The organism is Falsiroseomonas sp. HW251, assembly GCF_050563545.1.
In the GTDB taxonomy this organism is placed as follows: domain Bacteria; phylum Pseudomonadota; class Alphaproteobacteria; order Acetobacterales; family Acetobacteraceae; genus Falsiroseomonas.
This window is the reverse complement of sequence record NZ_JBNXUM010000006.1, coordinates 163,367-220,073: the sequence shown is the minus strand read 5'-3', so window position 1 is coordinate 220,073 and position 56,707 is coordinate 163,367. Positions and strand designations below refer to the sequence as shown.

Annotated in this window: 49 protein-coding genes and 1 riboswitch (2 of these 50 cut by a window edge); of the genes, 37 read left to right on the top strand and 12 right to left on the bottom strand. The window is 71.2% G+C overall.

The genetic code is table 11. From position 1 onward, the window contains the following. The 4 genes in view from ACLF3M_RS09545 to ACLF3M_RS09530 are tightly spaced (each overlapping or abutting the next) and all read right to left on the bottom strand, a layout consistent with a single transcriptional unit that may run on beyond the window. On the bottom strand, positions 1–816 hold the start of the coding sequence (locus tag ACLF3M_RS09545; RefSeq protein WP_430656676.1) for a dipeptide ABC transporter ATP-binding protein. It extends 825 nt beyond the left edge of the window; 816 of the gene's 1,641 nt are visible here — the first part of the coding sequence; its start codon is at positions 814–816; its stop codon lies beyond the left edge, outside the window. After that, positions 813–1,652 carry an ABC transporter permease gene (locus ACLF3M_RS09540; protein ID WP_430656675.1) on the bottom strand — a complete coding sequence of 280 codons (840 nt, stop codon included), beginning with the start codon at positions 1,650–1,652 and terminating at the stop codon, positions 813–815. The genes ACLF3M_RS09545 and ACLF3M_RS09540 overlap by 4 nt, the downstream gene beginning before the upstream one ends. Then, on the bottom strand, positions 1,649–2,593 hold the full coding sequence (locus ACLF3M_RS09535) for an ABC transporter permease (protein ID WP_430656674.1): 945 nt from the start codon (positions 2,591–2,593) through the stop codon (positions 1,649–1,651). The genes ACLF3M_RS09540 and ACLF3M_RS09535 overlap by 4 nt, the downstream gene beginning before the upstream one ends. Continuing rightward, the gene (locus ACLF3M_RS09530) at positions 2,590–4,221 is read right to left on the bottom strand and encodes a TIGR04028 family ABC transporter substrate-binding protein (RefSeq protein ID WP_430656673.1); all 1,632 of its coding nucleotides are present in this window, start codon (positions 4,219–4,221) and stop codon (positions 2,590–2,592) included. Before ACLF3M_RS09530 ends, ACLF3M_RS09535 begins: the two co-directional genes overlap by 4 nt. A 501-nt stretch (positions 4,222–4,722) precedes the next feature. Here ACLF3M_RS09530 and ACLF3M_RS09525 point away from each other — a divergent pair. The 4 genes from ACLF3M_RS09525 (at position 4,723) to ACLF3M_RS09510 (ending at position 7,319) form a co-directional block, all read left to right on the top strand. Next, on the top strand, positions 4,723–5,217 hold the full coding sequence (locus ACLF3M_RS09525) for a cupin domain-containing protein (protein WP_430656672.1): 495 nt from the start codon (positions 4,723–4,725) through the stop codon (positions 5,215–5,217). A 40-nt stretch (positions 5,218–5,257) separates the two neighbouring features. Further along, positions 5,258–5,680: a nuclear transport factor 2 family protein gene (locus ACLF3M_RS09520; RefSeq protein ID WP_430656671.1), complete on the top strand. Its 423-nt coding sequence runs from the start codon at positions 5,258–5,260 to the stop codon at positions 5,678–5,680. 193 nt (positions 5,681–5,873) lie between these two features. Beyond that, positions 5,874–6,488, top strand: coding sequence for a 2-hydroxychromene-2-carboxylate isomerase (locus ACLF3M_RS09515; protein WP_430656670.1), 615 nt, complete (start codon positions 5,874–5,876; stop codon positions 6,486–6,488). 186 nt (positions 6,489–6,674) lie between these two features. Next, complete coding sequence (locus tag ACLF3M_RS09510) at positions 6,675–7,319, top strand: glutathione S-transferase family protein (protein ID WP_430656669.1); 645 nt, start codon at positions 6,675–6,677, stop codon at positions 7,317–7,319. A 34-nt stretch (positions 7,320–7,353) separates the two neighbouring features. Here ACLF3M_RS09510 and ACLF3M_RS09505 read toward each other — a convergent pair whose 3' ends face one another. After that, positions 7,354–8,238 (bottom strand): LysR substrate-binding domain-containing protein, encoded by an 885-nt coding sequence (locus ACLF3M_RS09505; protein WP_430656668.1) that lies wholly within the window; start codon positions 8,236–8,238, stop codon positions 7,354–7,356. A 200-nt stretch (positions 8,239–8,438) separates the two neighbouring features. Here ACLF3M_RS09505 and ACLF3M_RS09500 point away from each other — a divergent pair, with 200 nt between their 5' ends. Genes ACLF3M_RS09500 through ACLF3M_RS09490 form a run of 3 tightly spaced genes read left to right on the top strand, consistent with a single transcriptional unit; the run spans position 8,439 to position 10,221 of the window. Next, positions 8,439–8,636 (top strand): DUF1127 domain-containing protein, encoded by a 198-nt coding sequence (locus ACLF3M_RS09500; RefSeq protein ID WP_430656667.1) that lies wholly within the window; start codon positions 8,439–8,441, stop codon positions 8,634–8,636. A 9-nt stretch (positions 8,637–8,645) separates the two neighbouring features. Beyond that, positions 8,646–8,954, top strand: coding sequence for a DUF1127 domain-containing protein (locus ACLF3M_RS09495; protein WP_430656666.1), 309 nt, complete (start codon positions 8,646–8,648; stop codon positions 8,952–8,954). Continuing rightward, positions 8,944–10,221 (top strand): MFS transporter, encoded by a 1,278-nt coding sequence (locus ACLF3M_RS09490; RefSeq protein WP_430656665.1) that lies wholly within the window; start codon positions 8,944–8,946, stop codon positions 10,219–10,221. The genes ACLF3M_RS09495 and ACLF3M_RS09490 overlap by 11 nt, the downstream gene beginning before the upstream one ends. An 89-nt stretch (positions 10,222–10,310) precedes the next feature. On the opposite strand, the gene ACLF3M_RS09485 is transcribed toward ACLF3M_RS09490, so the two are convergent. Continuing rightward, positions 10,311–11,120 carry an enoyl-CoA hydratase-related protein gene (locus ACLF3M_RS09485; protein WP_430656664.1) on the bottom strand — a complete coding sequence of 270 codons (810 nt, stop codon included), beginning with the start codon at positions 11,118–11,120 and terminating at the stop codon, positions 10,311–10,313. 251 nt (positions 11,121–11,371) lie between these two features. On the opposite strand from ACLF3M_RS09485, the gene ACLF3M_RS09480 reads away from it, so the two are divergent. The 7 genes from ACLF3M_RS09480 to metE all read left to right on the top strand — a co-directional run bounded on the left by ACLF3M_RS09480 (position 11,372) and on the right by metE (position 17,977). Beyond that, on the top strand, positions 11,372–11,692 hold the full coding sequence (locus ACLF3M_RS09480; protein WP_430656663.1) for a hypothetical protein: 321 nt from the start codon (positions 11,372–11,374) through the stop codon (positions 11,690–11,692). A gap of 109 nt (positions 11,693–11,801) precedes the next feature. Beyond that, a complete protein-coding gene (locus ACLF3M_RS09475; protein WP_430656662.1) occupies positions 11,802–11,960 on the top strand; it encodes a hypothetical protein in 159 nt (52 codons plus the stop codon). After that, positions 11,957–12,223 (top strand): hypothetical protein, encoded by a 267-nt coding sequence (locus tag ACLF3M_RS09470; RefSeq protein WP_430656661.1) that lies wholly within the window; start codon positions 11,957–11,959, stop codon positions 12,221–12,223. The genes ACLF3M_RS09475 and ACLF3M_RS09470 overlap by 4 nt, the downstream gene beginning before the upstream one ends. 88 nt (positions 12,224–12,311) lie before the next feature. Then, entirely contained in the window at positions 12,312–13,547 is a 1,236-nt protein-coding gene (locus ACLF3M_RS09465) for an MFS transporter (RefSeq protein ID WP_430656660.1), read from the top strand. Further along, positions 13,544–14,431 carry a PhzF family phenazine biosynthesis protein gene (locus ACLF3M_RS09460; RefSeq protein WP_430656658.1) on the top strand — a complete coding sequence of 296 codons (888 nt, stop codon included), beginning with the start codon at positions 13,544–13,546 and terminating at the stop codon, positions 14,429–14,431. Before ACLF3M_RS09465 ends, ACLF3M_RS09460 begins: the two co-directional genes overlap by 4 nt. After that, positions 14,428–14,976 (top strand): GNAT family N-acetyltransferase, encoded by a 549-nt coding sequence (locus ACLF3M_RS09455; RefSeq protein ID WP_430656657.1) that lies wholly within the window; start codon positions 14,428–14,430, stop codon positions 14,974–14,976. Before ACLF3M_RS09460 ends, ACLF3M_RS09455 begins: the two co-directional genes overlap by 4 nt. Positions 14,977–15,366: 390 nt before the next feature. After that, positions 15,367–15,598, top strand: a riboswitch (cobalamin riboswitch). Positions 15,599–15,661: 63 nt separating this feature from the next. Continuing rightward, positions 15,662–17,977, top strand: a complete 2,316-nt coding sequence (gene metE / locus ACLF3M_RS09450; RefSeq protein ID WP_430656656.1) for a 5-methyltetrahydropteroyltriglutamate--homocysteine S-methyltransferase — start codon at positions 15,662–15,664, stop codon at positions 17,975–17,977. Between the two features lie 332 nt (positions 17,978–18,309). Here the strand turns inward: metE and ACLF3M_RS09445 are convergent, their stop codons facing one another. Beyond that, on the bottom strand, positions 18,310–20,433 hold the full coding sequence (locus ACLF3M_RS09445) for a fasciclin domain-containing protein (protein WP_430656655.1): 2,124 nt from the start codon (positions 20,431–20,433) through the stop codon (positions 18,310–18,312). 216 nt (positions 20,434–20,649) lie between these two features. Here ACLF3M_RS09445 and ACLF3M_RS09440 point away from each other — a divergent pair, with 216 nt between their 5' ends. Together ACLF3M_RS09440 and ACLF3M_RS09435 are read left to right on the top strand one after the other, a co-directional pair. After that, positions 20,650–21,516, top strand: coding sequence for a DUF6502 family protein (locus ACLF3M_RS09440; protein WP_430656654.1), 867 nt, complete (start codon positions 20,650–20,652; stop codon positions 21,514–21,516). Next, positions 21,513–22,484 carry a DUF5666 domain-containing protein gene (locus ACLF3M_RS09435; protein ID WP_430656653.1) on the top strand — a complete coding sequence of 324 codons (972 nt, stop codon included), beginning with the start codon at positions 21,513–21,515 and terminating at the stop codon, positions 22,482–22,484. The genes ACLF3M_RS09440 and ACLF3M_RS09435 overlap by 4 nt, the downstream gene beginning before the upstream one ends. Before the next feature lie 119 nt (positions 22,485–22,603). On the opposite strand, the gene ACLF3M_RS09430 is transcribed toward ACLF3M_RS09435, so the two are convergent. Next, positions 22,604–25,606, bottom strand: coding sequence for a PAS domain-containing protein (locus ACLF3M_RS09430; protein WP_430656652.1), 3,003 nt, complete (start codon positions 25,604–25,606; stop codon positions 22,604–22,606). Between the two features lie 504 nt (positions 25,607–26,110). Here ACLF3M_RS09430 and ACLF3M_RS09425 point away from each other — a divergent pair. The 11 genes from ACLF3M_RS09425 to fdhF all read left to right on the top strand — a co-directional run bounded on the left by ACLF3M_RS09425 (position 26,111) and on the right by fdhF (position 44,071). After that, positions 26,111–32,407 (top strand): HAMP domain-containing protein, encoded by a 6,297-nt coding sequence (locus ACLF3M_RS09425; RefSeq protein WP_430656651.1) that lies wholly within the window; start codon positions 26,111–26,113, stop codon positions 32,405–32,407. A gap of 19 nt (positions 32,408–32,426) precedes the next feature. Further along, on the top strand, positions 32,427–34,913 hold the full coding sequence (locus ACLF3M_RS09420) for a PAS domain-containing protein (RefSeq protein ID WP_430656650.1): 2,487 nt from the start codon (positions 32,427–32,429) through the stop codon (positions 34,911–34,913). A gap of 356 nt (positions 34,914–35,269) precedes the next feature. Continuing rightward, positions 35,270–35,446 carry a hypothetical protein gene (locus tag ACLF3M_RS09415; RefSeq protein WP_430656649.1) on the top strand — a complete coding sequence of 59 codons (177 nt, stop codon included), beginning with the start codon at positions 35,270–35,272 and terminating at the stop codon, positions 35,444–35,446. Positions 35,447–35,487: 41 nt separating this feature from the next. Further along, a complete protein-coding gene (locus ACLF3M_RS09410) occupies positions 35,488–36,027 on the top strand; it encodes a hypothetical protein (RefSeq protein ID WP_430656648.1) in 540 nt (179 codons plus the stop codon). Between the two features lie 207 nt (positions 36,028–36,234). Beyond that, positions 36,235–36,426 carry a pyrroloquinoline quinone precursor peptide PqqA gene (gene pqqA, locus ACLF3M_RS09405; RefSeq protein WP_430656647.1) on the top strand — a complete coding sequence of 64 codons (192 nt, stop codon included), beginning with the start codon at positions 36,235–36,237 and terminating at the stop codon, positions 36,424–36,426. Positions 36,427–36,451: 25 nt separating this feature from the next. Beyond that, positions 36,452–37,354, top strand: a complete 903-nt coding sequence (gene pqqB, locus ACLF3M_RS09400) for a pyrroloquinoline quinone biosynthesis protein PqqB (RefSeq protein ID WP_430656646.1) — start codon at positions 36,452–36,454, stop codon at positions 37,352–37,354. Beyond that, positions 37,351–38,091 (top strand): pyrroloquinoline-quinone synthase PqqC, encoded by a 741-nt coding sequence (gene pqqC / locus ACLF3M_RS09395; protein ID WP_430656645.1) that lies wholly within the window; start codon positions 37,351–37,353, stop codon positions 38,089–38,091. Before pqqB ends, pqqC begins: the two co-directional genes overlap by 4 nt. A 163-nt stretch (positions 38,092–38,254) precedes the next feature. Beyond that, positions 38,255–38,512 (top strand): pyrroloquinoline quinone biosynthesis peptide chaperone PqqD, encoded by a 258-nt coding sequence (gene pqqD, locus ACLF3M_RS09390; protein ID WP_430656644.1) that lies wholly within the window; start codon positions 38,255–38,257, stop codon positions 38,510–38,512. Next, entirely contained in the window at positions 38,509–39,576 is a 1,068-nt protein-coding gene (gene pqqE, locus ACLF3M_RS09385) for a pyrroloquinoline quinone biosynthesis protein PqqE (RefSeq protein ID WP_430656643.1), read from the top strand. Before pqqD ends, pqqE begins: the two co-directional genes overlap by 4 nt. 131 nt (positions 39,577–39,707) lie before the next feature. After that, entirely contained in the window at positions 39,708–41,336 is a 1,629-nt protein-coding gene (locus tag ACLF3M_RS09380; protein WP_430656642.1) for an NADH-ubiquinone oxidoreductase-F iron-sulfur binding region domain-containing protein, read from the top strand. After that, entirely contained in the window at positions 41,333–44,071 is a 2,739-nt protein-coding gene (gene fdhF / locus ACLF3M_RS09375) for a formate dehydrogenase subunit alpha (protein ID WP_430656641.1), read from the top strand. Before ACLF3M_RS09380 ends, fdhF begins: the two co-directional genes overlap by 4 nt. Here the strand turns inward: fdhF and ACLF3M_RS09370 are convergent, their stop codons facing one another. Beyond that, the gene (locus ACLF3M_RS09370) at positions 44,072–44,821 is read right to left on the bottom strand and encodes a sulfite exporter TauE/SafE family protein (RefSeq protein WP_430656640.1); all 750 of its coding nucleotides are present in this window, start codon (positions 44,819–44,821) and stop codon (positions 44,072–44,074) included. Positions 44,822–44,830: 9 nt separating this feature from the next. Here ACLF3M_RS09370 and ACLF3M_RS09365 point away from each other — a divergent pair, with 9 nt between their 5' ends. Both ACLF3M_RS09365 and ACLF3M_RS09360 read left to right on the top strand, forming a co-directional pair. Next, entirely contained in the window at positions 44,831–45,025 is a 195-nt protein-coding gene (locus tag ACLF3M_RS09365; RefSeq protein WP_430656639.1) for a hypothetical protein, read from the top strand. A gap of 84 nt (positions 45,026–45,109) precedes the next feature. Next, on the top strand, positions 45,110–45,292 hold the full coding sequence (locus tag ACLF3M_RS09360; RefSeq protein WP_430656638.1) for a DUF3309 family protein: 183 nt from the start codon (positions 45,110–45,112) through the stop codon (positions 45,290–45,292). Between the two features lie 82 nt (positions 45,293–45,374). On the opposite strand, the gene ACLF3M_RS09355 is transcribed toward ACLF3M_RS09360, so the two are convergent. Together ACLF3M_RS09355 and yghU are read right to left on the bottom strand one after the other, a co-directional pair. Beyond that, positions 45,375–45,815, bottom strand: a complete 441-nt coding sequence (locus ACLF3M_RS09355; protein ID WP_430656637.1) for a GNAT family N-acetyltransferase — start codon at positions 45,813–45,815, stop codon at positions 45,375–45,377. A 5-nt stretch (positions 45,816–45,820) separates the two neighbouring features. After that, entirely contained in the window at positions 45,821–46,708 is an 888-nt protein-coding gene (gene yghU / locus ACLF3M_RS09350) for a glutathione-dependent disulfide-bond oxidoreductase (RefSeq protein WP_430656636.1), read from the bottom strand. Between the two features lie 141 nt (positions 46,709–46,849). Here yghU and ACLF3M_RS09345 point away from each other — a divergent pair, with 141 nt between their 5' ends. The 6 genes from ACLF3M_RS09345 to ACLF3M_RS09320 are packed head-to-tail and all read left to right on the top strand — an operon-like array spanning position 46,850 to position 52,795. Continuing rightward, positions 46,850–47,818, top strand: coding sequence for a Bug family tripartite tricarboxylate transporter substrate binding protein (locus ACLF3M_RS09345; protein ID WP_430656635.1), 969 nt, complete (start codon positions 46,850–46,852; stop codon positions 47,816–47,818). Between the two features lie 5 nt (positions 47,819–47,823). Beyond that, positions 47,824–48,780, top strand: a complete 957-nt coding sequence (locus ACLF3M_RS09340; RefSeq protein ID WP_430656634.1) for a Bug family tripartite tricarboxylate transporter substrate binding protein — start codon at positions 47,824–47,826, stop codon at positions 48,778–48,780. Positions 48,781–48,836: 56 nt separating this feature from the next. Beyond that, complete coding sequence (locus ACLF3M_RS09335; RefSeq protein ID WP_430656633.1) at positions 48,837–49,814, top strand: Bug family tripartite tricarboxylate transporter substrate binding protein; 978 nt, start codon at positions 48,837–48,839, stop codon at positions 49,812–49,814. Between the two features lie 11 nt (positions 49,815–49,825). Then, a complete protein-coding gene (locus ACLF3M_RS09330; protein ID WP_430656632.1) occupies positions 49,826–50,818 on the top strand; it encodes a polysaccharide deacetylase family protein in 993 nt (330 codons plus the stop codon). A 9-nt stretch (positions 50,819–50,827) separates the two neighbouring features. Next, on the top strand, positions 50,828–51,613 hold the full coding sequence (locus ACLF3M_RS09325; RefSeq protein WP_430656631.1) for a 2-keto-4-pentenoate hydratase: 786 nt from the start codon (positions 50,828–50,830) through the stop codon (positions 51,611–51,613). A gap of 51 nt (positions 51,614–51,664) precedes the next feature. Continuing rightward, complete coding sequence (locus ACLF3M_RS09320; protein ID WP_430656630.1) at positions 51,665–52,795, top strand: DUF2235 domain-containing protein; 1,131 nt, start codon at positions 51,665–51,667, stop codon at positions 52,793–52,795. A gap of 39 nt (positions 52,796–52,834) precedes the next feature. On the opposite strand, the gene ACLF3M_RS09315 is transcribed toward ACLF3M_RS09320, so the two are convergent. Further along, on the bottom strand, positions 52,835–54,184 hold the full coding sequence (locus ACLF3M_RS09315; protein WP_430656629.1) for an 8-oxoguanine deaminase: 1,350 nt from the start codon (positions 54,182–54,184) through the stop codon (positions 52,835–52,837). Positions 54,185–54,319: 135 nt separating this feature from the next. Between ACLF3M_RS09315 and ACLF3M_RS09310 the strand changes: the two genes are divergently transcribed. Beyond that, positions 54,320–54,883 (top strand): DUF4337 domain-containing protein, encoded by a 564-nt coding sequence (locus tag ACLF3M_RS09310; RefSeq protein ID WP_430656628.1) that lies wholly within the window; start codon positions 54,320–54,322, stop codon positions 54,881–54,883. Between the two features lie 146 nt (positions 54,884–55,029). Continuing rightward, positions 55,030–56,707, top strand: partial view of a solute carrier family 23 protein gene (locus ACLF3M_RS09305; RefSeq protein WP_430656627.1) — the 5' portion only. It continues 65 nt past the right edge of the window; 1,678 of the gene's 1,743 nt are visible here — the first part of the coding sequence; its start codon is at positions 55,030–55,032; its stop codon lies beyond the right edge, outside the window.

Genomic DNA, 56,707 nt, shown 5'->3' with positions numbered 1-56,707 from the left:
CCCCGGCGCGTCGCGCAGCAGCTGCGCGGCATAGGCGCTGCGCGGTGCGGCCAGCACCTGGCGCACCGGCCCTTCCTCCTGCACGCGGCCGTCGCGGAGCACCACCACGCGGTCGGCACGGTCGGCTGCGATACCGAGGTCGTGGGTGACGAGCAGCATCGCCGTCCCATCCTCCCGCCGCAGCTCGTCGAGCAGGTCCAGCACCTCGCGCTGCACCGTCACGTCGAGCGCGCTGGTCGGCTCGTCCGCGATGACCAGGCCGGGGCGCAGCGCCACCGCGATCGCGATCAGCACGCGCTGGCGCATCCCGCCGGAGAGCTCGTGCGGATACTGCCGTGCGCGCAGCGCCGCCGGCGCCAGGCCAACGCGCTCGAGCAGCGCGAGGGTGCGGGCGCGCAGCCTCTCGCGGTCGCGTTCGCCGTGCAGCTGGAGGATCTCGGCCACCTGCGCGCCGATTGTGCGGACCGGGTTGAGCGAGGTGGTCGGGTCCTGCGGCACCAGGCTCATCCGCGCGCCGCGCAGCGGCGCAAGACGGCGTTCGGGCCAGGCCGTGATGTCGGCGCCGTCGAAGTGGACCGTGCCGGACTCGATCGCGCCGCCAGGCGGTAGCAGGCCGATGACGGCCTGCGCAGTGGTGGTCTTGCCCGAGCCGGATTCGCCGACCAGGGCTACGACCTCGCCCGGTGCGATGCGCAGCGACAGGCCGTGCAGCACGCGCCGCGCGCCGTAGCGGATAACGAGGTCCTCCACCTCCAGAACCGGGACGCCGGTGCCGAGCGTGGCGGGCGCGGGCAGCGGGAAGCGTGCAAGGTTCATGACCGGGTCCCCCCGAGGCTGCGGCCGACGCGCTCGGTCGAGACGACGACGAGCAGGATGACGAGGCCGGGCGCCGCGGCGAGCCAGGGCGCGCGGCCGAGGAAGTCGCGCCCCTCGGCGACCAGCAGCCCCCATTCCGGCGTCGGCGGCGGCGCGCCGTAGCCGAGGAACCCGAGCGTCGAGAGCGCGAGGATCGCCGAGCCGAATTGCAGCGCCGCCAGGGCAAGGACGGAGGTCAGCGCGTTCGGCAGCACGTGGCGGACCAGCACCGCGCCGAAGCGACCGCCCGATCCGAAGGCGGCCTCCACGTAGTCGGCACGGCGCACGCGCAGCACCTCGGACCGAGCCAGGCGGGCGAAATGCGCGACCGAGACCAGGCCCACCGCGATCGCCGCATTCAGCGTGCCGAAGCCGAGCAGGATGATGACCGAGAGCGAGAGCAGCAGCCCGGGGATGGCGAGCGCGGTGTCCACCGCACGCATCAGCACGGCGTCCACCAAGCCGCCCGCCGCGCCCGCCAGCAGGCCGACGAGCGTGCCGAGCGCGAGGCCGACGCCGACGGCGAGCGCCGCGCCCAGCAACGATTCCCGCGCGCCGTAGACCACGCGGGCGAAGCCGTCGCGCCCCAGCCCGTCGGTGCCGAGCAGGTGGTCCGCGCCCGGCGGCAGCAGTTGCGCGCCGGGCGTGCCGACGACGGGGCTGTAGGCGGTGAAGAGGCCCGGCGCCACCGCCCAGGCGAGGACTGTCGCCAGCACCGCCCAGGCCAGCACAAGCCCGACCGGCACGCGCCGGCGCGGCAGGGCGGGCGCGGCCGCCAGCGTCGCGACGTCGCTCATGCCGCCTGCACTCCGCGTGCGCCGAGCCGTGGATCGAGCAGCGGATGCAGCAGGTCCACCAGCAGGGATACGAGCACGAAGCCCAGCGCCGAGATCACCACCACCGCCTGCAGCACCGCGACGTCCTGGTTCGCGACCGCCTGCTGCGTGAGCCCGCCGAGGCCGCCGAGGCCGAACACCGCCTCGGTGACCACGGCGCCGCCCAGCAGCTCGCCGAACAGCACGCCGCCCATGGTGGCGGCCGGCGGCAGCGCGACGCGCGCAGCGTGGCGGCGCAGCACCCAGCCCTGCCGCGCGCCCTTGGCGCGCGCGACCGCCACGAAGGGCTCGGCCATGGCAGCGTCGAGGTTGCGGATCAGCACGCCGGCGATCGGCGCCGAGATCGGGATGGACAGCGCCACCACCGGCAGCAGCAGCTCCTCCCACGGCTCCGGCGCGATGATCGAGACCCAGCCGAGCGTGAAGGAGAAGACCTGGATCAGCATGATGCCGAGCCAGAAGACAGGCACCGCGACGAAGACCGAGGGCGCGGAGCGCGCGGCGGCACGCACCCAGCCGAAGCCCTCGACCTGGCTGAGCGCGGCGAGGATCGCCGCCAGCACGCAGGCCAGCAGGAAGGCGAGGCCGGCGAGGAGGAGCGTGGAGGGCAGGTTCTCCGCGATCAGCCGCGCCACCGGCACGCCCGAGCGGATGGAGTACCCGAACTCGCCCGAGAGGAAGTTGCCGAGCGTGTGCAGGTATTGCTGCCACAGCGGCGCATCGGCGCCGTAGGCGATGCGGATGTCCGCAACCTGCTCCGGCGTCAGGCCCATGTCGGTGCCGAGGAACTTGATCAGCACGGCATCGCCCGGCAGGGCCTGCAGCAGCGCGAAGGCCACCGTGAAGGCGGCCAGCAGCACCACCAGCCCCTGTCCGGCGCGGACGGCGATGCTCTGCATCATCGCGCCGCCAGCCAGGCGCCGTAGAAATGCGGCCGCCCGACCGCCTCGAAACCCAGCCCGCGCAGGCGCGGCGCAGCGGCGAAGACCTGCGGCTCCTCGAACAGCGGCACGACATAGGCCTGGTCGAGGATGTAGCGCTGGACGTCGGCCGTCAGCGCAAGCCGCTTCTCGGCGTCGGGTTCGGAGGCGATGGCGTCGAGCAGGGTGTTCAAACGGTCGTCGCGGAAGGACTGCACGCGCTGGCTGACGCCGCCCTGCTGCAGCAGCACGTTGCGCGTCAGCGGGTGGTAGTTGCTGCGGATCACGTCGGGATCGGCGCGCCCGACCATGGCTGGCGAGACCGGCGTGCGCACGGGGTCGAGGCTGTCCTGCACGCGGCTGCCGAGGTCGCCGGCCAGCACGTTCAGCCGCACGCCGACCCGCGCCCATTGCTGCGCGACGAGCTGCAGCGTGTCCTTGTTGCGGGGCTGCGGCGGGCTCTCATAGGCGGTGAGAACGAGTGGCCGCCCGTCCTTCTGCCGGATCCCATCCGCGCCGCGCGTCCAGCCCGCCTCGTCCAGCAGCTGGTTGGCGAGCGCCAGGTCGAAGCGCAGCTGCTCCGCGAGGTTGACGTAGCCCCTGGCGGTGGAGGCGATGACGGAAGTCGCGACGGGGTAGTTGGCGGAGAACAGCGTGTCCACGACCTCCCGCGCATTGGTCGCGTGCAGCAGCGCGCGACGGACGCGCAGATCGGCGACCAGCGGGTTGTCGGGTCGGAAGGCGATGGAGTTGTTCACGCCGCGCGTCGACGGCGCGAAGAGCTGGAAGCCGCGGGCGGCGACCTGCGCCTCGTCATAGGCCTGGATCTGGCGGATGACATGCGCCTGGCCGGCCTGCAGCGCGCCGATGCGCACGCTGTCCTCGGGCGTGACGATGATCCGGATGGAATCGAGCAGCGCGCGGCCCTGGTGCGGGTGGTTGCGCGGGCCCCAGGCATAGTCCGCCCGCGCGTTCAGCGTGAGCTCCCGCCCCAGCACCTGGCGCCCCACCACGAAGGGGCCCGAGCCGATGATGCGCGTCGCGTCCCCAAGCTGGTCGAAGGGCACCGCCAGCGTGCGCGCCGCCACCAGCCCGGAGCCGATGACGGAGGTGCCCTGCAGGAAGCCGGGCGAGGGCCGGCTGAAGACGAAGCGCACCGTCAGCGGGTCCACCACCTCGGACCGCACGTAGTTCACGATCACCTCGGAGACCGGCAGGCGGAGATCGCGGTTGCCGAGGCCGAAGGCGTCGAAGTTGCGTGCCACGGCCGCGGCATCGAGCGGCGTGCCGTCGGAGAAGGTGACGCCGGGGCGCAGGCGGAAGACGTATTCAGTGGCGTCGGCGTTGACCGTCCAGCTCTCGGCGATCCAGGGCTCGACCTCGAGCGTCTGCGGGTTCTGCCAGGTGAGCCGGTCGAGGATCTGATTGAGCACGCCGCCATTCGGATAGAAGCCGCCGGCCGGCGGGTAGAGCTGGGTGTAGGTCTGCTGCTCCAGGTAGATCAGCGCGCCGCCACGCGTGGGGGCGGCGGTCTGCGCCAGGGCGGCGCCGGGCAGGGCGAGGGCGCCGAGCCCGGCGAGGAGCGGGCGGCGGCCAGTGGTGCGGGTCATGGTGGATCTCCGGCTAATGGAAGGCGGACGCGATGGAGGGGCATAGGAAATGCTCCATGCGTCGACACGCCTTCGGGCGGCGACGCGTCCTGCGCGCGCTAGCCGGGCGTAGAGAAAAATCTTCCACGGTGGCGTAGAATTTCAGGGTCATAGGGGGATATATTCTACGAATGTCGGCAGGAGTCCAGTGGGATGATGCGGTGCACAAGCGTGGAATGCGCACAAACGCTGCCTGACGGCGCGGCGCGATCCGCTGTTCCTCGCGTGCTGCTCGCCGCGCGGCTTCGCGGCCGACGAGATCCCGCAGGCCGAGCTGCTGCGATCCTCGAGGCGTGTCGCTGGGCGTCCTCCTGCTGCAACAGCCGGCATAACGCCCTTGCCGGTCATGAAGCCGCCTTCGCCCTCATGAGGAGAAATCATCGGCGCTCGGGCATTCGCGCACCACGATGACGGAATCGGCGGTGCTAGCCTGGGCCACCCGTTCCGGCCAGGAGAGGTCCCATGAGCGATGCCGCGCAGACACCGCCGCAAGCCGCCATCGTCGCCGCCGAAGCACCTGCGCGCGCCAAGCCGAGCAACTACCCGGAGCCCTTTGCCGCGCGCGTGGCAGGCCGCGTGAAGCGCCCGCTCGGCGACATCTTCGGCCTGCGGAACTTCGGTGTGAACCTCACCCTGCTGCGGCCCGGCGCGGCGTCGGCCGTGCACCACGTCCACAGCAGGCAGGACGAGTTCATCTACGTGCTCGAGGGCGAGCCGACGCTGTTCACCGATGCGGGGCAGACGCGGCTGCGGCCCGGCATGGTCGCGGGGTTCCCGGCGAATGGCACCGCGCACCACCTGGAGAACCGGACGGAGCGCGACTGCGTCATCCTGGAGATCGGCGACCGCACCGCGGGCGACGAGGGACGCTACCCCGACGACGACCTCAAGGCCGTGCTGGGAGAGGATGGCCGGTGGCGTTTCACCAGGAAGGACGGAACGCCCTATCCGGCGTGACGCTCCCAGCCCCTCCTCGCCACCAGGAAGGACACAGACCTTGATCCCGACATCGCAGGCCGACGCGACGACCCAGGCCGAAAGACGTGCGGCGCTGATCCCGGCCGTGCAGCGCTACTTCGACCTGATGTACGATTCCGACACGTCGGCGTTCGACACCGTCGTCGCGCCGACCGTCCAGCTGCACGGCTATCGCAACGGCCGGTTCGTCATGTGGTCGGCTTCGATGTACAAGGAGATCCTGCAGGAGAGGCGGTCGCCGAAGTCGCTCGACGCGGCACGCCGGGACGAGATCCTGCTGATGGATTTCACGTCCGACGCCATGGCATTTGTGAAGGTGCGCCTGAGGATCGCCGCCCAGGAGTTCGTGGATTATCTGACCTGGCATCGCATCGATTCGAAATGGCTCATCACGTCGAAGGGCTTCGATCTCGAAGCTGGCGCCGCATCGACGCAGGCGTGACGACGCGGCTCCTCGCCCGGCCCGGCGACGTCGGCAGAGGCTTTCGCAGGGACTGAGGTGCGCGTCGGAATGCTGTGGTGGTGTGGCGCAACGCCCATGCCCGTCGGACCGAGGACCCGATGACCGAGGACGGGCCGCCACCGGCCGATCTCCCGGCTGATGCGGGATACGGCTTCCGCCCGGCGGGCGCCGCATGACGCAGGCAGCGCGCGAGCCCATCACCTTCTGGTTCGACTTCGGCTCGCCCTATGCGTGGCTCGCCTCGACCCAGGTGGAAGCGGTGGCGCAGCGTTGCGGCCGCCCCGTGCGATGGCGCGCCATCCTGCTCGGGGTCATCTTCCGCAGCACCGGCATGGTCCCGCTCGGGCAGCAGCCGCTGCGCGGCGACTATGCCCGGCGAGACGTTGCGAGACTTGCGCGGCGCGCAGGGCTGCCCTTTGCGACGCCAAGCCCGGCGCCCGGTACCTCCGTGGCCCTCGGCAGGGTGTTCCACGCAATCGCGCTGCGTGATCACTCCCTTGCCGCGCGGTTCGCTCGCGAGGCCTTCATGGCGGCCTTCGCACGCGGCGAGGTGCTCGGCGATGCCGATCCGGCCCGGGCTTTTGCGGCGCGTCTTGGCCCGGTCGCCGAAGCGGCGGCGGCCGACGCGCTGTCGCCGGCTGCGCGCGCGGCGCTGCGCGACGCGACGGATGAGGCGCTGGCGCAGGGTGTCTTCGGCGCGCCGTTCTTCACGGTGGACGGCGAAGCCTTCTGGGGCCAGGACCGGCTCGCGACGCTTGAAGCCTGGCTGCGCGAAGGCCCGTGGTAGGGCGGCAGCGTCGATCTCTTCATCGGCGCTGAACGACGCTCATCTGCGGAAGCGCGCCTTGCGCGAAATCCCCAGCAGCTGAAGCGGCTTAGCGCGGCCGGACAACGCTTTCGGCGCTGCGGGACGGCAGATGGCTCCGCATCCGAGCAGTCGCTAGCGTCGTGCCGCGATGCCCGGAGAACAGCGATGATCCTGGTCGGCCCTTACGACTCGCCTTTCGTGCGACGCGTCGCGGTCGCGCTCAACATCCTCGGCTTGCGGTATGACCACCATCCCTGGTCGGCCTTCGGCGATGCCGAGCGCGTCGCCCTGCTCAACCCGCTCCGGCGCGTGCCGGCGCTGGTACTGGATGGCGGCGAGGTGCTTATCGACAGCACGGCGATCCTGGACCATCTGGACGAGATCGCCGGCGAGGCCCGCCTGATCGCGTCTGGCGGTCCGCAGCGCCGCACCGCCTTGCGCGTCTGCGCCATCGCGACCGGCCTTTGCGACAAGATGGTCAGCCTGCTGTACGAGCAGCTCAGGCATGACACGGTCTTCGATGCCTGGACGGCGCGCTGCCGCTTCCAGATCGAGGCCGCGATCCCGGCGCTCGAGACGGCCCGGGCGGAATGTGAGACGCCATTCTGGTTCGGACCGACGCCCGGCCATGCGGACATCGCCGTCACCTGCGCGCTTCGGTTCCTGGCGGAGGCGCATCCGCGGCTGGATGTACCGGCCCGGCGTCCGCGGCTGGCGAGCCACGCCGCCGCCTGCGAGGCGATGCCGGCCTTCGCCGCGGCCGTGCAACCCTTCACCCTGCCGCGGACAGCGACTGTTGTGCGGGGCTAGCGCCGCCTGCCTGAGCGGGCGGCGCGATCACCGGTCAGGCCACCGGCGTCGTGCTCCCCAGCTGCTCGCGCAGCCAGGTCGCAAGCAACCTCCCCTCGCGCTGCCGCAGCAGGCCCGGGCGGGTCACGAGCCAATAGGCGGTGCCGCCCTCCACCGGCTCGTCAAGCGCCCGCACGCGGCCAGCCGCGATGTCGTCCGCGCAGACCGGCAGCCTCGCCAGGGCGAGGCCCAGGCCCTGCGCAGCCGCGTTCAGCGCAAGCTGCACCGTGTCGAAGCGGAGTCCGCGCGACGGATCGGGCGCCGGCAGGCCGCGCAACGCCGCCCAGGCCGCCCAATCCTCGGCAGCGACCATGACATGAATGGCAGGCAGGCGCGCCAGTGCTTCAGCCAGCGACAGCCGGCAATCCGGCGCGGCCACCGGCAGCAGGCCGACCGGCGCCAGGCGGTGCCACTCCGCCGGCCCGACGGGCGCGCCGGCCATGCGGATCGCGAAGTCGAAGCGCCCGTCGCCGAGTTCCACATGCTCGCGCTCCGTGGAGATGGCGAGGTCGAGAGAAGGGTGCCGCCGCCGGAGGTCGGGCAGCCGCGGGAGCAGCCATCCCGTCGCGAAGGTCGGTGCCACGCTGCCCGTCAACCGGCGTCCTGCCCGCGGTTCCGTCAGCGTGTCCATGCAACGCGATAGTCCCTCGAAGGCGCGGGTCGCTTCGGCGAGCAGCTTCTCGCCGGCGGGCGTGAGCCGCATGCCGCGCTGGTCCCGGTGGAACAGCGGCACCCCGAGCGAATCTTCCAGCGTTCGAACGCCGTGGCTGACGGCGCTCGGCGTCACGCCCAGTTCGGCGGCCGCCGCGGTGAAGCCGCCGCAGCGGCCAGCCGCCTCGAAGACACGCAGGCCTGCAAGGGGTGGCAGACGGTGCGCCATGATCCAGTGACCTCCTTCGCCATTCGGCATCCAACCGCACCGGTCTTCCACCAGCAGGTCAGCATGGCTGTCATGTCATGCGGGCGCCGGTCGGGCGTGCGGCGGGGCGGTTCGGTCGAGCAGGCGCGCGATGATGACGCCTCACAGGGGTTGAGGAGTTCGCGTTCGCCCGATGCGGTCGGTCGCCCCACGCTGAGGGCATGGACTCGATCGCCGCCGCCCCTCGCACCGATGACCGCAGGCCGCTCGAGGGCGCATCCCGCATCCTCGCGGTCTGGATCGAACGCGTGACGCAGCGGCGCAGGCTCGCGAGGTTGTCCGATGCATCGCTGAAGGACATCGGCATCAGCCGTTGCGACGCGCTGCGCGAGGCGTCGAAGCCGTTCTGGCGCAGCTAGGAGGTCGTCATGGCGAACAAGTCCGCGTCGCTCGGGCTCGCGGGTTCGGCCGCACCGGACCCAATGACCAGAATCGATGGGAGCCCGATCCAACCGGCAGCCGTACCCTCGCGCCTTGGCCTGTCGGTGCGTGCCGTCATGCACGCAGCCTTCGGACGGGTGGCGACGCTCCTGCATCTGTGGAGACGCCGCCTTGCCGAGTCCAGCGAACTGAGATCCCTGTCCGACCAGGAGCTGCGGGACTTCGGCATCAACCGCTACGAGGCCGAGCACGCAGCAAGGCAGGCATTCTGGAGGGATTACCGCGGTGGCATCTGACGGCGTGCGCGGACCTCCCCTTCGCACGGCCAGGCACGTATCCGTCGGCACCGAAGGTATCGTCTTCCCGCCGCATGCTTCGCGGAGCCCCGGGCGAGGTCTCGTCGCGCTGCTCGCAGCCGCCTGCGGCCTCTCCGTCGCCTGCATCACCTTTGCCGAACCGCTGCTCGACAGCATCGCCGACGAGTTCGGGATCAGCCACGCCGCCGCCGGAGCGGTCACCACGGTGACGCAGCTGGGCTACGGCCTGGGACTTCTGTTCCTGGTGCCGCTCGGTGACCTCGTGGACCGCAGGAAGCTCATCATCGGCCAGACGCTGCTCGCCTCGACGGCCTTGCTGGCCGTCGCAACGGCGGAAACGGTCGCCGTCGGTCTTGCGGCCTTCGCCGCGGTCGGGCTGCTCGCCGTCGTCACGCAGGTTCTGGTGGCCCACGCGGCGCTCCTGGCCGCACCGGCGAGCCGCGGCCGGGTGGTCGGCGCCGTCACCAGCGGGGTCATCACCGGGATCCTCCTCGCCCGGGGCGTGTCGGGCACGCTTGCCGATCTGCTGGGCTGGCGCGCCGTCTACCTCGTCGCGAGCGGGGCGATGTTCGCGGTCGCGATGGTCCTGCTGGCCTTCGTGCCGGCCGGGCCGCGGCCGTCGAGGCCGCTGAGCTACGGGCAACTCCTCCGGTCGCTCGCGACGCTGTTCGTCGAGATGCCCATTCTTCGCGTGCGGGCGGCGCTCGCCTCCCTGATCTTCGCGGCCAACGCCATTCTCTGGACGCCGCTCGTCCTGCCTCTCATGCGGGAGCCCCTGTCACTGACCCGGACGGAGATCGGATGGTTCGGCCTGGCAGGCGCGGCCGGGGCCATCGGCGCCACGCTCGCGGGCCGGCTCGCGGATACCGGCCGCGCCCAGCAGACAACCGCGGCGGGTCTCATCCTGATGATCCTGGCCTGGATCCCAATCAGCCTGATGTACACGTCGCTGTGGCTTCTGGCCCTCGGCGCTGTCGCCGTCTCTTTCGGCCTGCAGGCCGTGCACGTGTCGAGCCAGAGCCTCATCTACATGACCCGTCCCGAGGCGCGCAGCCGCCTCGTTGCGGGATACATGATCTTCTACTCCGTCGGCAGCGCGCTTGGTGCCGGCATTTCCACCCAGATCTACGTGCGCGCCGGATGGCCCGGCGTCTGCCTTGCCGGCTTCGCGGTGAGCGTGTCGGCCGCCCTGTTTTGGTGGCTGACAAGGAACGCAACGGCCGGGGTGGCGGAGCCGCGACGCTGAGAAGAAGCCGCCGGCCGGCATGGATTGCGCCGCGACGATGCCGCGCTCCTCCAGAAGGAGCGCCGGTACGCCCGGCACGCAGCGCAGGCTCAGCGCCCCGCGAATTGCGGTGGCCGCTTCTCGACGAAGGCGGTGACCCCCTCGATGGCATCCCGCGTTGGCACGATGGCCGCGAAGGACGCCTCCTCGATGGCGAGTCCGCTCTCGATCGCCGCGTCCTGGCCGCGATGGATCGCCGATAGCGCCGCGGAGACGGTGAGCGGCGGCTTGGATGCGATCTCGCGCGCGAGCCCGAGCGCCGTCGGCATGAGTGCCTCGTCCGGCACTACCCGGTTGACGAGTCCGAGCTGAAGCGCCTCGTCGGCGCCGAAGCGGCGGCCCGTGAGGATCAGCTCCGTCGCGGCCTTGCGACCGATGTTGCGCGGCAGCCGCTGCGTTCCCCCGAAGGTCGGGATGATGCCGATGTTGATTTCGGCCTTCGAGAACACCGCCGAGGCTGCGGCGACCGCGATGTGCGTGGCCTCGACAAGTTCGCAGCCGCCGCCGAAGGCAAGGCCGTTCACGGCGGCGATGACCGGCTTTGCGAAGGCCTCGACCCGCGCCGTCAGCTGCTGCCCCGGCCGCAGGAAATGCGCGACCGCCTCGCGCGCCCCCCGCCGCATGTGCGGCAGGAAGCCCTTGATGTCCGCGCCGGCGCTGAAGGCGCGGCCACTTCCAGTGATCACGATGGCCCGCACCTCCGCATCGAGCTCGAAGGCATCGAGAGCATCCATGAGCCCGCCGATCAGCTCGTTGCTCAGCGCATTCAGGGCATCGGGCCGCGCGAGCCTGACGATGGCGACGGGGCCGTCGCGATCGAGGCGGAGCGGCTCGGTCGGGGTCCTTGGATCTGGCGTCATGCTGTCCTCCTCGTCCTGCCGACGACAAGCGGCATGCCTCGACGGTCTCCGGATGGCGTGCGCCCGAACAGCGAGAACTCCTCACGGCGGCTGAAGCCGCCTCATGGCGTGCGGCCGTGGCGATCCGTCGTGAACGGCGCTCAAGACCCGCGCACCGTTCTCACTCGCGGCGCCCGGCCGGCGCGGGCACCCTCTTTTCGAAACGGAGCGCCGCCTGTTGCGGCGCCTCGAACCTCGGAAGGACCTTGCCGATGAGCACCGTGCCGGCGCGCGCCGACATGATGCCGCACGCGACGGAATGGGTCGCGGCCTCGAACCGGCGCGACCTGGAACGCTGTGGGACGGCAAGACAGGCGCGTCTCGACACGCTCGAGTTCACGTGCCTCGACCTGGTGTGCGGCGTGCAGGCGCAGTCGCTGCACCACCGCGCCCGTCTCGGCGCCACGATCGTCAGGCCCTGCGGGCTGTTCCGGTTCGAGCGCAGGCGGAAGGTCTGCGTCGAGGCGCTCCACGGTGACGCCGATGCTAACAGCGTGTCATTCGAGACAGTGGCCGATGGCGTGCCGGGATAGCGCCGCGGAGCCCACCCTTGGGCTTCTGTCCTTCGCGTTCCGGATCCTGCGCGCAGGCGATCACGACCTTTGCTGGCGCTGCCGCCGGGAAGGGCCCGCCGGTGAGACGATGCTTGCGCGCCTGATCCGCCTTCGGCGCGACCGCGTGCATGTCGCCGCGCTGGAACCCCGCCTGCTGCGCGACGTCGGCCTCGATCCTGTGGCGGGTGGCGGCGAACGCGCCCCGCGCCATCTCGATTTCGCCCTCTGGACAGGGCTGCACCGATGACGCTCCGCCTGCTCGGCAAGGCTTCCTCGATCAACGTCCGAAAGGTCCTGTGGACCTGCGAGGAGACCGGTCGCGCCCATGCCCGCGAGGACTGGGGCACCCGCTTCGCGTCCGCGCCGACGCCCGGGCCCTATGTCGTGGGCGAGGCGTTCACCCTTGCCGACATCTCGAGGCCCAGCATGCCTTCCGCCGCCATGACGGCAACGGGATCCCGTGACCGCAGTGGAAGCGCGATCGGAGCGGGCGCCGCGCTATGGAGATGAGCGTGCCTTGCGGCCCATGAGGAGAACTCGGTTCCCAGGCACGGCTGCGGAACCGAACGTGGCGGGCAGGTGCAGGAAGCGGAAGCCGGTGACGAATGTGAAGGGAAGCCCCGGCCTCTGGCGCATCGTGCTGGTCGCGGCCGCCGTGATGTCCGTCTCCATGGGGCTCCGGCAATGCTTCGGGCTGTTCCTCGCCCCCAGCACCGCCGCGCTCGGCGCCTCCGCCGCGGCGTTCGGCTTTGCGGTGGCGTTGCACAACCTTGTCTGGGGCCTTTCCCAGCCCTTCGTGGGCGCGCTGGGCGACCGCTTCGGGGCTCGGCCCGTCCTTCTCTGCTGCGGGTTGCTTTACGTGGCGGGACTCCTCCTCTTCGCGGTCTCGGGCAGCCGGTTCGTGGCGCTCGACATCGGGATCGGCCTGTTGACGGGGCTCGGCATCGCGGGCACCGGCTTCGGCGTGCTCCTCGGCGCCGTGTCGCGCGCCGCGCCGCCCGAGCGCCGCGGATGGCTCGTCGGGCTGGTATCCGGCGCGGGCTCCGCGGGCGTCCTGGTGCTGGCGCCGCTCGGCGAAGCGCTCATTGCCCAGGCCGGATGGCGTGAGGCGGCGCTGGCCTTCGCCGGGATCTGCGTCGCGATGGTCGCGCTCTCCCTCCTGCTCGGGAAGGTGCCGGCACAGGGTTCGACCAGGCAGGAGGCCGGACCGGCGCTGGGCGCGTGGGGCGCGGCGCGAATGGCGATGGGCCATCCCGGCTTTGTCGCGATGTCGGTCGCCTTCTTCGCGTGCGGCTTCCAACTGATGTTCATCACCACCCATCTCCCTCGCTTCCTGGGGCTGTGCGGCCTCGCACCCTCGGTGGGCGCCTCGGCGCTCGCGGTCATCGGGGTATGCAACGCCATCGGCTCCTATGCCTTTGGATTGCTGGGGCAGCGATACAGCCCGAAGCGGCTGCTGGCCGGCATCTACGCGACGCGCACGGCGGCAATCGTCCTCTATCTCGCGACCCCGGTGACCGAGCCCAGCACGCTGGTCTTCGCCGCGGTGATGGGCGCGACCTGGCTCGGCGTCGTGCCGCTCGTCTCCGCTCTCATCGGCAGGCTGTTCGGGCTTGCGAATTTCAGCCTGCTCTTCGGCCTGGCCTTCGTGTGCCACCAGCTCGGTGGCTTCGCCGGGGCGTGGCTGGGCGGGATCGTGCTTGACGCGACGGGGGGCTACGACGCCGCCTGGTGGGCGCTCGTCGGCGTCGGCGCTGCCGCGGCGCTCCTGCAATGGCCGATGGACGACCGGCCGCGCAGCGCTGACAGCCGCCCGCAGGCAGCGGCCGCGTGAGTGCCGCGGGGAAGGAAGCGGTGCACGGCCTCGACCGGCTTCCCATCCAGCGGCTCGCCGCCTTTTCTTCAGGTGGATCGGGCGGCAACCCCGCAGGCGTCGTGCTGCTCGAGGCACTGCCGCCATCCCATGAGATGCAGGCCGTGGCGGCGCGGATCGGGTATTCGGAGACCGTCTTCGGCGCGCCCGAGCAGGATGGCTGGCGCGTCCGCTACTTCGCACCGGAAGCCGAGGTCGCGTTCTGCGGCCATGCCACCATCGCGCTGGGTGCTGCCCTGGCGGCCCGCCTGGGCGCGCAGGTCTTTCGCCTCCGCCTCAACGACGCGGCTATCACGGTGGACGGATGGGAACGGGGCGGCACCATGTTGGCGGCCCTGGTGTCGCCGCGGGCGACGAGCCGCCCTGCCTCGCCCGAGCTGACGGAGGATGCGCTGCGCCTGTTCTCGCTCGACGCCGCCGACCTCGACCCGAGGATCCCACCTGCCGTGACGGATGCGGGCGCCCCGCACCTCGTCCTTGCGCTGCGGGAGCGTGAAAGGCTGGCGGCCCTGACCTACGATTTCGATGCCGGCCGCGCGCTGGCGCTGCGCGCGGCGATCTGCACCTTCAACATCGTGCAGGCCGAGGGAAGCCGGCGCTTCCACGCCCGCAACCCCTTCCCCTACGGCGGCGTGTACGAGGACCCGGCGACGGGGGCAGCCGCGGCGGCGCTGGGCGGCTACCTCCGTCGCATCGGCTGGCCGCATGGCGGCGGCATCGAGGTGCTGCAGGGCGAGGACATGGGCCAGCCATCGCGCCTGCACGTCGCGATTGGCCCAAACCAAGCGCAAGGGGTTCGCGTTTCCGGAGAGGTCAGATGGCTGGCGGAGCCGGACGCAGCATGAGCGGCGCGCATGCATCGGTACAGGCCGTCGTCGTCCGGCCCGCCACGCCGGCCGATGCGGCGCGCGTCGAAGCGTTGCTGGTGGCTTCCTACTCCTCTCTGTTGCGGACGAGCCATGAACCGTCGCTTCTGGCGCAGGCGCTGCCGTACATGGTCCGCCCGCAGGCAAGTCTGCTCGGCAGCGGAACCTGGTATCTGGCTGAGGACGGAGGCGGTGCCGGGCCACCGCTAGGCTGCGGCGGCTGGACCGTGGCGGCACCCGGCGGCGGAGCCGCCACGCCGCATCTCGCGCATCTGCGGCACTTCGCGACCCGTCCCGACATGACGCGCCGAGGCGTCGGCTCCCGCATCCTCGCGCGCTGCGTCGCCGATGCCACGGCGCACGGCATCGAGGTCTTCGAGTGCCTGGCCACTCTCGCCGCGGAACCATTCTATGCGCGCCTCGGCTTCGACCGCGTCGAGGCCGCGTCCGTCATGCTGGGCAATGCCGTCGATTTCCCCGTGGTCCGCATGCGCCTGCGTCTCGGCGCTTTCGGGGCGGGATAGCGGCCGCGACGCTGCGGACCCGACAGCCCGATCTTGGATGGCGGATACCCGCTCGTAAAGGAGCCGACCGTGCCAGCCTATGTCCACGTCAACCTGCGTATCCTGGATCAGGCCAGCCTCGCCGAGCGCTTCGGCGTCAGCGTCCAGCCGCTCGGAGACGGCAGCGTGGCGGTGGCGCTGCGCGTGGAGCGCGAGGTGCCGCTACCGGCTGCTTGCCCGACCGTGGTCGCCCCCGCGGGGTCATCCAGTATCGCGCCTGGAACGCGATCGCGCGGCCCAGCGCGCGATGGTGGAGCGTGCTGCAGCGTAGCTGCCAGGGCGCCAACGCCTGTCGGTGCCCAGGGGGCGAAGGATGGCCTACGGCAGCCTTGATTCATGCTCTCTATAAAGATATCTTTATGTGGCGTTGGTCCTGCGCGAGCGGGTGAAAAGGGAAGTCCGTGCGGGCGGGGAAGCCCCCAAAGTCGGACGCTGCCCCAGCAACTGTCGGCGGGAAGCCGCCGGCCCGAGCTCCTCCGGCAGGGGCGCCACTGCGCGGAAGCGCGGGAAGGCAGGGCCGGTGGCGAGGGGCGCAAGCCCGGCACCCGTGAGCCAGGAGACCTGCCCACGCCGTGCACCCCGCCAGCCGGGGGCGCGCCACCCCAACGGCCGGGCTGGGTGTCCCGGGCGACGGAGACCGCCTGCGATGACCATCGCCGCCAATCTCGGCTACCCGCGCATCGGACCGCGGCGCGAGCTGAAATCCGCCCTCGAAGCCTTCTGGGCCGGCACCACCGCCGAGGCGGACCTGCACGCCACCGCCGCCGCGCTGCGCGCCGGCGCCCGCGCCGTCCAGCAGGGCTGCGGGATCAGCCATCTCCCCTCGGCCGATTTCGCGCTCTACGACCACGTGCTGGAGACCGCCTGCGCCTTTGGGCTGATCCCGCCTGGCTACGGCTGGTCCGGCGACGGCCCTGCCTCGCTCGCCACGGTGTTCGCCCTGGCCCGCGGCGCGCGCGGCAGCGCGGCGGAGCGTGCCGCCGGCATCCCGGCCGGCGCCGTGGCGCTCGAGATGACCAAGTGGTTCGACACCAACTACCACTACATGGTGCCGCGCCTATCGGCGGCGATGCGCCCGCGGCTGCTGGACAACCGCTGGGTCCGCGCGCTGCGCGAGGGGCTTCAGCACGGCACGCGCACCCGGCCCGTGCTGCTCGGCCCGGTCTCGCTGCTGCTGCTGTCGAAAGCCGAGGACGGCTCGCGCCCGCTCGACCTCTTGCCGGCGCTGCTGCCCGCCTATGCCGATGCGCTGCGCTTCCTGGCCGAGGCCGGCGCCGTCTGGGTGCAGGTCGACGAGCCCTGCCTGGTTACCGACCTGCCGCCCGGCGCCGTGGAGGCCTACCGCACCGCCTTCCGCGCGCTCGCGGATGCCGCGCCCGGGCTGCACCTGCTGCTGGCCACCTACTTCGAAGGGCTGCGCGACAACCTCGGCCTGGCCGCGTCGCTGCCGGTCGCCGGACTTCACCTGGACCTGGCGCGCGCGCCGGACCAGCTCGATGCGGCGCTGCTGGCGCTGCCGCGCGACCGCTGGCTCTCCCTGGGCGTGGTGGATGGCCGCAATGTCTGGCGCACCGACCTGCGCGCCGCGCTGGCGCAGCTTCGCACGGCCGAGGTGGCGGGCTTCGGCCGGCGGCTCATGGTCGCCCCCTCCTGCTCGCTGCTGCATGTGCCGCACAGCCTGGCGATGGAGACGGCGCTGGACCCCGCGCTGAAGCGCCGCCTTGCCTTCGCGACCGAGAAGCTGAAGGAGGTCGCGACCCTGGCCCGCGCGCTGGACGAGGGCGAGAGGGCCGTCGCCGCCGTCTTCGAGGAGAGCGACCGCGCACTGGCCGAAGAGCGCGCCGATGCGCGGCTGAACGATCCCGCGGTGGCCACGCGCCTCGCCGCCGCGACGCCGGCGATGGAGCAGCGGCGCAGCCCCTATCCACGGCGTGCCGAGGCGCAGGCGGCGCGGCTCGGCCTGCCCGAGCTGCCGGTGACCTCGATCGGCTCCTGGCCACAGACCGACGAGGTGCGCAAGCTGCGCGCCCGCCTCGCCCGCGGCGAGTTCGACCAGGCGCGATACGACGCCGAGATGCGGCGGCTGACGGCGGAGGCCGTGCGCTGGCAGGAGGAGATCGGTGTGGACGTGCCCGTCCACGGCGAGTTCGAGCGCAATGACATGGTCAAGTATTTCGCCGAGCGGCTCGCCGGCTACGCCTTCACCCGGCATGGCTGGGTGCAGAGCTATGGCAGCCGCTGTGTCGCGCCCCCCATCATCTGGGCCGACGTGTCGCGCCCGGCGCCGATGACCGTGCGCTGGTCCGCCTATGCCCAATCGCTCACGAACAAGCCGATGAAGGGCATGCTGACAGGGCCGGTGACCATGCTCCAATGGTCCTTCGAGCGGACCGACATCCCGCGCGAGACGGTGTGCCGGCAGATCGCGCTGGCGATCCGCGACGAGGTGTCGGATCTGGAGGCCGCGGGCATCCCCATCGTGCAGATCGACGAGCCCGCCTTCCGCGAGGGCCTCCCGCTGCGTCAGGCCGATCGCGCGGACTACCTGCGCTGGGCGGTCGCCTGCTTCCGGCTTTCGGCCAGCGTCGTGCGCGATGAGACGCAGATCCACACCCACATGTGCTACAGTGAATTCAACGACATCATGGAGAGCGTCGCGGCGATGGACGCCGACGTGATCTCCATCGAGACGGCGCGCAGCGACATGGACCTGCTGGAGGCCTTCGCCGTCTTCGATTACCCGAACGAGATCGGGCCGGGGGTCTGGGATATCCACTCGCCGCGCGTACCCTCGACAGAGGAGATGATCCGGCTGGCGGCGCGCGCTGCACGGCGCATCCCGCGGCGGCGGCTCTGGCTCAACCCGGATTGCGGATGCAAGACGCGCGGCTGGGCAGAGGTGAAGCCGGCGATGGCGAACCTCGTGGCGGCGGCGCGGCGCTTGCGCGCCGAGGCGGTCTGACAGCGCCCGTGCCCCGCTCCGGCGGGGCACGGGTTCCGCGCTTGCCGCCCTCCCATGTAGCGAAAGCCCTGCTTCACCCCACCACATGCTTCGGGAAGGGCCGACCGTACCACGCTGGTGGGACCGGACGGGTCGGTGACCCGCGCAGGCCCGTCGAGCCGCGTCGCGGAACAGGCTTGCGCGGCAGACTGCCGGCGACGCCCCCCGGCGGCGATGCCGCGACGGACCGCGCGCCGCAAGGCCGCGTCGCGGCCCGATCCCGTCGGGACCGGATGGCCGGTCACGCCGCGGCGTCACGCCGAGTGCATGCCTCCGCACGACGCCGCGCCGGGTCAGATCACGTCGAGGTTCAACGGCAGCAGGACATTGTCGATGGCCTGGATCGCCCCGTTCGACGCCAGCACATTCCCGCCGCCCTCGAACCGCACGATGTAGCCTGGCTCCTCGTCGCGGATGCGATTGCCGTTGAACGCCAGCTCCGGCCCGAGCAGCGTCTCCGCGCTGCCCTCTTCCCGCAGCTGCTGGCGCGAGAAGCGGCCGTCGAGCACGTGGTAGGAGAGGATGTCCGTCAGCAGCGGCAGCGGGTCGCCGCCGCCGAGGCCGGTCAGCGCCTGCGCGATCGCGCCGAACGCCCCCGCCTCGTCAGCGCCGACATATCCCAGTCGCTGGGCAAGCCGGATGAAGGCGGCATCGGTCGGTGCCAGAAGCGTCAGGCTCGCGGTCGCGTCCGAGAGCGCCGCATCGAGGCTGGTGAGGCCGAGTGCCGCGTTCAGCAGGTCGAAATCGTGGCGGTTGGAGTCGAAGCCCTCGCCGGAAGCTTCCAGCCGGCCGGCGATCGTCGGCAGCGTGGTGCCGGGTCCCACTTGCGGCACGTCGAGCGGCAGCAGGACGCGGTCGATCGCCTGCACCACGCCGTTCGCCGCCGGCAGGTCCGCGCGGTTCGCGATGATCCTGGCATTCGGCAGCGAGGGGTCGAGGTCGATCAGCTGCTGGCCGAAGGGCGCGATGGCCTCCCCCGACAGGGTCGTTACGCTCTGCGACGCGGCGATCGCGGCGGCGGTCAGCGTGCCGCTGGCGACGTGGTAGGTGAGGATCTCCGTCAGCAGTGGGATCGGGTTGCCGTCGGGCGACAGGCCGGTCAGCGCTGTCACGATCGCATCGAAGGCGCCCTGCTCGCCGCGACCGCGGAAACCGAGGTCGCGCGCGAGGCGGATGAAGGCCTCGTCGGTCGGCGCGAAGAGCGTCAGGTCGAGCGCGGTATCGTCCAGCGTCGCCGTCAGCCCCGCGGCGCCGAGCGCGGCGTTCAGGATGTCGAAATCCTGGCGGTTGCCGTCGAAGCCGATGCCGGAGGCAGCGAGCTGGTCGGCGATGCTGCCGCCGAGCCCGAGCCCTGCCAGGTCGAGGTCCAAGGGCAGCAGCACCCGGTCGATCGCCTGGACGGCGCCGTTCGACGCCTCGATGTCGGTCCCGCCGGGCACGAAGCGCGGATCGCGCAGCCCGGGCTCGGCGTCCACCACCGTGCCGCCGCGCACGACGAAGGACGCGCCGTTCAACGTGGCGACGCTTCCCTCCGCCTGCAGCTGCGCAATGTCCAGCCGCTCCGGCACGACGTGATAGGTGAGCACCTGGGTGAGCAGCGGGATCGGGTTGCCGTCGGGCGCAAGGCTGGTGAGCGTGGCGACGATCGCGTCATAGGCCGCGGCCTCGTCGCTGCCGGTGAAGCCGAAGGCGCGGGCGAGCTCGACGAAGGCGGCGTCGGTCGGCGCCAGCACGGTGAGGTCCGCCGTCGGGTCCGACAGGGCGCTGGTCAGGCCAGCATCCTGCACGGCGCGCAGCAGCACGTCGAAATCCGTGACGTCGCTGTCGAAGCCGGTGCCGGAAGCGGCGACGATGCCGGCGATGCTGGGCGGTGTCGGCAGGCCGTCCGAGTTGCCGGGCAGGTCGATGGGGAGGAGGACCTCGTTGATCGCCAGGATGTTGCCGTTGCCGGTGCGGATCGTCGGGCCCACCAGGCGCGCATCGGCCGCGTCGGGGTCGCCGTCCTGCAATGCGCCGGCGAAGGGGCGAAGGGTGGCGCCGTCGAGCAGCGTCGGCACCTCCGTCCTGCTGCCGACGGCGCCCTTGCCCAGCGCCTCCGGCACGACGTGGTAGAGCAGGACGTTGGTCAGCAGCGGGATCGGGTTGCCGTCCGGCGCGAGCCCGGTGAGCGCCGATACGATGGCATCGAAGGCGCCCTGCTCGCCGCGACCGGTGAAGCCGAGGCTGCGCGCGAGCGAGATGAAGGCCGCGTCGGTCGGGGCGAGCAGCGTCAGCGACGCCGCGGGGTCGGCAAGCGCCGCGTCAAGCCCGGTGGCGCGGAGGGCGGCATTGAGGATGTCGAAGTCGCCGCGGTTCGTGTCGAAGCCGTGGCCGCTCGAAGCGAGCTGGCTGGCGATGGTGCCGGTCGGGGTGCTCATTCGGGTCTCCCGGAGGTTGTTGGGCGCCGGCGGGGAAGGGCCAGCACGTGGGCAAATATCCCACCTCTCCGGTCGTTGTCGCGGAGAAACTGCGTCGGGCTCTGATCACGGAGCCGTCATATGGACACTTTTTTCCCACAATCAGCGGGGATGGTCAGCACCCCGCCTCCTTCAACCCCTTGTGGACAAGGCGCGGCCTGCGCATACTTCCCACGCGTGCCCAGCAACCCCGAGAGCGACACACCCCCGCCCGCGCCGCTGCCCGCCGCGCTGAAGGTGCTTCTCCGGCCGCTCGTACGGCTGATGGTGGCGCATGGGGTGACGCTGCCGACCATGGTCGGCATGCTGAAGGAGCTCTACGTCGAGGTCGCCGCGCGCCATTTCCGCCTTGGCGGCCGCGAAGCCTCGGACAGCCGCGTCAGCCTGCTCACGGGCGTCCACCGCAAGGATGTCCGCGCGATCCGGGAGAGGGCGCGGCCCGTCTCCCTTCCGCGGGGCGGCGGGCTGGGTGCGACCGTCCTGGGGCGATGGCTCGGTGATCCCGCGCTGGCCAGGCCTGGTGGGCGCCCTCTGCCGATCAGCCGCGCCCGTTTCGACGAGCTGGTCGCCAGCGTTTCCACCGACGTCCGTCCGCGCACCGTGCTCGACGAGTTGCTGCGCCTCGGCTTGGTCGCCTGGGACGAGACGGCGGACGAGCTTCGGCTGCTGGCCGATGCCTATGTCCCGACCGCTGTCCAGGCCGGCGCCGCAGGCGAGGAGGCGCTGCGCTTCTTCCGCGACAACCTGCACGACCACATCGCCGCAGCGACCGCCAACCTCCTTGCTGGCCCGGGAGAGCGCCGGTTCCTCGAACGGGCCGTGTTCTACAACCGTCTTCGCGCGGAGGATGTGGAGCGTCTGGAGCAGGAGGCGCGCACCCTCGGTCTCGCGGCGCTGCGGCACCTGAACAGCCTGGCGCTGGAACGGCAGCAGGCCGCGCGCGGGGCGCCGGAGGCGACGGAGCGGTTCCGCTTCGGCATCTTCTTCTTTCGCGAGACGTCGCCCGGGGAGGCGCCGCCCGATACCCCTGGGGAGACCCGATGACCCGCCGTCGCGACGCGCTCCGCGCCATCCCAGCCCTCACCCTGCTGGCGGCCGGCTGCGCCCCGGTCGCGCGCCGCTTCGCCGGTGGCGATGAAGAGGGTGGCATCGGCGGCACCGGCATCTTCGGCACGGTGACGGCCCTCGGTAGCCTGCAGGTGAACGGGCTGCTGGTCGAGACGGGTGCCGGCACGCGGATCGAGACGCTCACCGGCGGCCCCGTGCTGCCGGGCGACACGGTGGCGGTGGAGGCGGCGCGCGCGGAAGGCCGGCTGGTCGCGCGGGGCGTCACGGCGTTCCACCCCGTCATGGGGCCGATCGGGGCGCTGCCGGACAGCGGGCTCTCGGTGCTCGGCACCTCGGTCGCCGTCGAGCCCGGCGTGCCGGTGCGGGCGGCCGATGGCAGCGTGCTGCCGGCCGCGGTCCTGCGGCCGGGCCAGATGGTGGCGGTCAGCGGCTTGTGGCGCGGCGATTCGGTGGTGGCGACCGCCCTTCGCCTGGTGGAGCCGGCCTCGGGCGCTGTCTTGCGCGGCCAGCTTCGTCGGCGCGGCCTGGCCTGGCAGGTCGGCGGGACGCAGCTGCTGTTCCGCGGCCTAATGCCCAACCTGCCGGAGGAGGGCTTCGTGACGGTCCGCGGCGCGGCGCGGCCGGAGGGGCTTGTCGTGGAAAGCCTGGAGGAGCAGCCGCTGATGGTCTTCTCACGCCGGATCGACGCCCTCTCGGTCGAGGGCTTCGGCGCCGTCAACCGCGGCGCGCCCGGCTTTCACCTCGCCGGCTTCGGCCTCCCGCTCGACCCGACCAGCCCTGCCGTGCCACCGCCAGGCGAGCGGTGGCTCCTCCTCGGCCAGCGTGGAGCCACCTTCCGGGTCGCCGAGGGCCTGGCGCTGCCGGCGGACCCGGCGCGCCGCGCGGCGCTGCTGGAAGGGCCGGAAGCGTCGGCGTTGATCCGGCGCTGGCTTGCCGCCGCCTGACGCCGCAGGCGTGGTCGCGCCGACCATGCCGGCGCGCCGCCATCCCCGCTCTCGTCGACGGGCGCCGACAACGGCAACGCGCGGCTTCGCTGCCGCGGGCTTCCGTAGCGGGTGGCGACTTAGCGCCCTCCTTCAAGCAGGACCGAGATCCGGTCGACCAGTGCATGCGTGTCGATGGGCTTGCGGAGAAGCGAGAAGCTGCCGCTGATTGCACCGCCAACGGCGAGCTCGGCCATGTCGGTGGCGAACCCCGTCAGCAGGATCGCCGGCAGTCCTGGTCGGCGGCGCTGCGTTTCCCGGATCAATGCCACTCCGTCCATGCGGGGCATCGAGAGATCGGAAACGAGGACGTCGACGGTTGTGCCGGCATCCAGCAGCTCCAGGGCCTCCGGCCCGGAGCCGACGGATACGGTGCCGAAGCCCGCCGCGGCGAGACTCTCCACGGTGATCTCCCGGACCAGCGCCTCGTCATCGACGACCATCACGCACGCGCGCCGCGGGCTATTCGCCGGGAGTGCCTCGTTTCCCCAGCCGGGTGCAACAGGCGACCCGACCAGGTCTGCGACCGGAAACCAGAGCCGAACGGTGGTGCCGGCGCCGGCCGCGCTCTCTATCGCCAGGGCGCCGCCCGACTGCTCCGCGAAGCCGCGCGCCATGGCAAGGCCGAGTCCCGTGCCCTTTCCCAGCGCCTTCGTCGTGAAGAACGGCTCTCCGACGCGCGCCAGCGTGAGCGCATCCATGCCCTCGCCGGTGTCCGAAACGGAGAGGCGCACATAGGCGCCGGGCCGCAGTGCCGGCGGGTGCGCCACCGCGACGGCATCCGCCTTCACCATCTCGGCCACCGCCGAGAGCGTGATCGTACCGCGTCCCGCCATGGCGTCGCGCGCATTCGTGGCGAGGTTGATGAGCACCGTCTCCAGCTGCCCCTTGTCTGCCAGCATCGGCGGCACGTAGGGGGGCAGCTGCACGCGCACCTCGAGCCCGCCGCCGAGCGTGTGCGCGAGGATCTCACGCATGCCGGTGAGGAGGTCCGCGACATCCACGGGCTCCGCGCGGATGTCGCCGCGGCGCGCAAAGGACAGCAGGCGGCGCGTGATCGCAGCGCCGCGCGCCGCGGCATCCGCAACCATGCCTGCCAGGCGCTGAACACGCGAGGAGTCGGCCGACTGTCCCTGGATCAGCCGAGCACCGCCCTGCACGGCTTGCAGGACGTTGTTGAAGTCATGCGCGATGCCTCCGGCGAGCTGGCCGAGTGCTTCCACCCGCCGCACCTGCGACAGGCGGGCCTGCACCTCCTCCCGCGCCGCGACTTCCCGCGCGACCCGCGCCTCAAGCTCCTCGTTCCACTGCCGCAGCGCGGACTCGCTCGCGCGCAGCTCTGCCTCCGTCCGCCAGCGCGCGATGGCGATGCCCGCGAGCGACGTGGCGGTTTCGACGAGCCCGGGATCCCTGGGCGTCGGATCCCCAGGCCTCGGAAAGTAGATCGCGAAGACGCCGAGCACGCGGCCATCCGGACCGCAGATCGGCGTGGACCGGACCGCTCGCAAGCCGCAGGACAGCATCAGCTTCCGCCATGCCGCGCTGTAGCGGTCCTCCCTCGCGATGTCGGGCACGACGACGGCGCGACCCTCATGCGCCGCCTCACCGCAACTGCCGAGGTAGGGGGGCGTGCTTGCCACGCCGTCTAGCGCCACATGGAAAGCCTCGGGCAGCGAAGGGCCGCCACCGCGGCGGAAGTGGGCGCCGTCTTCCGAGACGACGAGGACACCGCAGCGGACATCAGGCTCGCGCGCCTCGATCAGCAGCATCAGGGCATCGAGCGTGTCACCCAGCGGTGCGCCGGAGGCGACCATTTCCGCGATCCGCGCCTGGCTGCGCGCCTGCTCCTCCGCCGCCCGCCGCTCCGTCACGTCGATGCAGGTGCCGATCCATTCCAGGACGGCCCCGGTCTCGTCACGCACCGGCACGCCGCGTGCGACCACCCGTCGCCACGCCCCGTCAGCCCGCCGCAGATCGTACTCCACTTCATAGGTCGTCCCACTCGCGACCGCTCCGCGCCAAGCCTCCGCCACGGCGCGGCGATCGGCGGACCAGATCGCATCCATCCAGCCGACGCCGAGCGTCGCCGCGGTGTCCTGCCCCGTGTAGCGCTCCCAGTGGGGGATTGGCTCGTCGACTTCCCCGGCAGCACTCATCCGCCAGACCACCTGGGCCGAGGCTTCGAGGAACGAACGGTAGCGTGTCTCGCTTCGGCGGAGCGCCGTCTCGCTCGCGCGCAGGGCACTCTCCGCACGCACGCGATCGGTCACGTCGTAGCCGCCGACGAAGATTCCCGCGACCCGCCCCGCGTCGTCGCGCACGGGCTCGAACAGGAGATCGACCGAGCGCTCGCCATCGGGGCGATCCAGACTGACCGGCATGGCTCGCGCCGCGAAGGGCTCGCCGGTGCGGTAGACCTTGTCGAGCAGTTCGTAGATGCCCTGATCGGCGATCTCGGGAAACACCTCGCGCACGGTGCGGCCGATGAACTCCCGCTGGCCCGCGATCTCGACATAGGCTTCGTTGACGTACTGGTAGCGGTGCTCGGGACCGCTCAGCAGGGCGACAAAGCCCGGCATCTGGCGCAGCATCAGCCGCTGCCGCTCACGCTCGGTCGCCGCCTGGCGACCTGCCATCGCTGTCGCGGTGGTCTCGGAGCAGGCGCAGAACACGCCTTCGACGCGACCGCTGTCGCCGCGCACGGGTGTGTAGGAAAACGCGAAGTGCGCCTCCTCGGGATAGCCATTGCGGTGCAGCACGAACGCGATGTCGTCCATGTGCGTCGCCTCGCCGGCGAAGGCGCGCTCCAGGATCGGGCCGGCCTCGTCGATGATGTCGAACCAGACCGTGGCGAAGGGCGCGCCCATTGCGGCGGGGTGCCGCGCGCCGCAGATCGCGGAGTAGGCGTCGTTGTAGAGCATGGTGCGGGTCGCGCCCCACGCAACGAACATCGGCTGCCGGGACCCGAGCATGACTGATATCAAGGTCTTCAACGGACCCGGCCAGGATTTCGGTGGCCCGAGCGGGGTGGCCGCCCAGTCGACCCCACGCATGACCTCGCCCGTGGCACCGCCGCCCGACATGAACCCAGGCGGGCGCAAGACCGGAGCTCGACGAACGGCCCTCCTAGCCCTGTGCGTGCCGGGTTGGGTCGCGGCAGAGGGCCGCGAGGAAGCAAGGCGATGCATGGCGGTCGATCTAACATGTCCGCGAGCGGCCAATGCCTGAAATCGGCGTATGAATGCGGCTTACACTCACTACAAACCGGCGCGGTACAAACCGGCGCGGTTATCAGAGCGCGTACAAGATCAACTTTACGTAGAGCCAGCAAGCCAGCGCCATCCACGGCTTGCGCATCGACCATCGTTGTAGAGTAAAAGAGGCGCTGGCGCGCCACTGTCGACCGACCCGCCAGCGCGACCGTAACGTCCATGAACGCGAGCGCCGGACCAGAACGGGGAACATGCGCCTGACGATATCAGCGCCGTCCCGCAAGTCTCGTGGCCGCCCCGCGCAACGCCGTGCAGCAGTGGCGGCGCCCTCCGCGATCAACGTGCACAGAACGACCCTTCCACGGAATCCGTCCGATGCAGCCGAACGCTGACCTTATTGCCCCGCCCAATGGCGCCGGGGCCCATCTGCACGCGAACGGCGCCGGCGCAGACCCCGACCTGCAGCTCACCGACCTTCTGAGCGCCTTGCAGGCGGTGCGCGTCGGCGACTTCTCCGTCCGGCTGCCCGGCGACAAGACCGGCATTGCGGGCAAGGTCGCGGACGCCTTCAACGAGATCGTCGCCGCCAACCAGCGCATGGCGCAGCAGCTCGAGCAGGTCGGCCATGTCGTCGGGCGGGAAGGCGAGACCGGCAAGCGCGTGCGCTTCGGCTCCTCCGATGGTGCCTGGGGCGAGATGGAAGCCTCGGTCAATACGCTGATCGACGATCTGCTCTGGCCGACGGCGGCGGTGACGCGCGCCGTGACGGCGGTGGCGAAGGGAGACCTGCTGCAGAGCGTGCCCCTGGAGGTCGGAGGGCGTCCGCTGAAGGGCGAGTTCCTCCGTTCCGCCTCCATCGTGAACACGATGATCGAGCAGCTCGGCGTCTTCACCTCTGAAGTGACGCGCGTCGCGCGGGAGGTCGGTACGGACGGCAAGCTCGGCGGCCAGGCGCAGGTGCGCGAGGTCACGGGCGTCTGGAAGGACCTGACGGAATCCGTCAACTCCATGGCATCCAACCTTACGGCCCAGGTACGCAACATCGCGGAGGTCACGATCGCCGTCGCCAACGGCGACCTGTCGAAGAAGATTACCGTGGACGTGCGGGGCGAGATCCTGCAGCTGAAGGAAGCCATCAACACGATGGTGGACCAGCTCCGCTCCTTCGCCTCCGAAGTCACGCGCGTCGCGAAGGAAGTGGGCACGGAAGGCAAGCTCGGCGGCCAGGCGCTGGTGCCTGGCGTCGCGGGCACCTGGAAGGACCTGACGGATTCCGTCAACGCGATGTGCGGCAACCTCACGGCGCAGGTCCGCAACATCGCCCAGGTCACGACGGCGGTCGCGCGCGGCGACCTCAGCCGCAAGATCACGGTGGACGTCCGCGGCGAGATCCTGGAGCTCAAGGACACCATCAACACGATGGTCGATCAGCTGAACGGCTTCGCCTCGGAGGTCACGCGCGTCGCGCGCGAGGTCGGCACGGACGGACGGCTCGGCGGCCAGGCGCAGGTGCCTGGCGTCGCCGGCACCTGGAAGGACCTGACCGACAGCGTGAACTCGATGGCCGGCAACCTGACGGCGCAGGTGCGCAACATCGCGGAGGTCGCGACGGCCATCGCCGGCGGCGACCTCAGCCGCAAGATCACCGTCAACGTCTCAGGCGAGATCCTTCAGCTCAAGGAAACCATGAACACCATGGTGGACCAGCTGAACGCCTTCGCCGGCGAGGTGACGCGCGTCGCGCGCGAGGTCGGCACGGATGGACGGCTCGGCGGCCAGGCCAACGTGCTCGGCGTCGCCGGCACCTGGAAAGACCTTACGGAGTCGGTGAACTCCATGGCGTCCAACCTGACGGCGCAGGTGCGCAACATCGCCGAGGTCTCGACCGCCATCGCCAACGGCGACCTCTCGAAGAAGATCACCGTCGATGTGCGCGGCGAAATTCTTCAGCTGAAGGAGACCATCAATACGACGGTGGACCAGCTGAACGCCTTCGCCTCCGAAGTGACGCGCGTCGCGCGCGAAGTCGGCACGGAAGGCAAGCTTGGCGGCCAGGCACAGGTGAAGGGCGTCGCCGGCACCTGGAAGGACTTGACGGACAGCGTCAATTCGATGGCCTCGAACCTCACAGGTCAGGTCCGAAACATCGCGGAGGTCGCGACAGCGGTCGCGCGTGGCGACCTGTCGAAGAAGATCACCGTGAACGTCTCCGGCGAGATCCTGCAGCTGAAGGAGACCATCAACACGATGGTCGACCAGCTCAACGCCTTCGCCGGCGAGGTGACGCGCGTGGCGCGCGAAGTCGGCACCGATGGGCGTCTCGGCGGGCAAGCCGCGGTGCCGGGCGTGGCTGGCACATGGAAGGACCTGACGGAGTCCGTGAACTCCATGGCGTCCAACCTTACAGGCCAGGTCCGCAACATCGCCGAGGTCGCGACCGCCATCGCGAATGGCGACCTCAGCCGGAAGATCACCGTCGACGTGCGCGGCGAGATCCTTCAGCTGAAGGAAACGCTGAACACGATGGTGGACCAGCTCAACCGCTTCGCCGGCGAGGTGACGCGCGTCGCGCGCGAGGTCGGCACCGAGGGCCGCCTAGGCGGCCAGGCGAATGTGCCGGGCGTTGCCGGCACCTGGAAGGACCTGACGGACAACGTCAATTCGATGGCCGGCAACCTGACCGGCCAGGTCCGCAACATCGCCGAGGTCACGACCGCCGTGGCGCGCGGCGATCTCAGCCGCAAGATCACCGTCGACGTGAAGGGGGAAATCCTCGAGCTGAAGAACACCATCAACACGATGGTGGACCAGCTCAATGCGTTCGCCGGCGAGGTGACCCGCGTCGCGCGTGAGGTGGGGACGGAAGGCAAGCTCGGCGGCCAGGCCGTCGTGCCCGGTGTCGCCGGGACCTGGAAGGACCTGACGGACAACGTCAACTTCATGGCGTCGAACCTGACAGGCCAGGTCCGCAACATCGCCGAGGTCGCCACCGCCATTGCCGGCGGCGACCTTTCCAAGAAGATCACCGTGGACGTGCGCGGCGAGATCCTGCAGCTCAAGGAGACCATCAACACGATGGTCGAGCAGCTTCGCTCCTTCGCCGGCGAGGTGACGCGCGTCGCGCGCGAGGTCGGCACGGAAGGACGCCTCGGCGGCCAGGCCGTGGTGCCCGGCGTGGCCGGGACCTGGAAGGACCTGACGGACAACGTCAACCTGCTGGCCGGCAACCTCACGACCCAGGTCCGCAACATCGCCGAGGTCACGACAGCCGTTGCGCGCGGCGACCTCAGCCGCAAGATCACCGTCGACGTGAAGGGTGAGATCCTGGAGCTCAAGAACACCATCAACACGATGGTGGATCAGCTCAACGCCTTCGCCTCGGAGGTGACGCGCGTCGCGCGCGAAGTCGGCACCGAAGGCAAGCTCGGGGGTCAGGCGCTGGTGCCGGGCGTGGCCGGCACCTGGAAGGACCTGACCGACACCGTGAACTTCATGGCGTCGAACCTGACGGAGCAGGTGCGCGGCATCGTCAAGGTGGTGACTGCCGTCGCGAACGGCGACCTCAAGCAGAAGCTCACCGTGAACTCGAAGGGCGAGGTCGCCGCCCTGGCCGAGACCATCAACAACATGACCGACACGCTCGCCACCTTTGCCGATCAGGTGACGACGGTGGCGCGCGAGGTTGGCGTCGAAGGCCGCCTCGGCGGCCAGGCGAATGTGCCGGGTGCGGCCGGCACCTGGAAGGACCTGACCGGCAACGTGAACCTGCTGGCGGCCAACCTGACGACGCAGGTGCGCGCCATCGCGGAGGTCGCGACCGCGGTGACGAAGGGCGACCTGACCCGGTCGATCCAGGTCGACGCCCGCGGCGAGGTCGCGGAGCTCAAGGACAACATCAACACGATGATCGACAATCTGCGGCTCACCACGGACCGCAACACGGAGCAGGACTGGCTGAAGACGAACCTGGCGCGCTTCACCAGCATGCTGCAGGGCCAGCGCGACCTCGCCACGGTCGGGCGCATGCTGCTGTCGGAGCTCGCGCCACTGGTCAACGCCCAACAGGGCGTGATCTACCAGATTGAGACCGACCCGCTGCCGGGCCTGCGGCTGCTCTCGGCCTATGCCGATGACGAGGTGCCGGGTCATCCCGCCCGTCTGCGCATCGGGGAAGGGCTGGTGGGCCAGTGCGCCGCGGATGCGAGGCGTATGGTGATCACCGAAGTGCCGTCCGAGGTCGTCCCCATCCGCTCCGCAATGTTCCGTGCCGCTCCGCGCAGCGTCATCGTCCTGCCGGTGCTCTTCGAGGGCCAGGTTAAGGCGGTGATCGAGCTTGCCTCGCTGGGATCCTTCACGGGGCTGCAGATGTCCTTCCTGGAGCAGCTGACCGCCAGCATCGGCATCGTGCTGAACTCCATCGAGGCAACGATGCAGACCGAGGGCCTGCTGACGCAGTCGCAGCAGCTCGCCGGCGAGCTGCAGGCCCAGCAACGTGAGCTTCAGCAGACCAACGAGCAGCTGGAGCAGAAGGCGCAGCAGCTGGCCGAGCGCAACGTGGAAGTGGAACGCAAGAACCAGGAAATCGAGCAGGCCCGCCGCGCTCTGGAGGAAAAGGCGACCGAGCTCGCGCTCACCTCGAAGTACAAGTCCGAGTTCCTGGCGAACATGTCGCACGAGCTGCGCACGCCGCTGAACTCCATCCTGATCCTCGGCCAGCAGCTCGCCGACAACGCGGACGGCAACCTTTCGAACCGGCAGGTGGAGTTCGCGCGCACCATCCACGGCGCGGGCACCGACCTGCTGAACCTCATCAGCGACATCCTCGACCTCTCGAAGATCGAATCCGGGACCGTCTCGGTGGACGCCGAAGAGATCTACTTCGCCAACCTGCTCGACATGGTCGCGCGCCCCTTCCGCCACGAGGCGGAGAGCCGCGGCCTTTCCTTCGACGTCCAGCTCGACAACAGGCTGGGCCGCAGCATGATCACCGACTCGAAGCGCCTGCAGCAGGTGCTGAAGAACCTGCTATCCAATGCCTTCAAGTTCACGGAGAGCGGCCGCGTGAAGCTGGCGGTCACCGCGGTCACGGAGGGTTGGAGCCCCGAGCATCCCGTCCTGCGCCACGCCCCGACCGCCGTCGCCTTCGAGGTGACGGACACCGGTATCGGCATCCCGCCGGAGAAGCAGAAGATCATTTTCGAGGCCTTCCAGCAGGCCGACGCCTCGACCAGCCGCAAATATGGCGGTACCGGCCTCGGCCTGGCGATCAGCCGAGAGCTGGCGAATCTGCTTGGCGGCGAGATCCAGCTGCGCAGCGCGCCGAACGTTGGCAGCACCTTCACGCTGTTCCTGCCCCTCAAATACGCCGGCGCGTCGGCCGCCACACTCGTCCCGCCGCCCGCGGCGCCACAGACCGAAATGCGCAGCCTCGGCAACCGGCTGCTGACCGAGCGCCCGCTCGAGATCGTGCCGGACGACCGCGAGGCGATCGCGCCGGGCGACAGCACGATCCTGATCGTGGAGGACGATCCGCACTATGCGCGCGTCGTGGCCGACCTCGCGCGGGACAGCGGCTTCAAGGTGCTGGTGTCGGCGCGCGGGGCGGATGCGCTGGCGCTGGCCCGGGAATACCGCCCGACCGCGATCTCGCTCGACGTCTTCCTGCCCGACATGCTCGGCTGGACCGTGCTCAGCCAACTCAAGCAGGATCCGGATACGCGTCACATCCCCGTGCAGATCGTGACGCTCGAGGAGGATTGGCGGCACGGCCTGGCACGCGGCGCCTTCGCCTTCGTCACGAAGCCTACCACTACCCAGGGGCTCGTCAGCGCGCTTGCGCGCATCAAGGCCTTCGCGGAGCCGCGCCGCAAGCGGCTGCTTGTCGTGGAGGACAACCCCGCCGAGCAACTCAGCATCGCCGAGCTGCTGGGGCACGACGACGTGGACATCTCCATCGTCGCCACCGGCGCGGAGGCATTGGAGGCGTTGCTGCGCGACCCCGCGGACTGCATGGTGCTCGACCTGCGCCTGCCCGACATGTCTGGTTTCGAGGTACTTGAGAGGATTGCGGCGGAGCAATCCCTGCGCGACCTGCCGGTCGTGGTGTTCACGGGCCGGGAACTGTCGCCGGAGGAAGATGCACGCCTGCACAGCGTCGCCCGCAGCGTCGTCGTGAAGGGCGTTGAGTCGCCGGAGCGCCTGCTGGACGAGACGGCGCTTTTCCTGCACCGCGTCGTCTCGAATCTGCCGCCGGAGAAGCAACGCATGCTCGAGCGGCTGCACAGCTCCGACGAAGACCTGATCGGCCGGACCGTGCTGCTGGTGGACGACGACGCGCGCAACATCTTCGCGCTTTCGAGCGTCCTCGAGCGGCGCGGAATGCGGGTGTTGACCGCGACCACCGGTAGCGAGGCGATCAACCTGATCGAATCGGTCGCGAGCGTCGCAATCGTGCTGATGGACATCATGATGCCCGGCATGGACGGCTACGAGACGATGCAGGTGATCCGGGCCAACCCGCGCTTCCGGCGCCTGCCGATCGTGGCGCTCACCGCCAAGGCCATGAAAGGCGATCGCGAGAAGTGCCTGGAGGCTGGCGCCTCCGATTACCTGGCCAAGCCGGTCAACACGGAGCAGCTTCTCTCCGCTCTGCGCATGTGGCTGCACCGTTAGGGTGGGAAGGGTGCATCCCGTGAGCCCGGAAGAGCCGGTCAACATCCTGCTCGTCGACGACCAGCCGGCGAAGCTGCTCAGCTACGAAGCGATCCTCAGCGAGCTTGGCGAGAACCTGATCCGCGCCGGCTCGGCGCGGGCGGCACTGGAGTACCTGCTGCGCACTGACGTCGCCGTCATCCTGATCGACGTGGTGATGCCCGATCTCGACGGCTTCGAGCTCGCGACGATGATCCGCGAGCATCCACGCTTCGAGCGGACGGCGATCATTTTCGTCTCCGCGGTCCATATGACGGATCTCGACCGGCTTCGCGGTTATGAGGTCGGGGCAGTGGACTATCTGCAGGTGCCGGTCGTGCCGGACCTCCTGCGTGCGAAGGTGCGCGTTTTCGTCGAGCTCTACCGCAAGACGCGCCAGCTCGAGCGGCTGAACCAGGAGCTCGAGCAGCGCGTGGCGGAACGCACCGCGGAACTCGAGGCCTCCACGGCCAGGTTGCGCGAAAGCGAGCAGCGCCGCAGCCTTGCGCTCGCGGCCGGCCGCATGGGGTCCTGGGAGTGGGACCTGGAGGCCGGCGTACAGACCTGGGACGAGGGCCAGCACCGGATCTTCGGCGTCGAGCCCGGCAGTTTCGTGCCGCGTCAGGATGCGGTCTTCGCGATGGTGCACCCCGAAGACCGGGTCCGGCTGCGGGATCTTGCATCCGAAGCGGCGGCGCTTGGACAGAGCTATGACGCGGAATTCCGGATCGTGCGGCGAGACGGATCGCTGCGCTGGTGCGTGACGGGCGCGGCTCCCACCGTGGGCGCCGACGGCCGCGTCTCCCGCATCAGCGGCGTCACGCTCGACATCACCGAGCGCAAGACGACGGAAACCGCGCTGCGCGAGAGCGAGGAGCGGCTCCGCATCGCGCAGGAGACCAGCGGCATCGGCATCTGGGACTGGGACCTGACCGGCGAGCGGATAATCTGGATTGGCGACGTCTATCGCACCTGGGGCCTCGACCAGGGTGTGGTGGAGGCACCGGCAAAGGTTTTCGCACGCGTGGTACATCCGGATGACCAGGGACGTGTCTGGTCGGCCATTGAAGCCGCGCTTCGCGGCGAAGCCACCTACCAGGCGGAATTCCGCATCGTTCAGGCCGACGGGTCCGTCCGCTGGCTCGTCGGCAAGGGCGAAGTGATCCGCGACGTCACCGGCCGCCCGGTGCGGATGATTGGCACCGATAACGACATAACGGAGCGCAAGCAGGCGGCCGAAGTGCTGGCCAAGACAAATGCCGAGCTGGAACACCGGGTCGAGGAGCGCACGCGCGAGCGCGAAGCCGCTCTCGCGCAGGTGCACGAGATGCAGAAGATGGAAAGTCTCGGCAAGCTGACCGGCGGCGTCGCGCACGACTTCAACAACCTGCTGATGGCGGTCCTCGGGAATCTCAGCCTGCTGCGCAAGCGACTGCCGGCGGACCCCCGGCTGACGAAGCTGCTCGATGGCGCCGTTCAGGGCGCGGAACGCGGCGCGACTCTGACGAAGCGGATGCTGGCCTTCGCCCGCCGGCAGGAACTCAAGCCCGAGACCGTGGACGTCGCGCGACTGGTGGACGGCATGGCGGAGCTGCTGCGTCGGTCGCTCGGACCCGTTGTGGACATCGTGACCGGCGACCTTGGCGCACTGCCTGCCATCCGCGTCGATCCCAATCAGCTGGAGCTCGCGCTGCTCAATCTTGCGGTCAATGCGCGCGACGCGATGCCGCTTGGCGGCCGCCTCAGCATAACCGGACATTCGGTGGAGCAGGCGGACGGCGCCTTGCCGGATCTCGCGCCTGGCAGCTATGTCTGTGTCGCTGTTTCCGACACCGGGCTTGGCATGGATGAGCTGACGCTCAAACATGCGACGGAGCCGTTCTTCACCACCAAGGGGGTCGGCAAGGGAACCGGACTCGGCCTTTCCATGGTGCATGGCCTCGCCGCCCAGTCAGGCGGCGCGATGCGCATCGCAAGCGCCCCGGGCGCAGGCACGACGGTGGAGCTCTGGTTTCCGATTGCGGACCAGTCCACGAGCAGCGTGCCGGAGCCGCTTTCCGGAGATTTCGGCACGGTCGTTCCTGCCGGCCGGTCCTGCAATGTTCTTGTCGTCGACGACGACCCCCTCATCAGCAGCGGCACGGTCGCGATGCTGGAGGATCTTGGCCATACTGCCACGGAGGCGCATTCCGCGCAGCGCGCACTGGAGATGCTGGAATCGGATCCGGTCTTCGACATCGTCGTGACGGACCACGCCATGCCGGCCATGACGGGCGTCACGCTCGCCAACGAAATCCGCAAGCGATGGCCGCAGATCCCGGTGCTCCTTGCGACCGGCTATGCCGACTTGCCGGAGGGCGAGGCGATCGCCCTGCCCCGGCTCTCGAAGCCGTACCGGCAGGAGGAGCTGGCAATCCAGATCGCGCAGCTTGTCAGGCAAGAACCAAGGTCGAACATCGTGCCGATCGAGGCCGCACGGCGGGCCTGACGGTTCGGATGCGGGTGCACTCTCTCCTCCAGGCGGGACTTCGCGGCACGATCTCGCCCAGAGACTTTCGTTCCCGGGTTGCTATCGCTGCTGCGATCATTGCTCGCACGACCGGCTTTTCCTCGACGGCGCAGCTCGCTGAACCCCAGGTTTGGCCGGGGTTGCGTCGAGACCTGGACGGTGCGACATCGTTACCTCCCAGCTTTTCATCCACTTGATCCGATTGCGTTCTCGCGCGCCGATAGCCACATGAGTTCGGGAATCGCACCGCTCGCCGGCCGGGATTTCGTCGAACTCACGGATCCCGAGCACTCGGTCGAGCGCTATATCCTGGTCCTGAAAGGACATCGCACATCTTGGCAAAGCTTCCCCCTCTCCCGCCGGCAGCCCGCGCGCCGCAGGGCGGTCACAATGCGGCCGCCGGCAAGGCCAACCCCAAGGATGCCCGCGCCGGCGGCAAGAATGGCGGCAACCTCAAACAGGGCGGCGTCGGCAAGGCGTCGGTCGGCAACCGCAAGCAGGGCGATCGCTGATCGGCCCGGCACCTCGCCGCCCTCAGCAGCAACGAGGACCAATGTCCGAGATCGACCGCGTCTTCGCCCGCTTCCGCGACGACAAATCCCCCACCGCCGAGCGCCGCGAGGTCCGCACCGTGCCCCAGCGGGGCACCCGTGGCAGCAGGACCGTCGAAGTCGTGCATGTCCGCTCCGGCTCACCCGGTCGCGCCCCTGAACAGGCCAAGCCGCCCTCCTTCGGGGTCCGGGCCGCGTCCTGGGACGATGGCTTCCCCGCCCGCGACGCGCCGCCCGCGTTCCCCGACGCGCCGAAGCCCGCGGTCGCCGCGGCGGTCGCACCGACCTTCCACGTGATGCCGCCGAGGTCGCCGTCGGTGCCTCCGGCCGAAGCAGCACCTGCCGTTCCTGACCCGGAGCCTGTTGCGCCAGCCCGCCGCGGCCGAGGACGACCCCGCAAGCAAGCGGGCGTAGCACTGGCGAGGCGCGTCGCCGATCCGTTCGATGCCAACGATGACGGCGCCAACTGCCTGCGTTGCGGCTACCTGGTTGACCCGGCGCGCGAGCGGCGCGGGCTGATGACCTGCGCAGCGTGCGGCTAGGGCCCGGCGACGAAGGGCGCGAGAGCTCGGCCCGCGCCTTGCCCCGCCACATTCCACCCCGCCGTCACCCGATACCTCCGTTGGGAGTTGGCAGGATATTCGGCCCGGTGCCCCTAGACGGTGTTGTTCCCAGCGCCTGCCGCTGCTCCATTCCGGCCCAGTCGGATCATCTTCCTCCCGGTATGATCGGTCGCCGCGGTCGCGCGGATGTGGCGTTTCGCACGCCGAGCCGCGGCCGCGCGCCTTGATGAACGGCGCCCTAGCCGCCATCATTCCCCAAGGGGCCGGCGCTGGGCCGGTCGCTGCGGAGAAAAAATGATGGCCTGGAAGACCCCCAAGATCGTCGAGGTTTCGCTCGCGCTCGAGATCAACAGCTACGCCTGCGCCGAGATCGACTGACGCCACACGCTCGGGGCAGGACTGCATGCTCCGGGCGATCGTGCTCGGCGCCGGCGCCGGCGGCGGGTTTCCCCAATGGAATTCCGCCGGCCCCGGCTGCCTGCGCTCGCGCGCCGGCGATCCCGCCGCCCCGCCCCGCAGCCAGGCCAGCCTTGCCGTCTCCGCCGATGGCGAACGCTGGCTAATCGTCAATGCCAGCCCCGACCTCCGCCAGCAGATCGCGGCCACCCCCGCGCTGCACCCGCGCCCCGGCGCGCTCCGCAACTCCCCGATCGCCGCGATCCTGCTGACCGGCGCCGAGGTGGACACCATCGCAGGCCTGCTGCACCTGCGCGAACGCCAGGCCTTCGCGCTGCTCGGCACGCCGCAGAGCCTGGCGGTGCTGGACGAGAACTCGATCTTCCGTGCCCTGAACCCCGATTTCGTCACGCGCCGCGCCATCGCGCCGGGCGACAAACTCGACCTGCTCGGCATCTCCGTCGCGATCCACGCCGTGCCGGGCAAGGTGCCGCTCTTCGCCGAGGGCGAGGGCGATCCCGGCATCGCTGACCAGGGCGAGACGATCGGCGTCGCGCTGTCGGCCGGCGGCGGCACGCTGCACTACATCCCGGGCTGCGCGGCGATGACGCCGGCCTTGCGCATACGCCTTGCCGGCGCGGCCTGCGTACTGTTCGACGGCACACTCTTCACGGACGACGAGATGATCCGCCTCGGCGCCGGGCCGAAGACCGGGCGCCGCATGGGACACTTGCCGATGACAGGGCCGGGTTCGACGCTGGAGGCCTTCGCCGGGCTCGACGTCGCGCGCCGCGTCTTCGTGCATGTCAACAACACGAACCCGGCCCTGCTCGCCGACAGCGAGGAGCGCGCGATCCTCGCCGCCGCCGGCTGGGAGGTGGCGGAGGACGGCATGGAGATGACGCTGTGACGCTGCTCCCGCCCGACGGGCTCGAGGCCGCGCTGCGCGCCATCGGCGAGGAGCGCTACCACATCCTGCATCCCTTCCATCACCTGCTGCATGGCGGGCGGCTGACGAAGGGGCAGGTCCAGGCCTGGGCGCTGAACCGCTACTACTATCAGGCCTCGATACCCGCGAAGGACGCGTCGCTGCTGGCCCGCCTGCCGACGCCCGGGCTGCGCCGCGAATGGCGCCGGCGCCTGGTGGACCACGATGGCGACGGCACCCATCCCGGCGGGGTGGAGCGCTGGCTCGCGCTGACCGATGGGCTCGGGCTCGACCGCGGCTACGTCGTCTCGCTGCAAGGGCTGCTGCCGGCGACGCGCTTCGCCGTGGACGCCTATGTGCGCTTCGTGCGGGAGAAGTCGCTGCTGGAGGCGATCGCCTCCTCGCTGACCGAGATGTTCTCGCCCGACATCATCTCCCAGCGCGTATCCGGCATGCTGCGCAACTACGACTTCGTCACCGCGGAGACGCTGGCCTATTTCACGCCGCGGCTGACGCAGGCGCCGCAGGACGTCGCCTTCGCGCTGGACTATGTGAAGCGCCACGCCGACACCGCGGAGAAGCAGGGCCAGGTGCTGGCCGCGCTGCGCTTCAAATGCGACCTGCTCTGGGCGCAGCTGGACGCGCTGCACTTTGCCTATGTCGCGCCCGCGCTGCCGCCGCCGGGCGCCTTCCGGCCCGATCCGTCGGTGATGCCGTGATACCGATCTCGCAGCTTGATCCCCTGCGGCCTGCGCAGCAGGCCGAGGCCGCGAATGCGGCCCGCCGCCAATGCGGCGAGCGTCACGCCGAAGGCGTGCCTTCGGCACGACGCGCAGCGCCGGCGCCTGAAGGCGAAGTGCGTCAGCACTTCACGGGTCAAATATGATCCCGCGCTTCGCGCCGGGCGTGCGGCTGCACCATGACAAGGCGCGCGAGCGCTGGGTGGTGATGGCGCCGGAACGCATGTTCGTCCCCGACGAGATCGCGCTCGAGGTGCTGCGCCTGGTGGACGGCGCGCGCGACCTCGACGCCATCGTGGACATGCTCGCCGCGAAATTCGCCGCACCGCACGAGGTCATCGCCACCGACGTCCGCGCGATGGTCGAGGACATGGTCGGGCGCGGCGCGCTGCTGGCATGACCGCGCCGCTCGCGCTGCTGGCGGAGCTCACGCATCGCTGCCCGCTGCGCTGCGCCTATTGCTCCAACCCCGTGGAGCTCGCCCGCGCCTCGGCCGAGCTCGCCACGGCGGAATGGGCGCGCGTCCTGCGCGAGGCCGCCGATCTCGGCTGCCTGCAGGTGCACCTGTCCGGCGGCGAGCCCACGGCGCGGCGCGACATCGTGGCGATCACGGCCGCGGCGCATGACGCGGGCCTCTACGCCAACCTCATCACCGCCGGCGTGCTGCTCGACGCGGCGCTGGTCGCACGGCTGAAGGAAGCCGGGCTCGATCACGTCCAGCTCTCCGTGCAGGACGCCGAGCCCGCGGGGGCCGAGCGGATCGGCGGCATGAAGGGCGCGCAGGCGCGCAAGGAGAACGCCGCGCGGCTGGTCCGGGAGGCCGGGCTGCCGCTGACGCTCAACGCCGTCGTCCACCGGCAGAACCTGCACAACCTGCCGCTGCTCGTCGACCTCGCGCTCGCCTGGGGCGCGGGGCGGCTCGAGGTCGCGCATGTCCAGTACTACGGCTGGGCGCTGGCGAACCGCGACGCGCTCCTGCCGACGCGCGAGCAGCTCGACCAGGCGACCGGGATCGTGGAGGCCGCGCGCGCGGCGCATCGCGGCCGGCTGGTGATCGACTATGTCGTGCCGGACTACCACGCTGCGCGCCCCAAGGCCTGCATGGGGGGCTGGGGCAGCCGCTTCCTCGCGGTCTCGCCGTCCGGCCGCGTGCTGCCCTGCCATGCCGCGGAGTCGATCGCGGGGATGACTTTCCCCAATATCCGCGAGACCTCGTTGCGCGACGCCTGGGAGAAGGGCGAGGCCTTCAACCGCTTCCGCGGCACGGGCTGGATGCCGCCGCCCTGCCGCGGCTGCGAGCGGGCCGAGCGCGACTGGGGCGGCTGCCGCTGCCAGGCCTTCGCGCTGACCGGCGACGCCGCAGCGACGGACCCGGCCTGCGCGCTGTCGCCCCACCACGGGCTGCTGGCAGCCGCGGTCGCCGAGGCCGGCACGGCGAGGTTCCGCTACCGGGAATTCGACTGAACCGGATTCATACCTGGTGCTTCGCAGCGCCGCCCCGCGGACGCCGAGCAACGGCCGTCCGGGCGCTCGTCCCAGATCCGTCACGAGGCAAGGGGCTCACGTCCCGCGCTCTTCTGCGTTAGCGTCGGGTCATGGTGGGGAAGGAAGCGCCGGCGTCGAAGCCGGTTGTCCAGGGCAGGCCGAGGCTCGGCCCGCGCGGTCGCGTCGCATCGGACGCGTCGCGCGATGCGCTGCGCGCGGCGCTGGAGGCGGCGGGCCAGGCGACGCCGCGGCGCGACCTGCTGGTCGAGCAGTTGCACGCGCTCAACGACGCGGCGGGCTGCCTGCGCGAAGGCGCGATTGTCGCGCTGGCGGAGTTCCACCGCCTCGCCCCGGTCGAGGTCCTCGAGGCCGCGAGCTTCTACCACCATTTCGAGATCCTGCCCGACGACGCGCCCGCGCCGCCGCGCGCGATCATCCGCGTCTGCACCGGCCTGCCCTGCATGATGGCCGGCGGGGCGCGGCCTTCGGTGCCGCCCGGCGCGCGGGTGGTCGCCGCCCCCTGCATGGGCGCCTGCGACCGCGCGCCCGTGGCGACGACGGGCTTCGAGCCGGAAGACGCCGCGGCGCCGCCCGGCCTGGACGACTATCTCGCCCGCGGCGGCCATGCCGCGCTGCGCGCCGCGCGTGACGGCAGGCTTACGCCCGAAGCGATGCTCGGGGCGGTGGAGCGCGCGGGGCTGCGCGGCCTCGGCGGCGCCGGCTTCCCGGCGGCGCGGAAGTGGAAGCTCGCGCTGGCGCATCCGGCGCCGCGGCACCTCGTCGTCAACGCCGACGAGGGCGAACCCGGCACCTTCAAGGACCGCTTCTGCCTGGCGACCGATCCGCACCGCGTGCTGGAGGGGATGCTGCTGGCAGCGCGGGCCGTCGGCGCGGGGGAGTGCTGGATTTACCTGCGCGACGAATATCCCGACCTGCGGCGTGCGCTGATCGCTGCGATCGCCGAACTCCGCGCGGCCGATCCCGACGGCCCCGCGATCCATCTCCGCCGCGGCGCCGGCGCCTATATCTGCGGCGAGGAGACGGCGCTGCTGGAGAGCCTCGAGGGCCGCCGTGGCTGGCCCCGGCACAAGCCGCCCTTCCCCGGCGAGGCCGGACTCTTCGGCCGCCCGACCGTCGTGCACAATGTCGAGACGCTGTGGTGGCTGCCGGAGATCCTGGCGACGGATGACGGCGCCGCACGCTACGCCGCCGCGGGACGGCGCGGCGCGCAGGGCGAGCGGTTCTTCTCCGTCTCCGGCCGCGTGCGCGAGCCTGGCGTGAAGCGCGCGCCGAACGGCGTGACGGCGCGCGAGCTGATCGAGGAATTCAGCGGCGGCATGGCGGAGGGTCACCGCTTCGTCGCGTATCTGCCGGGCGGCGCCTCGGGCGGGATCCTGCCGGCCGATCTCGCTGATCTGCCGCTCGATGCCGGATCGCTCGATACGCATGGCTGCTTCGTGGGGTCGGGTGCCGTCATCGTGCTGTCGGACCGGGACGATCTGGCCGCCGTCGCGCGCAACCTGCTGGGCTTCTTCCGCGACGAGAGCTGCGGGCAATGCACGCCCTGCCGCGTCGGCACGGCGAAGGCGGCGGCGCTGCTCGAGCGGCGCGAATGGGACCGCGCGCTGCTCCGCGACCTGGCGCAGGTCATGGCGGACGGCTCGATCTGCGGGCTCGGGCAGGCCGCGATGAACCCGGTGCGGAGCCTGCTGCGCTTCTTCGGGGACAGCGTGCCATGACGCCCTTCACCCTGGACGGGCGCGACGTGCAGGCCGCGCCGGGCGAGACGATCTGGGACGTCGCGCGGCGGGTCGGCACGGAGATCCCGCATCTCTGCCACCTGCTGCGGCCGGGCTACCGCGCCGACGGCAATTGCCGCGCCTGCCTGGTGGAGGTGGAGGGCGAGCGCGTCCTCGCGGCGTCGTGCCGCCGCGCGCCGGCGCCGGGGATGGTGGTGCGGACCGCGAGCGAGCGCGCGCTGCAGGCGCGGCGCCTGGTCTTCGAATTGCTGATGGCGGACATGCCGGAAGGTCGCGCGCGCGACGACGGCGCGGGTTTCGCGACCTGGGCGGCACGGATCGGCGTGACGGCGTCGCGCTTCCCTCCGGAACCCGCGCGGCCGGCGCCCGACCTCTCGCATCCCGCCATGGCGGTCCGGCTCGACGCCTGCATCCAGTGCGGGCTGTGCGAGCGCGCCTGCCGCGAGGTGCAGCACAACGACGTCATCGGCTTCGCGCATCGCGGCATGGCGACCAGCGTCAGCTTCGACCTGCTTGATCCCATGGGCGCGTCGTCCTGCGTCGCCTGCGGCGAATGCGTGCAGGCCTGCCCGACCGGCGCGCTGCTGCCGAAATCAGTCGTGGATGCGGCCGGCCGCCGTGCCGCGCCGCCGCAGGCGGAAGTCGCCAGCGTCTGCCCGTATTGCGGCGTCGGGTGCCAGGTCGGGTTCCGCGTGCGCGACAACCGCATCGAGGAAGTCGTCGGCCGCGACGGACCGGCGAACCAGGGCCGGCTCTGCGTGAAGGGCCGCTTCGGCTTCGACTACCTGAACCACCCCGATCGCCTGACGACGCCGCTGATCCGCGTGGACGGCGCGGCGAAGGACCCCGCGGATTGCCTCGACCCGCAGCGCGCGCGGCGAAAGTTCCGCGAGGCGAGCTGGGACGAGGCGCTGGACCGCGCCGCGCAGGGGCTCGCCCGCCTCCGCGATGGACTCGGCCCGTCCGCCCTTGCGGGCTTCGGCAGCGCCAAGGGATCAAACGAGGAAGCCTATCTCTTCCAGAAGCTCGTGCGCCTGGGCTTCGGCACCAACAACGTGGATCACTGCACGCGCCTCTGCCACGCCGCCTCCGTCGCCGCGCTGCTGGAGGGTATCGGCAGCGGCGCCGTCACCGCGCCCTTCATGGCGGCAGCGCAGGCCGACCTGCTGCTCGTCATCGGCGCGCGCCCGGACGAGAACCACCCCGTCGCCGCGACCTTCCTGAAGGACGCCGCCGCGCGCGGCGCGACGCTCATCGTCATGGACCCGCGTGGCACGGGGCTCGACCGCTTCGCGACGGAGGTCGTGCGCTTCGCGCCGGGCCAGGATGTCGCGCTGCTGAACTCCATCCTGCACGTGATCGTGGCGGAGCGGCTGCACGACGCGGATTTCGTCGCCGCGCGGCTCGATGGCTTCGACGCGCTGCGCGTGCATGTCGCGGCCTATGCGCCGGAGGCCATGGAATCGCTGACCGGCGTGCCTGCCGCACAGATCCGCCGCGTCGCGCGGCTCTATGCCGGCGCGAAGGCCGCGCTGACGCTGTGGGGCATGGGCATCAGCCAGTCCGTGCACGGCACCGACAACGCGCGCGCGCTGATCGCGCTGGCGCTGCTCTGCGGCCATGTCGGGCATGAGGGCGCGGGCCTGCACCCCCTGCGCGGCCAGAACAACGTGCAGGGCGCATCGGATGCCGGGCTCATCCCGATGATGCTGCCGGACTACCACCCGACCGGCGATGCCGCCGTCCGCGGCTTCCTCGAGGAGCTGTGGGGCGGGCCGCTCGACCCGCAGCCCGGCCTGACGGTGGTCGAGATCCTGCAGGCCGCGGAACGCCGCGAGATCCGCGGCATGTACGTCATGGGCGAGAACCCCGCCATGTCCGACCCCGACGCCGCCCATGCCCGCGCCGCGCTCGCGCGCCTCGATCACCTCGTCGTGCAGGACCTGTTCCTGACGGAGACCGCGGTGCTGGCCGACGTCGTCCTGCCGGCCTCCGCCTGGCCGGAGAAGGACGGCACGGCCACCAACACAAACCGCCAGGTGCAGCTCGGCCGCGCCGCCGTCACGCCGCCCAGAGAGGCGCGGCAGGACCTGCGCATCATCCAGGACATCGCGCGGCGCCTCGGCCTGGACTGGCACTACGACCACGCGCGTGACGTCTTCGCGGAGATGGCGCGCGCCATGCCCTCCCTTGCCAACATCACCTGGGACCGGCTGGAGCGCGAGGGCAGCGTCACCTATCCCTGCCACGACGCGGACGCGCCCGGCGAGGCGATCGTCTTCCGCGACCGCTTCCCCACGACGACCGGCCGCGCGCGGCTGGTGCCGGCGGGCCTGTCGGATCCCGGCGAGATGCCGGACGCCGAGTATCCCTTCGTGCTCACGACGGGCCGCGAGCTCGAGCATTGGCACACCGGCGCGATGACGCGACGGGCCTCCGTGCTGGACGCGCTGCAGCCCTCGGCCACGGTGTCGCTGGCGCCGGAGGAACTGCGGCGGCTCGGCGTCGAAGGCGGTCAGCTCCTGCGCGTCGCGACGCGCCGCGGCGCGGTGGAGCTGGCGGCGCGCGCCGATCCCGCCCTGCCGCCGGGCCTCGCCTTCGTCCCCTTCGCCTACCGGGAAGCCGCAGCGAATTTGCTGACCGACCCGCGCCTCGATCCCGACGGGCACATACCTGGCTTCAAATACTGCGCGGCGCGGATCGAGGCGGTGTGATCAGCCCCAGGCGCGTCGGAAGAACACCACGGTCATCGCCGCGCCGAAGATGATGACGAAGCCGCGCAGCACCGGTGCGGGCAGGCGGCGCGCGACGATGGCGCCCCAATAGCCGCCGCCGATCGCGCCGAGCAGCATCGCGACCGTCTCCGGCCAGGCGACGGGACCGGACAGCGCGAAGACGACCGCCGCCACCGCGTTCGCGCCGCTCACCAGCAGGGTGCGCGCCGCGCTCATCGCGCGGACATCCACCACGCCGAGCAGCCCCCAGACCGCCATCATCATGATGCCGACGCCGCCGCCGAAATACCCGGCATAGATCGCGAGCGGCACCTGCGCCGCATAGACGGCGCCCGGCCCGATCCTGACCTGGCGCCGCAGCGCCTCGCCCAACGGCTTGCCGAAGGCGAAGGACAGCGTGCCGACCAGCAGCAGCCAGGGCAGCAGCGCGTCGAAGGCGCGCTGCGAGGTCGTCAGCAGCAGCGCCGCGCCGGCCAGCCCGCCGGCCAGGCTGATCGCCATCAGCACGCGCGCGGAGGTGCCCGCCGGCGCCTGGAAGTCGCGCCGCCAGGCCCAGGCGCTCGCGATCGTGCCGGGCAGCAGAGCGACCGTGCTCGACGCATTCGCCGCGACCGAGGGGATGCCGGTGAACACCATGGCGGGAATGCTGACGAAGGACCCGCCGCCCGCCGCCGCGTTCATCGCGCCCGCCAGCAGGCCCGCCGCGAAGAGAATCGCCAGTGCTTCCATGCCGGCAGGGTGAACGGGTTCCGCAGCCTCGCCCAGACTGCCGCGCAAGGCCAGGCTTCAAAGGACGGCAACCGCCGGGCCGGCGCGACGTTCCCGTGGGGCACCGAACGGAGGTCATCCATGCTGAAGGGCGGACTGCTCTGGCTGCTCGGCATCCCCATTCCGATCATCATCCTGCTTTGGCTGACGGGCGTGCTGCACTAGGCCCGCCCGAATGCACCGGCGCGGTGCGGAACCGCAACCATCCGCCCGCGCCGGCGTTCTTCCGCTGCCCCGGGAGATCGTGGGATGTCACTGATCCTGATTGTCGTGCTGCTGGTGCTGCTGTTCGGCGGCGGCGGGTATTACGGCTACCGATCCGGCTACTACGGCACGGGCGGCTTCGGCGGCATCCTCGGGCTGCTGGTGATCCTCCTGATCCTGTGGGTCGTGTTCGGCGGCGGGATGATGCGCGGGCCTGTCGTGCCGTAAGGCGCGCGGGCTTGTCGTGCCGTAAGGCGCGCGGTCCGGTCACCGACGTAGGGCGCGCGGGCCTGTCGTGCCGTAGCGCCGCTCAGCCCTGCTTGCGCAGCGAGCGGAGGAAGCGCGAGCCTTCCTCCGCGAAGCCCGTTGCGCGGCAGAATCCCCGCAGCGACGGCGCCTCCGTCACCAGCTCCAGCGTGCCGCAGCCCGCCTGCCGCGCGGCCTGCGACGCCGCCTTCAGCAGCAGGCGGCCGATGCCGTTGCGGCGCTCCTCCGGCGCGACAACCAGCGTCGTGATTCGCGCGGTCGGGCGAGCTTCCTCCAGCATCGCGTACCAGTGCAGCACGACAATCCCGCTCGGCGGGCCAAAGCGCGACGCGATCAGCGCCGTGCCGGCCTGGCGCAGCGCCGGCAGTCGGTCGGCGATCGCGACGGCATCGAGGGGATGCCCGGCCTCCGCCAGCATGTCGGCCAGGCCGGGCGCGTCGGCCGGCGTCGCGGCACGGATCTCGATGCCGTAGCGCGACGCCACCGCGCTCAGCCGACCTGCAGCTTGTCCTGCGTCTTCGTGTCGAAGTCGCCAGCGTCGTGCCGTTCCCAAAGCTGGCTCGACGGCTCGCCGGCCGTGCGGTTGACCATGCGGCCGCGCTTCACGGCGGGGCGCGCATGGATCAGGTCGGCCCAGCGCTGGACATGCCTGTAGGACGCGACGTCGAGGAATTCCGCCGCGTTGTACTGCCAGCCCTTGGCCAGCGCGCCGTACCACGGCCAGATCGCCATGTCGGCAATGGTGTAGGCATCGCCCGCGACGTACTCCGTCTCCGCGAGCCGCCGGTCCAGCACGTCGAGCTGGCGCTTCACCTCCATCGCGAAGCGGTCGATCGCGTATTCGATCTTCATGGGCGCATAGGCGTAGAAATGCCCGAAGCCGCCGCCGAGATACGGCGCGCTGCCCATCTGCCAGAACAGCCAGGACAGCGTCTCGGCGCGTGCAGCGCCCTCCTTCGGCAGGAATTCAGCGAACTTCTCGGCGAGATACAGCAGGATCGCGCCGGATTCGAAGACGCGGATCGGCTCGGGGCCGCTGCGGTCCACCAGCGCGGGGATCTTGGAATTCGGATTGATGCCGACAAAGCCGGAACCGAACTGCTCGCCATTGCCGATGCGGATAAGCCAGGCGTCGTATTCCGCGCCCTTGTGGCCCAGCGCCAGCAGTTCCTCCAGCAGGATCGTGACCTTCACGCCGTTCGGCGTGCCCTGGGAATAGAGCTGCAGGGGATGCCGGCCGACCGGCAGTTCCTTCTCATGCGTGGCGCCCGCGACGGGGCGGTTGGTGCCGGCGAAGCGGCCGCCATTGGCCTTCTTCCATTCCCAGACCTTGGGCGGCACGTAGCCGGTATCGGCGTAATCGGACGTCGCACTCATGCACATGCTCCTCGCTCGGGTTGCCTATATTTGGAAGCTCGCCGCCGGTCCGGGAGGGGGGCTTGGGCATGGCACCGATTTGACAGCGTCATGCCTGCGCGCTCCCATCCGCCCCGCCGAAACCGACCCGGGGAGACGCCGATGACCGCCTTCGCCACGCGCCGCAGGTTGCTGGGTGCCGGCGCCGCCATGGCGCTCGCCCGCCCGGCGCTGGCCGCCTTCCCCGACCAGCCCATCCGCATGGTGGTGCCCTGGAACGCCGGCGGCGCGACCGATGTCGTCTCCCGCGCGCTGGCGACGGCGATGGCGCCGATCCTCGGCCAGCCCGTGGTGGTGGACAACCGCCCCGGCGCGAATGGGGGCGTCGGCGCACAATGGGCGGCGGGGCAGCGCCCGGACGGCCACACGCTCTTCGTGGCCAGCAGCGAAACGCATGGCGTCAACCCGCTGGTCTATTCGCGGCTCGCCTACGATCCCGTCGCGGATTTCGTGCCCATCTCCATCTTCGCCGACGGTCCCTTCGCGCTGGTGGTGCGCAACGGCGTGGGTGACACGCTGCCCGCCTTCGTCGCGGGCGCGAAGGCTCAGCCGGGCCGGCTGACCTATGCGTCCTGGGGGATCGGTTCGACATCCCAGATCGCGGCGGTGCGCGTCATGCAGGCCGCGGGGATCGACATGCTGCACGTGCCCTACACCGGCGCCGCGCCCGCCTATACCGCGCTGGTCGCGGGCCAGGTGGATGCGATGTTCATGAACGCCGGCCCGGCGGAATCGCTGGCGAAGGACGGGCGGGTGAAGGTGCTGGCAATCGGCTCCTCGACCCGCGTGCCGCTGCTGCCCAACGTGCCGACGCTGCGCGAGCAGGGGATGGCGCTCGATGCCAGCAACTGGTTCGGCCTGGTCGCGCCCGCGCGCACGCCCGCCGAGGTCGTGGACCGCGTCGCGACGGTCTCGGCCGAGGCGCTGCGCAACGCCGCCGCGCAGGAGGTCTTCCGCACCCAGGGCATCCTGCCGATGAGCACGAGCCCCGACCAGGCCCGCGCCTTCATCGCCGCGGACCGGGAGCGCGTCGGCGTCGTCGTGCGCAGCCTGAACCTGCGGCTGGACTGACGCGGATGGCGACGCGCCGCCTTCTCCTCGCCACCGCCGCGGCGCTGGCCGGCGCTCGCGGTGCCGCAGCGCAATCCTGGCCGACACGGCCGGTCCGCATCGTCGTCGGCTTCGGCGCCGGCGGCCTGGCTGACATCGTCGTGCGGCTGGTCGCAGCGCCGCTGGCGGAAAAGCTCGGCCAGAACGTCGTGGTGGACAACCGGCCCGGCGCCGGCGGCGCGCTGGCGGCGCAGGCCGTGGCGGGCGCGCCGGCGGACGGGCACACGCTGATCCTCTTCACCTCCGGCACCTCGATCAGCAAGGCGCTGTTCCGCAGCCTGCCCTTCGATCCCGTCACGGGCTTCGCGCCGGTGTCGACGCTCGCGATCTTCGACGCGCTGCTGCTGTCGTCCAACACGTCGCCGATCCGCGCCGTCGCGGATCTCGCCGCGCGCCGCGGCACGCCGATGACGATCGGCACGCTGACCGCGGGCAGCACCCAGCACCTGACGGCCGAGATGGTCAGGCTGTCCTCCGGCCTGCAACTCACGCCCGTGCCCTTCCGCACGAGCCCCGAGGTCCTGACCGCCTTGCGGCGTGGCGACATCGACCTTGCCATCGAGAGCTACGGCGCCGCCGCCGGCGACATCCGCGATGGCGCCGTGCGTGCGCTGGCGAGCACCGGCAGCAAGCGCTCGCCGCTTCTGCCCTTTGTCCCGACTCTGACCGAAGCCGGCTATCGCGACTGCGTCATGGAAGGCTGGCAGGCGATCTTCGCCCCCGCCGGCGTGCCGGACGCGGTCGTCACGCGGCTCAACGCCGACATCCGGGAGATCCTGGCGCGCCCCGCAATCTCGCAGCGCTTCCTCGAGCTCGGCGTCGAGGCCAGCGGCAGCGCGCCCGACGCGCTGGGACGCCTGCTGCGGGACGACATCGTGATGTGGAACGGCATCATCGACCGCGCGGGGGTGGAGCGGCAGTAGGCTTGACGCCGACGCCGTCCCGTCACGATGCTGGGCGGACCGAAGCGGAGGCCTTCATGTCCTCGCCTGCTATCGCCCGCCGCACCGCGCTGCTCGGCCTGCTCGCCACGCCGGCGCTGGCGCAGACAGAAGCCGCCTGGCCCACGCGCCCCATCCGCATCATCGTGGGCTTCCCGCCCGGCCAGTCCATCGACATCGTCACCCGCATCGTCGCGGAACGGCTCGGTCCCGTCCTCGGCCAGCCCGCCGTGGTGGAGAACCGCCCCGGCGCGGGTGGCCGCATCGGCTTCGAGGCGCTGAAGCGCGCCGCGCCCGACGGCTACACGCTGGGCTGCGGCAGCAACGGGCCGCTGACCGTCATACCGACGCTCTATCCCGACACGCCCTACGACGTGGAGCGCGACCTGCAGCCCGTCGTGACGCTGGCGCGTGCGCCCTATGTCCTGTTCGTGCGGCCGGATTCGCCGATCCGCGACATCGCGGGACTCAAGGCGCTGGCCGAGGCGCGGCCCGGTGCGCTGAGCTACGGCTCCCCCGGCGTCGGCACGATGCAGCACCTGATGGCGCAGATGCTGGCAACGGCGCTGCGCGTGAACATCCAGCACGTGCCCTACCGCGGCGGCGCGGAGGTGCTGACCGACATCATGGGCGGCCGCCTCGACCTCGCGGTGGACGCCCTCCCGGGCGCGCTGGCCGCGATCCGCGGCGGCCAGGTCCGGCCGGTCGCGATCACCTCCGGGGGCCGGAACGAGTTGCTGCCGGGCGTGCCGACACTGACGGATCTCGGTCTGCCGGACGTGCAGGCCAATGGCTGGTTCGGGATCCTCGCGCCATCGGGCCTGCCCGCGCGCATCTCGACGCAGCTGTTCGAGGCGTTCACCCGCGCCGTGACCATGCCGGAGACCGTCGCCGCGCTGCGCGACGCCGGCCTCTCGCCCTATGTCATCGACAGCGCCGCCTTCCGCACGCTGCTGCGCGACGACACTGCGCGCTTCCGCGAGGTGATCCGCGTCTCGAACATCCAGGTCAACTGAGGAAACGCCCGATGGAATCCGTCCACGTCTTCATGACCATGGACTGCGAGCCGACCACCGCGACCTCGCACCCCGACGCGACCGGCCCGCGGGACTGGGCGCATGGCGAGCGCGCGGTGCGGGGCTGGTGGAAGCTCGCGCAGGAACATGGCTGCCCCGTGACCTTCTTCATCCACCCCGAGACCGCGGTGGGCCAGGCCGCGATGTGGCGCGAGCTGGAGGCGGAGGGCGCCTGCCTCGGCCTGCACATGCATCCCTGGAAGTATTCGATGTGGAAGCACGGGGGGAAGCGCTACCTCGCGCATTTCGGCGGGCTGAGCGCGGAGGAGCAGCACGCGCTGCTGAGCGAGGCCGGCGCGATCTGGGCCGACGCGATCGGGCATGCGCCGCTCTATTTCCGCCCCGGCACCTACAGCGCGAATGACTCGATGTATGCCGTGCTGTCGTCGCTGGGCTACGATGGCGGGTCCTGTTCCGCACCGGGCCGCGTCCTGCCGGAGATGCAGGCGATCTGGACCGGCGCGGAGCTCGACCCGCATCGCGCCAACGCCGTCTTCCGCCAGACCGCGGGCGAGCTCGATTTCGTCAACGTGCCACAATCCATGGACATGTCGCGGCTGCTGGAAGGGCGCATCGGGCGGCGCATGTACGCGGACCTCCGCCCCGACGTGGACTGGCCCGGCCAGTACGGCGCGGCCTGGTCCACCATCGCGACGAACATCCTGGCGCAGACCATGGCGCGGAACCCCGCGGTCGGCACGATCGGCGTGCAGACGCACAACCACTACGAATACCTCGATCCGGAATGCCCGCAGGTGCAGCGGCTGCGTGCGATGATGGCGGAGGTCCGGAAGGCATGCGACGAAGCGGGCGTGCAGCGCCGCGGCTCCACGCTCGCCGACATCGTGCAGGCCGTCCGCGCCACGCCGCGCGTCGCCACGCCCTTCGTGGTGGAGGGCGCGATCTTCGAATCCCAGGGCAAGGTGCCGACGCTGCAATCCTGAGGGGCCGGCATGATGGACGAAGCGCGGGCCCGCGAAGCCTCCGACCTGCTGGTCTCGCACTGGCGTACGGGGACGGTGCTCGACGCGTTGCCGCCGCCGCTGCGCCCCGCGACACGCGCCGAGGGCTACGCGATCCAGGCGCAGCTCGAACGGCTCCGCGCCGGGCCGCCGCGGGGCTGGAAGATCGCCGCGACCAGCACCGCGGGGCAGCAGCATATCGGCGTGGACGGCCCGCTGGCGGGGCGGCTGCTGCCGGAGATGGTGCACGCGGACGGCGCCACCCTGCCCTTCGGTGCCAACCGCATGCGCGTGGTGGAGGCCGAGTTCGCCTTCCGCATGGGCCGCGACCTGCCGCCGCGTGCCGAGGCCTATGCCATCGAGGAGGTCATGGCTGCCGTCACCGCGCTGCAGCTGGCGATCGAGATCCCGGATTCCCGCTTCGCCGATTTCGCGACCGCCGGCGCGGCACAGCTGATCGCCGACAATGCGTGCGCGCATCTCCTCGTACTGGGGCCGGAGGCCCCGGCGTCGTGGCGCGGCATGGACCTCGCCGCGCACCGCGTCGCGGCGCGCGCCGGCCGGCTGGAACGCGAGGGCATCGGATCGAACGTGCTCGGCGATCCGCGGATCGCGCTGGCCTGGCTGGCGAACGAGCTGTCGCGCCACGGCATCACCCTCGGTGCGGGCCAGTTCGTGACCACCGGCACCTGCATCGTTCCGCTGGAGGTCGCGGCGGGCGACGCGGTCTCGGCGGATTTCGGCGTGCTCGGCCGCGTCGGACTTCGTCTGGCTTGACGCGCGCGCCGGCGCGCGCGGAAGCTTTCCGCCGGCCTTGGGACATGCGCGATGGTGAAGCACCTCGTCCTCTGCTTCGACGGCACCTGGAACAGCGCGGACAGCGCGAAGTCGGAGACGAACGTCGCGCGCCTGGCGCGCGCTGTGCGCGCGAACAGCGGCGGCGTCGAGCAGATCACCTTCTACCTCCGCGGCGTCGGCTCCACCGGCATCGCGCTGCAGCGCCTGGTGGAAGGCGCGGCCGGCGAGGGCATCGATGAGAACATCCGCGCGGGCTACATGTTCCTCGCGCAGAACTACGTCCCGGCGGAGGCGGGCGTGCGCGGGGCCGACCGCATCTTCCTCTTCGGCTTCTCGCGCGGCGCCTTCACGGCGCGCAGCCTGGCCGGCTTCATCGCCTCGGCCGGGCTGCTGAAACGCCAGAAGCTCGGCGACATCAACGCGGCCTGGGACTACTACCGCAACGCCGAGGACCGGAAGCCCGAGAACTTCTGCCGCCTCCACGGCTCCGAATGCCACACCGACGTCGCGATCGACTTCCTCGGCGTCTGGGACACCGTCGGCGCGCTCGGCATTCCCGGCACGGTGATGAACAACCTGGCGGCGGGCCAGTACCGCTTCCACGACACCAGCCCGTCGCGCATCATCAAGGTCGGGCGGCACGCGCTGGCGGTGGACGAGCATCGCGACGAGTTCGAGCCGACGCTCTGGACCGGGAAGGCGGCGGACGGCTCCGACATCGGGCAGATGTGGTTCGCCGGCGCGCATTCCGACGTCGGCGGCGGCTACGAGGAACGCCGCCTGGCCGACATCCCGCTCCGCTGGATGGCGGAGGAGGCGATGGCCGCCGGCCTCAAGCTCGACGAGTCGATGCTGCCGGAAGGCGCACCCGATCCACTGGCCCCGCAGCACGATTCACGCCAGGGGCTGTGGCTGCGCGACAGGCTGACGCCGACCATCCGCGAAGTCGCGCAGAAGCCGCCGGAGGTCGGCATCTTCGAGCGGCTCTACCGCCCGCGCGACGCGGCCGGCAACGATCTCCCCACGATCAACGAGGCGCTGCATCCCAGCCTGAAGCAGCGCTTCGGCGCCGAGGTGACGGTGCTGTCCGGCGACGACGACAAGGTCGGCGACCGGCGGACCTACGAGCCGAAGAACCTGGCGCCGATCCTCGGGACATAGCGCGTCGCGGGCAGGCGGGGGCGGCCGGCCTGGATCGCCCTAAGCCAGCAGCGCGCGGGCAGCCTGCCGGTGCAGCGCGGCATGCGCGCGCTCGTCAAGGGTGGTCAGCCGGCCCTCCCGCACCACGACGCGGCCGGCGATCACGGACAGTGCGACGCGCCCCGGCGTGCAGAAGACCAGCGCGGCGACGGGATCGGCGCCGGCGCCGGCCTGGTCGAGCCCGTTCACGTCGAAGGTGACGAGGTCGGCGGCCATGCCCGGCGCGATCGCGCCGATGTCGTCCCGGCCCAGCACGCGGGCGCCGCCCAGCGTCGCGATCTCCAGCGCCTGGCGCGCCGTCATTGCATCCGGCCCGTGGCCGACGCGGGCCAGCAGCATGGCCTGGCGCGCCTCTCCCAGCAGGTGGCCGGAATCGTTGGAGGCCGAGCCGTCCACGCCGAGCCCGACCGGCACGCCGGCACGCCGCATCGCGGGGACGGGGGCGATGCCCGAGGCGAGCCTCATGTTGGAACACGGGCAATGCGCGACGCCCGTGCCGGTGCGGGCGAACAGGGCGATGCCCGCGGGATCGAGCTTCACGCAGTGCGCGTGCCAGACGTCGGGACCGGTCCAGCCGACCTCCTCGGCATAGTCCGCCGGCGTGCAGTGGAAGACCTCGCGGCTGAAGGCGACGTCCTTGTCACTCTCCGCGAGATGCGTGTGCAGGCGGAGCCCCTTCGCCCGCGCGAAACCCGCCGCGTCGCGCATCAGCTCCCTCGTCACGGAGAAGGGCGAGCAGGGCGCGATGCCGACGCGCAGCATCGACAGGCGCGCGGGGTCGTGGAAGCGCGCGACGACGCGTTCCATGTCGGCCAGGATCGCGGCTTCCTCCTCCACCACCTCGTCCGGCGGCAGCCCGCCCTTCGACCGGCCGAGGCTCATCGCGCCGCGGGTCGGGTTGAAGCGGATGCCGACCGACGCCGCGGCCTCGATCGTGTCGTCCAGGCGGCATCCGTTGGGGAAGATGTAGTGGTGGTCGGAAGCCGTGGTGCAGCCCGACAGGATCAACTCCGCCATCGCCGTCATCGCCGCGATGCGCAGCGCGTCGGGCGTGAGGCGCGACCACACGGGATAGAGCGCGCCAAGCCAGTCGAAGAGTTCCGCATCCTGCGCCGCCGGCAGCGCGCGGGTCAGCGATTGGAACATGTGGTGATGCGTGTTGACCAGGCCGGGCAGCAGGACGTGGCCCGACAGGTCGAAGCTCTCCGCCGCCGCGGGCTGCGCGTCATCGGGCCCGCCGACGGCGGCGATGGCGTTGCCCACGACATGCACCCAGCCGCCCCGGATCTCCCGCCGCGCGTCGTCCATGGTGACGACGACCTCGGCGTTGCGCAGCAGCAGGGATGTCATGCGTCGCTCCTCGTCGGGACGGCAGAGCCACATCACGCGCGCGGTGTCCGGTCAACCGCGCGGGGCCCCTTGCCGGCGACCGGAACGCGCGGCAGAAGCGCGCGCAATCACCAACCTGTCCGGGAATCCAAACGAATGGCTGGCCACGCCCATGGCGAGCATGGCGGCGACAAGCGCATCGCCCTGCTCATCGCGATCCTCGCCCTCTTCCTCGCCATCGCCGAGACCGGCGCGAAATCCGCGCAGACCGAGGCGATCACCCGCAATGTCGAGGCGGCCAACCTCTGGGCCTTCTTCCAGGCCCGCACCATCCGCCAGACCACGCTGCGCACCGCGGCCGAGGAGGCGGAGCTGGTGAAGGCCGCGTCCGCCGACCCCGCCCACCGCTCGGCGATCGAGCGCCAGCAGGCCGCCTGGCGCGGCACGATCGACCGGTGGGAGAGCGAGCCCGCGACCGGCGAGGGCCGGCGGGAGCTCGCCGACCGCGCCCGCGCGGCGGAGGCGAAGCGCGACCGCAACATGGCGGCCTACCACCACTACGAATACGCCTCGGCCGCCTTCCAGGTCGCGATCGTGCTGGCCTCGGCTTCCATCATCACGGCGGTGCCGCTGCTGGCGGTGGGTGCCATCGCGCTCGGCGTCGGCGGCGTGGTGCTGGCCGGCATCGGCTTCATCGCGCCGGAAGCCGTGCATTTCTGACGGGATGCGCGGCGGAGCGGCTCGGCGCCCAATCCCGCTCCGCATCCCGCAGGCGTCGGCGTCTTCCCGCCACGCCCGGCGGATGGCAAGTTCCGGACGACAACGGCGGCCTGCAGGGACCGCCGGGGAACGGGGGTTGCGCTGCGATGGCGTCGTTCGGTGATCTCACGCGCAGCCTGGCGCGCTCGGCCGACCGGCCGATGCAGCGGCCCAAGGGCATCGTCTACTGGCTCGACACGCCCTCCCCCTTCGGCTCGACGCTGGCGCTGGCGCTGCAGCATGTCGCGGTGCAGTCGGTTTACTTCATCCTCGCCCTCGCCCCGGCGCTGGCGATCTCGCCCGATCCGGCGGACGCCACGCGCTTCCTCTGCCTCTCGATCCTGGCGGTCGCGCTGTGGCAGGGGCTGCAGAACCTGACGAAGGGGCCGCTCGGCGCGGGCTATCCCGTGCCGGGGACTCATGCGCCGGCGATGCTCGGCGCCTATGCGGCGGCGGGGCAGGCCGGCGTCGGCTTCGCCGCGGCGGGCGCGATGGTGGTGATTGCGGGCCTCGTCGCCTCGGTCCTGAGCTTCGCGATGCGCCGGCTGCGCGTGCTGATCCCGAACGAGGTCGCGGGCGTTGTCGTGATGCTGATCGGCGTGTCGCTGATCCTGCTGGGCTCGCAGATCTTCGGCCTGCAGCCCGGCGGGCGGGAGCCGGAGGCGATCGACGTCGTCGTCTTCCTCGTCGCCATCGGGACCATGGTGGTGACGTCGCTGACCAGGACGCGGCTGGCGCGGCTTTCGGTGCTGGTCGGCGCGGTGGTGGGCGGGGTGGTCGCGCTCGCGGTCGGCCACCTGCCGGACAATGCGGGGGAGGTCGTCTCCCGCGCCGCCTGGTTCGCGCTGCCGGAACCCTGGGTGCCGGATTTCTCTGGCATCCAGGGCGCGCCGCTCGCGGCCTTCATCCTGGCGCTAGTCGCCGCGAAGGCGTCCGCGGCAGGCGGCTTCCTGATGATCCAGCGCGCGGCGGATGCGGGCTGGACGCGGCCGGATTCGCCGCCCGTTCAGCGCGGGCTGCTGGCGAACGGCGTCGCCATCGCCGCGGCCGGCCTGGTCGGCGCCGCGGCGCCGGCGCCGGCGACGGCGGCGGCCGGCATCTCGGTCGCGACGGGGACGCTGGCGCGGCGCATCGTCTGGTTCGGCACCGCGATCCTGGTCGCGATCGCGTTCTGCCCGAAGCTGGTCGCGATGTTCGTCGTCGCGCCGGCGGCAATCAAGTCGGCGACGCTGGTCTATGTTTCGGGCTTCATCATGGTGCAGGGCGCGCAGCTCGCGACGGTGCGGCTGCTGGACGCGCGGCGCTCGGCCGTTGTCGCGCTGGGTCTCGGCGCCGGCGTGCTGGTCGCGGTCTCGCCGGTCGCCTTCGCCAACCACGTCCCGGCGCTCGCCTCGCCGCTCGCGCTCGGCGCGGTCATCGCCTTCATCGCCAACCTCGTCACCATGCCGCTGGTGACGCAACGCGCGGAGGTCACGCTGCAGCCCGGCCCCACATCGGGCGTGGCGGCAAGCGAATGGGCGGATGCGATCGCCGGGCGCTGGGGGCTGAAGCCGCAGACCGGGCGGCTGATCGAGCGCGCGCTGGTGGAGCTGACGGACGTGCTGGCCGGCCGCGGCGTGACGTCGGTACTGGTCGCGGCACGGCGCGAGGAGGACCGCGTGCACATCCGCCTGCGCTGGCAGGGTGCGGCGCTGCCGGCCGCCAGCGCCGCCGCGCCCAGCGTGGACGACCTGCTGGAAGGCGGCGAGGCGCAGGAAGCCTTCGCGGTCTGGCTCGCGACGCGCG

Excerpts from the sequence above, each read along its gene's own strand:
- ACLF3M_RS09540 (WP_430656675.1), bottom strand. The coding sequence starts at position 1,652 with ATGAGCGACGTCGCGACGCTGGCGGCCGCGCCCGCCCTGCCGCGCCGG.
- ACLF3M_RS09535 (WP_430656674.1), bottom strand. The coding sequence starts at position 2,593 with ATGATGCAGAGCATCGCCGTCCGCGCCGGACAGGGGCTGGTGGTGCTG.
- ACLF3M_RS09530 (WP_430656673.1), bottom strand. The coding sequence starts at position 4,221 with ATGACCCGCACCACTGGCCGCCGCCCGCTCCTCGCCGGGCTCGGCGCC.
- ACLF3M_RS09525 (WP_430656672.1), top strand. The coding sequence starts at position 4,723 with ATGAGCGATGCCGCGCAGACACCGCCGCAAGCCGCCATCGTCGCCGCC.
- ACLF3M_RS09515 (WP_430656670.1), top strand. The coding sequence starts at position 5,874 with ATGACGCAGGCAGCGCGCGAGCCCATCACCTTCTGGTTCGACTTCGGC.
- ACLF3M_RS09510 (WP_430656669.1), top strand. The coding sequence starts at position 6,675 with ATGATCCTGGTCGGCCCTTACGACTCGCCTTTCGTGCGACGCGTCGCG.
- ACLF3M_RS09505 (WP_430656668.1), bottom strand. The coding sequence starts at position 8,238 with ATGGCGCACCGTCTGCCACCCCTTGCAGGCCTGCGTGTCTTCGAGGCG.
- ACLF3M_RS09500 (WP_430656667.1), top strand. The coding sequence starts at position 8,439 with ATGGACTCGATCGCCGCCGCCCCTCGCACCGATGACCGCAGGCCGCTC.
- ACLF3M_RS09495 (WP_430656666.1), top strand. The coding sequence starts at position 8,646 with ATGGCGAACAAGTCCGCGTCGCTCGGGCTCGCGGGTTCGGCCGCACCG.
- ACLF3M_RS09485 (WP_430656664.1), bottom strand. The coding sequence starts at position 11,120 with ATGACGCCAGATCCAAGGACCCCGACCGAGCCGCTCCGCCTCGATCGC.
- ACLF3M_RS09480 (WP_430656663.1), top strand. The coding sequence starts at position 11,372 with ATGAGCACCGTGCCGGCGCGCGCCGACATGATGCCGCACGCGACGGAA.
- ACLF3M_RS09475 (WP_430656662.1), top strand. The coding sequence starts at position 11,802 with ATGCTTGCGCGCCTGATCCGCCTTCGGCGCGACCGCGTGCATGTCGCC.
- ACLF3M_RS09470 (WP_430656661.1), top strand. The coding sequence starts at position 11,957 with ATGACGCTCCGCCTGCTCGGCAAGGCTTCCTCGATCAACGTCCGAAAG.
- ACLF3M_RS09455 (WP_430656657.1), top strand. The coding sequence starts at position 14,428 with ATGAGCGGCGCGCATGCATCGGTACAGGCCGTCGTCGTCCGGCCCGCC.
- metE (WP_430656656.1), top strand. The coding sequence starts at position 15,662 with ATGACCATCGCCGCCAATCTCGGCTACCCGCGCATCGGACCGCGGCGC.
- ACLF3M_RS09445 (WP_430656655.1), bottom strand. The coding sequence starts at position 20,433 with ATGAGCACCCCGACCGGCACCATCGCCAGCCAGCTCGCTTCGAGCGGC.
- ACLF3M_RS09435 (WP_430656653.1), top strand. The coding sequence starts at position 21,513 with ATGACCCGCCGTCGCGACGCGCTCCGCGCCATCCCAGCCCTCACCCTG.
- ACLF3M_RS09430 (WP_430656652.1), bottom strand. The coding sequence starts at position 25,606 with ATGTCGGGCGGCGGTGCCACGGGCGAGGTCATGCGTGGGGTCGACTGG.
- ACLF3M_RS09425 (WP_430656651.1), top strand. The coding sequence starts at position 26,111 with ATGCAGCCGAACGCTGACCTTATTGCCCCGCCCAATGGCGCCGGGGCC.
- ACLF3M_RS09410 (WP_430656648.1), top strand. The coding sequence starts at position 35,488 with ATGTCCGAGATCGACCGCGTCTTCGCCCGCTTCCGCGACGACAAATCC.
- pqqA (WP_430656647.1), top strand. The coding sequence starts at position 36,235 with ATGTGGCGTTTCGCACGCCGAGCCGCGGCCGCGCGCCTTGATGAACGG.
- pqqB (WP_430656646.1), top strand. The coding sequence starts at position 36,452 with ATGCTCCGGGCGATCGTGCTCGGCGCCGGCGCCGGCGGCGGGTTTCCC.
- pqqD (WP_430656644.1), top strand. The coding sequence starts at position 38,255 with ATGATCCCGCGCTTCGCGCCGGGCGTGCGGCTGCACCATGACAAGGCG.
- pqqE (WP_430656643.1), top strand. The coding sequence starts at position 38,509 with ATGACCGCGCCGCTCGCGCTGCTGGCGGAGCTCACGCATCGCTGCCCG.
- ACLF3M_RS09380 (WP_430656642.1), top strand. The coding sequence starts at position 39,708 with ATGGTGGGGAAGGAAGCGCCGGCGTCGAAGCCGGTTGTCCAGGGCAGG.
- fdhF (WP_430656641.1), top strand. The coding sequence starts at position 41,333 with ATGACGCCCTTCACCCTGGACGGGCGCGACGTGCAGGCCGCGCCGGGC.
- ACLF3M_RS09370 (WP_430656640.1), bottom strand. The coding sequence starts at position 44,821 with ATGGAAGCACTGGCGATTCTCTTCGCGGCGGGCCTGCTGGCGGGCGCG.
- ACLF3M_RS09360 (WP_430656638.1), top strand. The coding sequence starts at position 45,110 with ATGTCACTGATCCTGATTGTCGTGCTGCTGGTGCTGCTGTTCGGCGGC.
- yghU (WP_430656636.1), bottom strand. The coding sequence starts at position 46,708 with ATGAGTGCGACGTCCGATTACGCCGATACCGGCTACGTGCCGCCCAAG.
- ACLF3M_RS09345 (WP_430656635.1), top strand. The coding sequence starts at position 46,850 with ATGACCGCCTTCGCCACGCGCCGCAGGTTGCTGGGTGCCGGCGCCGCC.
- ACLF3M_RS09340 (WP_430656634.1), top strand. The coding sequence starts at position 47,824 with ATGGCGACGCGCCGCCTTCTCCTCGCCACCGCCGCGGCGCTGGCCGGC.
- ACLF3M_RS09335 (WP_430656633.1), top strand. The coding sequence starts at position 48,837 with ATGTCCTCGCCTGCTATCGCCCGCCGCACCGCGCTGCTCGGCCTGCTC.
- ACLF3M_RS09330 (WP_430656632.1), top strand. The coding sequence starts at position 49,826 with ATGGAATCCGTCCACGTCTTCATGACCATGGACTGCGAGCCGACCACC.
- ACLF3M_RS09325 (WP_430656631.1), top strand. The coding sequence starts at position 50,828 with ATGATGGACGAAGCGCGGGCCCGCGAAGCCTCCGACCTGCTGGTCTCG.
- ACLF3M_RS09320 (WP_430656630.1), top strand. The coding sequence starts at position 51,665 with ATGGTGAAGCACCTCGTCCTCTGCTTCGACGGCACCTGGAACAGCGCG.
- ACLF3M_RS09315 (WP_430656629.1), bottom strand. The coding sequence starts at position 54,184 with ATGACATCCCTGCTGCTGCGCAACGCCGAGGTCGTCGTCACCATGGAC.
- ACLF3M_RS09310 (WP_430656628.1), top strand. The coding sequence starts at position 54,320 with ATGGCTGGCCACGCCCATGGCGAGCATGGCGGCGACAAGCGCATCGCC.